General features: G+C 57.9%; 49 protein-coding genes, 1 tRNA gene and 1 pseudogene (1 of these 51 cut by a window edge). 38 read left to right on the top strand and 13 right to left on the bottom strand.

From position 1 onward, the window contains the following. Positions 1-25 precede the first annotated feature (25 nt). From noc to CIC07_RS25055, 5 genes are all read left to right on the top strand, one after another. On the top strand, positions 26-844 hold the full coding sequence (gene noc, locus CIC07_RS25075; protein WP_076357994.1) for a nucleoid occlusion protein: 819 nt from the start codon (positions 26-28) through the stop codon (positions 842-844). A 346-nt stretch (positions 845-1,190) separates the two neighbouring features. After that, entirely contained in the window at positions 1,191-1,964 is a 774-nt protein-coding gene (locus CIC07_RS25070) for a ParA family protein (protein ID WP_076357154.1), read from the top strand. Then, complete coding sequence (locus CIC07_RS25065; RefSeq protein ID WP_076357156.1) at positions 1,945-2,790, top strand: ParB/RepB/Spo0J family partition protein; 846 nt, start codon at positions 1,945-1,947, stop codon at positions 2,788-2,790. The genes CIC07_RS25070 and CIC07_RS25065 overlap by 20 nt, the downstream gene beginning before the upstream one ends. 159 nt (positions 2,791-2,949) lie before the next feature. Beyond that, the gene (locus CIC07_RS25060; RefSeq protein WP_076357158.1) at positions 2,950-4,131 is read left to right on the top strand and encodes an aminotransferase class V-fold PLP-dependent enzyme; all 1,182 of its coding nucleotides are present in this window, start codon (positions 2,950-2,952) and stop codon (positions 4,129-4,131) included. Positions 4,132-4,147: 16 nt separating this feature from the next. Then, positions 4,148-4,654: a DUF4446 family protein gene (locus CIC07_RS25055; RefSeq protein ID WP_076357160.1), complete on the top strand. Its 507-nt coding sequence runs from the start codon at positions 4,148-4,150 to the stop codon at positions 4,652-4,654. On the opposite strand, the gene yyaC is transcribed toward CIC07_RS25055, so the two are convergent. Further along, a complete protein-coding gene (gene yyaC / locus CIC07_RS25050) occupies positions 4,629-5,219 on the bottom strand; it encodes a spore protease YyaC (RefSeq protein WP_076357162.1) in 591 nt (196 codons plus the stop codon). The two genes, CIC07_RS25055 and yyaC, sit on opposite strands and share 26 nt — an antisense overlap. A 145-nt stretch (positions 5,220-5,364) precedes the next feature. Here yyaC and CIC07_RS25045 point away from each other — a divergent pair, with 145 nt between their 5' ends. The 4 genes from CIC07_RS25045 (at position 5,365) to CIC07_RS25030 (ending at position 7,338) form a co-directional block, all read left to right on the top strand. Next, positions 5,365-5,604 carry a putative Se/S carrier protein gene (locus CIC07_RS25045; RefSeq protein WP_076357164.1) on the top strand — a complete coding sequence of 80 codons (240 nt, stop codon included), beginning with the start codon at positions 5,365-5,367 and terminating at the stop codon, positions 5,602-5,604. Between the two features lie 102 nt (positions 5,605-5,706). Continuing rightward, entirely contained in the window at positions 5,707-6,786 is a 1,080-nt protein-coding gene (locus CIC07_RS25040) for a mechanosensitive ion channel family protein (RefSeq protein ID WP_076357166.1), read from the top strand. Positions 6,787-6,872: 86 nt separating this feature from the next. Further along, on the top strand, positions 6,873-7,103 hold the full coding sequence (locus CIC07_RS25035) for a DUF951 domain-containing protein (protein WP_076357168.1): 231 nt from the start codon (positions 6,873-6,875) through the stop codon (positions 7,101-7,103). Between the two features lie 144 nt (positions 7,104-7,247). Beyond that, positions 7,248-7,338: transfer RNA gene (locus CIC07_RS25030), tRNA-Ser, on the top strand. A 395-nt stretch (positions 7,339-7,733) separates the two neighbouring features. On the opposite strand, the gene CIC07_RS25025 is transcribed toward CIC07_RS25030, so the two are convergent. Further along, entirely contained in the window at positions 7,734-7,919 is a 186-nt protein-coding gene (locus tag CIC07_RS25025) for a YjzC family protein (protein WP_021878901.1), read from the bottom strand. 374 nt (positions 7,920-8,293) lie between these two features. On the opposite strand from CIC07_RS25025, the gene rpsF reads away from it, so the two are divergent. The 3 genes from rpsF to rpsR are packed head-to-tail and all read left to right on the top strand — an operon-like array spanning position 8,294 to position 9,486. After that, complete coding sequence (gene rpsF, locus CIC07_RS25020) at positions 8,294-8,578, top strand: 30S ribosomal protein S6 (RefSeq protein WP_076357170.1); 285 nt, start codon at positions 8,294-8,296, stop codon at positions 8,576-8,578. Between the two features lie 33 nt (positions 8,579-8,611). Next, positions 8,612-9,187, top strand: a complete 576-nt coding sequence (ssb, locus tag CIC07_RS25015; protein WP_021878898.1) for a single-stranded DNA-binding protein — start codon at positions 8,612-8,614, stop codon at positions 9,185-9,187. A 20-nt stretch (positions 9,188-9,207) separates the two neighbouring features. Further along, entirely contained in the window at positions 9,208-9,486 is a 279-nt protein-coding gene (rpsR, locus tag CIC07_RS25010) for a 30S ribosomal protein S18 (RefSeq protein WP_076357172.1), read from the top strand. Positions 9,487-9,601: 115 nt separating this feature from the next. On the opposite strand, the gene CIC07_RS25005 is transcribed toward rpsR, so the two are convergent. Beyond that, positions 9,602-10,942, bottom strand: a complete 1,341-nt coding sequence (locus CIC07_RS25005) for a hemolysin family protein (protein WP_076357174.1) — start codon at positions 10,940-10,942, stop codon at positions 9,602-9,604. Positions 10,943-11,181: 239 nt separating this feature from the next. Here CIC07_RS25005 and CIC07_RS25000 point away from each other — a divergent pair, with 239 nt between their 5' ends. Beyond that, positions 11,182-11,943 (top strand): DUF1836 domain-containing protein, encoded by a 762-nt coding sequence (locus CIC07_RS25000; protein WP_076357176.1) that lies wholly within the window; start codon positions 11,182-11,184, stop codon positions 11,941-11,943. A 5-nt stretch (positions 11,944-11,948) separates the two neighbouring features. Here CIC07_RS25000 and CIC07_RS24995 read toward each other — a convergent pair whose 3' ends face one another. Then, positions 11,949-12,302, bottom strand: coding sequence for a DUF4870 domain-containing protein (locus tag CIC07_RS24995; protein WP_076357178.1), 354 nt, complete (start codon positions 12,300-12,302; stop codon positions 11,949-11,951). 191 nt (positions 12,303-12,493) lie between these two features. Between CIC07_RS24995 and CIC07_RS24990 the strand changes: the two genes are divergently transcribed. The 14 genes from CIC07_RS24990 to CIC07_RS24925 all read left to right on the top strand — a co-directional run bounded on the left by CIC07_RS24990 (position 12,494) and on the right by CIC07_RS24925 (position 29,952). After that, entirely contained in the window at positions 12,494-13,615 is a 1,122-nt protein-coding gene (locus CIC07_RS24990) for an LCP family protein (RefSeq protein WP_076357180.1), read from the top strand. Between the two features lie 28 nt (positions 13,616-13,643). Further along, entirely contained in the window at positions 13,644-14,054 is a 411-nt protein-coding gene (locus CIC07_RS24985; protein ID WP_076357182.1) for a CBS domain-containing protein, read from the top strand. A 292-nt stretch (positions 14,055-14,346) separates the two neighbouring features. Then, positions 14,347-15,255: a DUF2232 domain-containing protein gene (locus tag CIC07_RS24980; RefSeq protein WP_076357184.1), complete on the top strand. Its 909-nt coding sequence runs from the start codon at positions 14,347-14,349 to the stop codon at positions 15,253-15,255. A 15-nt stretch (positions 15,256-15,270) separates the two neighbouring features. Continuing rightward, entirely contained in the window at positions 15,271-17,232 is a 1,962-nt protein-coding gene (locus tag CIC07_RS24975) for a DHH family phosphoesterase (RefSeq protein WP_076357186.1), read from the top strand. Further along, on the top strand, positions 17,229-17,675 hold the full coding sequence (gene rplI, locus CIC07_RS24970; RefSeq protein WP_048744292.1) for a 50S ribosomal protein L9: 447 nt from the start codon (positions 17,229-17,231) through the stop codon (positions 17,673-17,675). Before CIC07_RS24975 ends, rplI begins: the two co-directional genes overlap by 4 nt. Positions 17,676-17,694: 19 nt before the next feature. After that, positions 17,695-19,050, top strand: coding sequence for a replicative DNA helicase (gene dnaB / locus CIC07_RS24965; RefSeq protein ID WP_049868604.1), 1,356 nt, complete (start codon positions 17,695-17,697; stop codon positions 19,048-19,050). A 409-nt stretch (positions 19,051-19,459) separates the two neighbouring features. Further along, on the top strand, positions 19,460-20,746 hold the full coding sequence (locus tag CIC07_RS24960; protein WP_076357188.1) for an adenylosuccinate synthase: 1,287 nt from the start codon (positions 19,460-19,462) through the stop codon (positions 20,744-20,746). A 194-nt stretch (positions 20,747-20,940) separates the two neighbouring features. Further along, positions 20,941-21,786: a hypothetical protein gene (locus CIC07_RS24955; protein WP_076357190.1), complete on the top strand. Its 846-nt coding sequence runs from the start codon at positions 20,941-20,943 to the stop codon at positions 21,784-21,786. A 440-nt stretch (positions 21,787-22,226) separates the two neighbouring features. Next, on the top strand, positions 22,227-23,690 hold the full coding sequence (locus tag CIC07_RS24950; protein ID WP_094248295.1) for a peptidoglycan DD-metalloendopeptidase family protein: 1,464 nt from the start codon (positions 22,227-22,229) through the stop codon (positions 23,688-23,690). 146 nt (positions 23,691-23,836) lie between these two features. Then, positions 23,837-24,586, top strand: coding sequence for a response regulator YycF (gene yycF / locus CIC07_RS24945; RefSeq protein WP_076357192.1), 750 nt, complete (start codon positions 23,837-23,839; stop codon positions 24,584-24,586). Continuing rightward, positions 24,586-26,418, top strand: coding sequence for a cell wall metabolism sensor histidine kinase WalK (walK, locus tag CIC07_RS24940; protein ID WP_076357194.1), 1,833 nt, complete (start codon positions 24,586-24,588; stop codon positions 26,416-26,418). Before yycF ends, walK begins: the two co-directional genes overlap by 1 nt. Then, a complete protein-coding gene (gene yycH / locus CIC07_RS24935; protein WP_076357196.1) occupies positions 26,418-27,962 on the top strand; it encodes a two-component system activity regulator YycH in 1,545 nt (514 codons plus the stop codon). The genes walK and yycH overlap by 1 nt, the downstream gene beginning before the upstream one ends. Next, positions 27,962-28,774: a two-component system regulatory protein YycI gene (gene yycI, locus CIC07_RS24930; RefSeq protein ID WP_076357198.1), complete on the top strand. Its 813-nt coding sequence runs from the start codon at positions 27,962-27,964 to the stop codon at positions 28,772-28,774. The genes yycH and yycI overlap by 1 nt, the downstream gene beginning before the upstream one ends. Positions 28,775-29,139: 365 nt before the next feature. Then, positions 29,140-29,952: an MBL fold metallo-hydrolase gene (locus CIC07_RS24925; RefSeq protein ID WP_048745321.1), complete on the top strand. Its 813-nt coding sequence runs from the start codon at positions 29,140-29,142 to the stop codon at positions 29,950-29,952. Here the strand turns inward: CIC07_RS24925 and CIC07_RS24920 are convergent. Further along, positions 29,915-30,166, bottom strand: a complete 252-nt coding sequence (locus CIC07_RS24920) for a hypothetical protein (RefSeq protein WP_076357200.1) — start codon at positions 30,164-30,166, stop codon at positions 29,915-29,917. The two genes, CIC07_RS24925 and CIC07_RS24920, sit on opposite strands and share 38 nt — an antisense overlap. A gap of 229 nt (positions 30,167-30,395) precedes the next feature. Here CIC07_RS24920 and CIC07_RS24915 point away from each other — a divergent pair, with 229 nt between their 5' ends. The 3 genes from CIC07_RS24915 to CIC07_RS24905 all read left to right on the top strand — a co-directional run bounded on the left by CIC07_RS24915 (position 30,396) and on the right by CIC07_RS24905 (position 32,460). Continuing rightward, on the top strand, positions 30,396-31,766 hold the full coding sequence (locus tag CIC07_RS24915; RefSeq protein ID WP_076357202.1) for a S1C family serine protease: 1,371 nt from the start codon (positions 30,396-30,398) through the stop codon (positions 31,764-31,766). A 147-nt stretch (positions 31,767-31,913) separates the two neighbouring features. Beyond that, the gene (locus CIC07_RS24910) at positions 31,914-32,081 is read left to right on the top strand and encodes a CxxH/CxxC protein (protein WP_021880303.1); all 168 of its coding nucleotides are present in this window, start codon (positions 31,914-31,916) and stop codon (positions 32,079-32,081) included. A 193-nt stretch (positions 32,082-32,274) separates the two neighbouring features. Continuing rightward, complete coding sequence (locus tag CIC07_RS24905) at positions 32,275-32,460, top strand: hypothetical protein (protein WP_157741982.1); 186 nt, start codon at positions 32,275-32,277, stop codon at positions 32,458-32,460. Here the strand turns inward: CIC07_RS24905 and CIC07_RS24900 are convergent. After that, positions 32,453-34,666 carry a 5'-nucleotidase C-terminal domain-containing protein gene (locus tag CIC07_RS24900; protein WP_234992980.1) on the bottom strand — a complete coding sequence of 738 codons (2,214 nt, stop codon included), beginning with the start codon at positions 34,664-34,666 and terminating at the stop codon, positions 32,453-32,455. The genes CIC07_RS24905 and CIC07_RS24900 overlap by 8 nt on opposite strands. Before the next feature lie 419 nt (positions 34,667-35,085). Here CIC07_RS24900 and CIC07_RS24895 point away from each other — a divergent pair, with 419 nt between their 5' ends. Continuing rightward, positions 35,086-35,592: a pyridoxamine 5'-phosphate oxidase family protein gene (locus tag CIC07_RS24895; RefSeq protein WP_094248294.1), complete on the top strand. Its 507-nt coding sequence runs from the start codon at positions 35,086-35,088 to the stop codon at positions 35,590-35,592. Between the two features lie 219 nt (positions 35,593-35,811). Here CIC07_RS24895 and CIC07_RS24890 read toward each other — a convergent pair whose 3' ends face one another. The 3 genes from CIC07_RS24890 to CIC07_RS24880 form a co-directional block, all read right to left on the bottom strand. After that, on the bottom strand, positions 35,812-40,734 hold the full coding sequence (locus CIC07_RS24890; RefSeq protein ID WP_083688139.1) for a DUF7507 domain-containing protein: 4,923 nt from the start codon (positions 40,732-40,734) through the stop codon (positions 35,812-35,814). Between the two features lie 159 nt (positions 40,735-40,893). Beyond that, positions 40,894-42,303 (bottom strand): sensor histidine kinase, encoded by a 1,410-nt coding sequence (locus tag CIC07_RS24885; protein ID WP_076357996.1) that lies wholly within the window; start codon positions 42,301-42,303, stop codon positions 40,894-40,896. Beyond that, positions 42,303-42,980 carry a response regulator transcription factor gene (locus tag CIC07_RS24880; protein WP_076357209.1) on the bottom strand — a complete coding sequence of 226 codons (678 nt, stop codon included), beginning with the start codon at positions 42,978-42,980 and terminating at the stop codon, positions 42,303-42,305. The genes CIC07_RS24885 and CIC07_RS24880 overlap by 1 nt, the downstream gene beginning before the upstream one ends. Positions 42,981-43,274: 294 nt before the next feature. Between CIC07_RS24880 and CIC07_RS24875 the strand changes: the two genes are divergently transcribed. Genes CIC07_RS24875 through CIC07_RS24865 form a run of 3 tightly spaced genes read left to right on the top strand, consistent with a single transcriptional unit; the run spans position 43,275 to position 46,914 of the window. Beyond that, positions 43,275-44,024: a polyphosphate polymerase domain-containing protein gene (locus CIC07_RS24875; RefSeq protein WP_076357211.1), complete on the top strand. Its 750-nt coding sequence runs from the start codon at positions 43,275-43,277 to the stop codon at positions 44,022-44,024. Further along, positions 44,021-44,701, top strand: a complete 681-nt coding sequence (locus tag CIC07_RS24870; RefSeq protein WP_076357213.1) for a DUF4956 domain-containing protein — start codon at positions 44,021-44,023, stop codon at positions 44,699-44,701. The genes CIC07_RS24875 and CIC07_RS24870 overlap by 4 nt, the downstream gene beginning before the upstream one ends. A gap of 20 nt (positions 44,702-44,721) precedes the next feature. After that, positions 44,722-46,914 carry a carbohydrate-binding domain-containing protein gene (locus tag CIC07_RS24865; RefSeq protein WP_076357215.1) on the top strand — a complete coding sequence of 731 codons (2,193 nt, stop codon included), beginning with the start codon at positions 44,722-44,724 and terminating at the stop codon, positions 46,912-46,914. A 390-nt stretch (positions 46,915-47,304) separates the two neighbouring features. On the opposite strand, the gene CIC07_RS24860 is transcribed toward CIC07_RS24865, so the two are convergent. Then, on the bottom strand, positions 47,305-48,195 hold the full coding sequence (locus CIC07_RS24860; protein WP_076357217.1) for a diacylglycerol/lipid kinase family protein: 891 nt from the start codon (positions 48,193-48,195) through the stop codon (positions 47,305-47,307). 377 nt (positions 48,196-48,572) lie between these two features. On the opposite strand from CIC07_RS24860, the gene CIC07_RS24855 reads away from it, so the two are divergent. After that, positions 48,573-49,532, top strand: a complete 960-nt coding sequence (locus tag CIC07_RS24855) for a class 1 isoprenoid biosynthesis enzyme (protein ID WP_076357219.1) — start codon at positions 48,573-48,575, stop codon at positions 49,530-49,532. Positions 49,533-49,604: 72 nt separating this feature from the next. Beyond that, complete coding sequence (locus CIC07_RS24850; protein ID WP_076357221.1) at positions 49,605-49,841, top strand: NHLP leader peptide family RiPP precursor; 237 nt, start codon at positions 49,605-49,607, stop codon at positions 49,839-49,841. Here CIC07_RS24850 and CIC07_RS24845 read toward each other — a convergent pair. After that, positions 49,830-51,755 (bottom strand): ATP-binding protein, encoded by a 1,926-nt coding sequence (locus CIC07_RS24845; RefSeq protein WP_076357223.1) that lies wholly within the window; start codon positions 51,753-51,755, stop codon positions 49,830-49,832. The genes CIC07_RS24850 and CIC07_RS24845 overlap by 12 nt on opposite strands. Before the next feature lie 284 nt (positions 51,756-52,039). Here CIC07_RS24845 and rlmH point away from each other — a divergent pair, with 284 nt between their 5' ends. Together rlmH and CIC07_RS24835 are read left to right on the top strand one after the other, a co-directional pair. Next, the gene (rlmH, locus tag CIC07_RS24840) at positions 52,040-52,519 is read left to right on the top strand and encodes a 23S rRNA (pseudouridine(1915)-N(3))-methyltransferase RlmH (protein ID WP_076357224.1); all 480 of its coding nucleotides are present in this window, start codon (positions 52,040-52,042) and stop codon (positions 52,517-52,519) included. Positions 52,520-52,698: 179 nt separating this feature from the next. Continuing rightward, the gene (locus tag CIC07_RS24835) at positions 52,699-54,303 is read left to right on the top strand and encodes a toxin-antitoxin system YwqK family antitoxin (protein WP_076357225.1); all 1,605 of its coding nucleotides are present in this window, start codon (positions 52,699-52,701) and stop codon (positions 54,301-54,303) included. Positions 54,304-54,492: 189 nt separating this feature from the next. Here the strand turns inward: CIC07_RS24835 and CIC07_RS24830 are convergent. Beyond that, a pseudogene (locus CIC07_RS24830) lies at positions 54,493-55,712 on the bottom strand (IS110 family RNA-guided transposase). A 465-nt stretch (positions 55,713-56,177) separates the two neighbouring features. Then, positions 56,178-57,671 carry the 3' portion of a recombinase family protein gene (locus CIC07_RS24825; RefSeq protein WP_076357227.1) on the bottom strand. 162 nt of this gene lie beyond the right edge of the window, so the window shows 1,494 of its 1,656 coding nt (coding positions 163-1,656); the start codon falls outside the window, past its right edge — the gene reads right to left on this strand; the stop codon is at positions 56,178-56,180.

Here is a 57,671-nt window from a genome sequence, read left to right as displayed (position 1 = left end):
TTGAATTTCGGGTGGTTGAAGAATGATGAAGGAACAATTTTCACGGCTGTTCGGGTTGAATGACCAGAAGGCCGCTCTTGATGAAGTCAAGCAGATCCCGGTTGGAAGCATTGATACGAGTCCTTATCAGCCCAGAACCGTCTTCGACGATGACAGGATCGAGGAACTCAGCCAGACGATCCGAACCCATGGCGTCATTCAGCCGATCGTCGTGCGGGTTCGCGGAGACCGCTACGAGATCATAGCGGGCGAGCGCCGCTGGCGCGCCGTCAGCAAGCTGGGTCTGGATACGGTGCCGGCCATTATTCGCGACTTTAACGATTCTCAAGCAGCCTCGATTGCCTTGATTGAGAACCTGCAGCGCGAAGGACTGTCCGCCATCGAGGAAGCGGTCGCTTATCAGAAGCTGATCGACCTGCATAGCCTTACCCAGGAAAGCCTCGCGCAGCGGCTCGGCAAGAGCCAATCGACAATCGCCAACAAGATCCGATTGCTCGGTCTCAGCGAGCCGGTCAAAAGCGCCCTGGTCGAACGGAAAATCACGGAACGCCATGCCCGTTCCCTGCTGGCCCTCGACACCGAGGAGCTGCAGCAGAAGGTGCTGGAAGACGTGCTGTCGAAAGAACTCAACGTCAAGCAGACCGAGGCTAGAGTCGCCTTCTATAAGGAAGCATCCAAAACGAAAAAAGCGAAGCGGATCAGCTTCACGAAAGATGTCCGGCTTGCTCTCAACACGATCCGGCAGTCCATCGATATGGTTTCAGGCTCTGGCCTGCAAATCAAAACCGATGAGAAAGACCATGACGATCACTATGAGATCGTCATCCGGATTCCCAAACGATAATGTCGTATTCCGGCGCCGATTCCGTTATACTCTAATTACAGCAATCAGCAATGATTAACATAAGGGCATTCATACCGAATGATCAGCATGAGCGAACAGCATGATATGGCCCGCAGACTTATCCACGGAAAGCGGCAGCAGCCGCTTTTTTTCGTCCTGCCGGAAGAAATGACATTCTACTGGCCACCTGCGCTTTGCGCAGCGTGCGTGCATACGAAGGATGTCGTTCTTGCGCCGGGAGGGATGGATTCCTTCTCCAGCTTGGAATGAAGGCGGGCTGACAAGGCTTGTTCTTGGCCGCAGGGAAGTTCACGTTTGACTAGAATGGAACATTGAGGTGACAAGGTTGTCCAAAATCATTGCCATTACGAACCAGAAGGGCGGCGTCGGCAAAACGACGACATCCGTGAATCTGGGCGCTTGCCTGGCTTCCCTCGGCAAAAAGGTGCTGCTTGTCGATATTGATCCGCAGGGCAATACGACCAGCGGCGTCGGAATCAACAAGGCCGACGTGGAAAACAGCATTTATGACGTACTTATCAATGAGGTCGATCCGCATGAAGCGGTGATGCCCACTGCGGTCCCCAATCTCTCCATTATTCCTGCGACAATTCAGCTTGCCGGAGCGGAGATTGAGCTGGTTCCGACTATATCCCGTGAAGTAAGGCTGAAGAAGTCCTTGTCGCAGCTGAAAAATGAATACGATTACGTTCTGATCGACTGTCCTCCGTCGCTCGGCATTTTGACCATCAATTCGCTGACGGCTGCCGATTCCGTCATCATTCCAATACAATGTGAATATTACGCGCTTGAAGGACTAAGCCAGCTTCTGAATACGGTCCGTCTGGTCCAAAAGCATCTCAATACTTCGCTCGCGATCGAAGGCGTGCTGCTGACGATGTTCGATGCCCGCACGAACCTCGGCATCCAAGTCATCGAGGAAGTGAAGAAGTACTTCCAGCAGAAGGTGTATCAGACGATCATTCCGCGCAATGTGCGTCTCAGCGAGGCCCCTTCGCACGGACAAGCCATCATCACCTACGATCCGAAGTCCAAAGGAGCCGAAGTTTATCTTGAATTGGCGAAGGAAGTGATCCAGTATGAGCAAGCGGCTAGGTAGAGGACTGGATGCCCTCATTCCGTCTCTTTCGGTAAACGATGATGACAAGGTCATCGAAATCGATCTGAAGCAGCTGCGAGCCAACCCTTATCAGCCGCGGACGACGTTCCAGGATGAATCCATCCGAGAGCTTGCGGAATCCATCCGCCAGCATGGCGTCATTCAGCCGATCATCGTCAGAACGGTGCTGAAGGGCTATGAGATCATTGCAGGAGAGCGGCGTTGCCGGGCTTCCCAATTATGCGGCAACACGACCATTCCGGCGGTGGTGCGGAATTTCACGGATCAGCAGGTCATGGAGATCGCCTTGATCGAGAATTTGCAGCGGGAAGATCTCAATGCCATCGAGCTTGCTGTCGCTTATCAGGCCATCATGGACAAGTTCGACCTGACTCAGGAAGAGCTCTCTCTCAAGGTCGGCAAATCCCGTTCGCATATCGCCAATTTCCTGCGTCTTCTCAGTCTGCCTGCAGACATCAAGGACAGTGTTTCACGTGGAACAATCTCGATGGGACATGCCAGAGCTCTTGTAGGCGTCAAGGAAGACAAAGTGCGCAAAGAACTGGCCAAACAGATCATCAGCAATGAATGGAGCGTCCGTGAGCTGGAGAAGGCGATCCAGGATCTGGAGCATAAAAAGCCTGATAAAGCCGCCGTCGCCAAACTGAAGAAACGTGATCCTTACGTGGAATCGCTGGAGGAGACGCTGCGCGAGCGGTTCAAGACAACCGTGAAGATCAAGGCGTCGAAGGACAAGGGAAAAATAGAGCTGTCCTATTACAACAAGCAGGATCTGGAAAGACTGCTGGACCTTCTCCAATCCTAACGATTGCGCTCTGGATCATGAGGGCGGGGGAAGGAAAAAGCAGCATGATACGGCATGCCCAAGTTGTATTCTCTGGTTCCAGAGATTAAACTTAGGTATGCTGTTGTTTTTTTGGACCTCCTTTCCTTATTGAAGACTACTTGATTTCGGAGGATAGCCATGACATCGAATAAGCCGGTCATTTATTTGGATCATGCGGCCACATCCTGGCCGAAGCCGCCGGCTGTCGCCGAGGCTATGATGGAAATCCTGCTGCATGGAACGGCGAATCCCGGCCGGGGCAGCCACCGGATGGCCGTTCAATCCGGGCGGGTTCTGTTCGGGGCACGCAAGAGGCTGGCGAAACTGTTCCGGATCGCAAATCCCAACGATATCTCCTTTGCGGCCAATACGACGGCAGCCTTGAATCTTGCGATCAAAGGCATGCTGAAGCCGGGAGATCATGTCATCGCGACGGCAGTCGAGCATAATTCCATACGCAGGCCGCTGGAGTATTTGAAGGCAAGCATTGGAATCGGGGTTACTTACATAGAGGCTACGCCGGAAGGAGAGGTCAGGCCGGAGCAAGTCGAGCAGGCTCTCACTTCTCGCACTGCCCTCGTAGCCGCTGCGCACAGCTCCAATCTGCTCGGGAGCATATTGCCGGTCGGAGAGATCGGCTCCATCACTCGCAAAAGAGGGATTCCGCTGCTGGTCGACGCAGCTCAGTCTGCCGGCGTGCTGGACATCGATGTCGAGGCGATGGGAATCGACCTTCTTGCGTTTCCGGGCCATAAAGCGCTGCTCGGACCGCAGGGGACCGGCGGCCTGTATATCCACCCTAGGCTTGATCCCGTCCCGCTGCTGCACGGAGGGACCGGAAGCCAGTCCGAATCGGCCGAGCAGCCGACGGTGAGGCCGGATCGTTACGAAGCGGGCACACCGAATACGCCGGGAATCGCCGGACTTGCTGCTGGCGTCCAATATGTCATCGATCGGACGCCGGCCGCAATCCATGCCCAAGAAACGGAGCTGGTCTCCTGCATGATGGAGGAGCTTGCATCCGTTCCGGGACTGAGGCTGCTGGGGCCGGCTGCAGGCAAGCCGAGGACAGGAATCGTCTCTTTTACGATGGCTGGGGTCGAGGCGTCGGAGCTGTCCTTCATCCTGGACCAGCATTACGGTATCGCCGTAAGGTCAGGCTATCATTGCACGCCGCTCGCGCATTACAGCGCGGGAACGGCCGAGACGGGAGCCGTCAGGGCCAGCGTCGGTTATTCTACAACCAAAGAGGACGCTGAATCGTTCCTAACAGCGATACGGGAAATCAGGTCACATTACCCCATGCAGGGACAGGGTTAGGAGAGCTAAGGGAAAGATGAATGAATGGATGGATGCATGGATGGAGGCGCCGTATTACGGAGTTGCTATCGGACTGCTTGCTGTTGTCGTCGTGCTGCTTTTCATCTGGATCGCGGTTGTGGGCAGAAGGCTGTCGAAGCTGAGGCGGCAGTATGTTCAAGTCATGGGCCAAACGGGCGTCACGAGTCTGGAAGATGTCATCGTCGGCCTCCGGCTGTCTCTCGACGAGCAGCAGGATCGGCTGCAGGGCTACGGCCAGCAGCTGGCGGAGTTCGGACATCTGCTCAAGGACACGAAGGGAAAGATCGGCGTGTTCCGCTACAACGCGTTCTCCAACCAGGGAAGCGACATGAGCTTCTCGGTGGCCATTGTCAACGAGGACAGCAGCGGTGTCGTGCTGACCGGGCTGCATGGCCGGGACGAGACGTATATGTACGCCAAGCCCTTGCAGCAGGGCAGCTCGGCCTATGCGCTTACGGAAGAAGAGCAAAAGGCGATCAGTCTTGCGTTGCAGCGTGAATAGAATAGGCTCGGACGCTGCCGATCGTGTGATGAAGGACGTCCGACATCATGTCGGCCATCCGCATGACGAGATTCAGGCGTGTGTTTTGCAGGACGAAATATTCCATGAATCCGCCTACGTTGACGATTCCGGTCATGTGAATATCGCCTACAGGCGGCAGATCCTTGTTCACGCCGGCGCCGGGACGGACAGGGCCGGGTCCGAGCTGGATGCAGCCTACGCTGGACAGCTGGCCTAGACAGGCATCGATGCCGATGATGAAGGGCTTGGACACCTTGCGGTTGATCTCAAGCATCGTCTCCTCGAGATTCATCGCGTGAACGGGCTCGTCCAACGTGCCGAACAGCTCGAAATGAGGGCTGCGGTTCTTGGCCAGCTGAGTGCCGATGAGCGGTCCGAGGGCATCTCCCGTGGAACGGTCCGTCCCGATGCATACGACGACGATTCGGCGGTCAAGCGGAACAGGCTGGAGATGCAGATGAAGACGCCCGGCAAGCTGCTCGGCAGCATCGGACTCGGTGTGGGGCACTTTCAGCGGCAGCTCTCTCATCACAGGTCGTTTCATAGAATCCCCTCCGCAATAATGAATTGTTACTAGCTAGTATATGGTAGAGAGAACGGATTTATACTTGTACCATCTATCCGATCTGCGCAAGCTCCGGTAGCGGAGCTTGCCTCCGGAGAGGAAAGGTAAGGAGCCTAGCGAATTCATGCTGATCGCCTTCGATTCCACGCAGCAGGCGCTGCGGACCGAAATGTTGCTGGAGTACGCAGAAATCGAAATCGATATTCGCCCGACGCCCAAGCAGATTACCGCCGGCTGCGCGCTATCCATCGATTTTCCCGATGGGGAGCTGGGGCAGGTGCGCAAGATCATCGCCGAGCAGTCCGTCGACATCCGGGGCATCTTCCGCCAGACGGAGGACGGCTACGACGAGGTGCGGGAATAGGCGCGCTGTCCGCAGCTCAGCGAGCCCGGCGGCCCTAAGCCGCTGCCTCAGGCCAGGCGGCCTCATCAACGGACCGTCCAGCCTGGAGGGGCGGGTGGCTGCTTGCCGGCGGCGGACGGGCCGGCGCAAGTCGGCCCGTCGAGGATGGATGCGCTGCAATCGATCGACGGAATCATTGCGAGGCGCCCTTACCGGGGCGCCTTGTCCCTTTGCATCGACATGCCCGGCCAAGGCGGCTGCCGTCTTGGCCGGGTGAAAGGAGAGGTTAAGATGAACCCCTATTTGACGAACGCAGCGGTGGAAAATGCGGCAAGTCCCGACAATGAAGGAACCCTCGCCTCTGCGGCCGATCAAGCGGCAGAAAAAACGAACGAGTTCCTCTCTGCGATGAAGGAGCAGTTCTCCTCGACATTCTGGGTCGACTCGGGCATTGTCCTGATCAAGATCGCCTTGATCCTGCTGATCGGCCGGCTGATCATCTTGATCGTCAACAAATCGATCGACCGGATCCTGGAGCGGGAATCCAAAGTGCCGCTGCAGACGCGCCGCGTCGTCACGGTCGGCCGGCTGATGAAGAATGTCGCTTCGTATGTAGTGTATTTCATTACGGCGATGCTTGTGCTGCCCTTGGTCGGCATCCAGATCGGCCCGCTGCTCGCCGGCGCGGGCGTGCTCGGCCTGGCCATCGGCTTCGGCGCGCAGAGTCTGGTGAAGGACGTCATCACCGGCTTCTTCATCATCCTGGAGGATCAGTTCGCCGTTGGAGACATCATTCAGACGGGAACCTATAAAGGCACCGTGGAGCTGATCGGCCTCCGCACGACGAGGCTGAAGAGCTGGACCGGCGAAGTCCATATCATTCCGAACGGAACGATCGCGCAGGTGACGAACTATTCGAGGAACAACTCGCTCGCGGTTATCGATGTGGACATGCCTAACGAGGACAGGCTGGATGAGACGGCGACCTTGGTCAAGGACATGCTTGCCGCCATGGAGAACGCCAACCTCGTCAAGCCGCCGGAGCTGCTCGGCATATCCTCCATGACGACGGCGGAGTACAAGCTGCGAATCGTGGCGGAATGCATGCCGAACACGGAGGCTTCCGTGACCAGGCAGATCAATATGGACTTGCAGCGCTTGCTGCGGGAGCGTGAGGACGAGCAGCAAGATGCGCTGGCCTGATCTCACAGACCATGTTAAGATGAAGGGAAATTATCGCTGGGGCGGCCGCCTCAGCAGTGATCAAGCGCTGAAGGGGGAATGAAGCGATGGAACGCAAGCAATTCGAGCTTGGCGATGTCGTGCTGATGAAGAAGCCGCATCCATGCGGAACGAATGAAATGGAGATCATTCGGATGGGAATGGATATCCGCATCAAGTGCACCGGATGCAAGCACAGCGTCCTGATCCCCCGGGCGAAGTTCGAGAAGAACATGAAGAAGGTGCTTCGTTCCGCTGCGCCGGAGGACAAGCAAGGGGAGAGCGGATCGGCTTCCTGAGCGCTGGACGAACGGGAGCGCAAGCGGGGAGCAAAAATAGCTCGGCCTTAGAGGCAGCGTGGGCTCGGCTCAAAGCGAATTGTCAGACTTTTCATCTGCTCTTGCGTACAAGAGACCAGCTATGGTATGATAATTTTTGCTTGCGGAGAGGTACCCAAGTGGCCCAAGGGGGCTGACTCGAAATCAGTTAGGCGTCGCAAGGCGTGCGTGGGTTCGAATCCCACCCTCTCCGCCATAACATTTGCATCTAACGCGGCTCTTTCCAAGAGCCGCTTTTTTGCGTCTTTTTTGTCTGCCGGACCGCCTTGCAGATACGGAAAAGAGGACCCTTGCGGGTCCTCTTCCGACGGCGCTTAATGGAGTTCGCAATTCAAGCTGCACTTCCCTCATCGAAATCCGGAATGCCGCCCGGCTATGGATGTCTAGCGACTTCCCTGCCTGCTGCGGCGATGTCCCTGCAGACGAATGTCTTTGGCACAACCCCTCGCTTCTCTGCGTTCATGTACGTGCTTTCCCTGCAGTGTCCTTGCGCTTTTTACGGCCAACGGAACCACACCCTCATCTTGTCGCGCCGTCAAGGATAGTATGAGCGGTGGCCGGACGCCTTATTCGCCTCAACAGAAAATAAAATCAGACCTTCGGCATTTTCACCCAGACCCGGTTGTGGTTCGAGGTCTTCGGGAAATGCTGCCCCTTCTTGAGCGAGATCTTCTTGGGATGGGAGATCCCCATGTGGAAGGAGTCTTCGCCTGCCTCCATATACCATCCGTCGTTCGGAGCCTTGAAGCCTTGTTCAAACTTGGTGCGTTCGCCCATTACGATTCACCTCGTCCGCGGATTTTCCGGCCGTCGTGCCCGCTGCGGACATGACGCGCCGGACTTATAGTTTCGGCTTCCCGGGAGCGAATCATCAGCGGCAATTATTCGCATGGATAGGGGGTAGAAGGGCTTGTTCCGTCTTTTTCTGGACCGTGGCGAGGGGCTTCGGGCGGCAGAAAAACGCCATTCGAATCGTACGTGCGGATGATGTCGAGCGACGTTCAAAATCTGGAAGCAGCCTCCGCTCGGCTTGCATCGTACAAGCTGTTCTGATATAGTAGGTGGGTATGCGAGTTAGAGTTAAGTCTCTCGCTCCTTGCTCTTATGCTCAGGCAGAAAGGGCCGCTTAGTCCAAGAGGAGGTGAATCAAAGTGCGCAAATACGAAGTGATGTACATCATTCGTCCAGAGGCGGAGCAAGAAACTGTTCAAGCTCTCGTCGAAAAGTTCAATGGCATCATCAACAATGGCGGAGAAGTTACCAAGTCCGATGTTCTCGGCAAGCGCCGTCTTGCGTATGAGATCAACAAGATTCGTGACGGTATCTACGTTCTCGTCCACTTCAACGGAACCAACGAAGTGATCAACGAGCTGGATCGCGTCATCAAAATCACGGATGATGTTATCCGTTACCTGATCGTCAAAGACGTAGCGTAAGCCAAGATTGTTCGAACTTGGGAGGCGGGTACGATGTTGAACCGTGTCATTCTGATTGGCAGATTGACCAAAGATCCAGAACTTCGCTATACCCCATCCGGCGTTGCGGTAACGCAATTCACGCTGGCGGTAGACCGGCCCTTCAACAGCCAGTCCGGGGAACGCGAAGCCGATTTCATTCCGATTGTCACGTGGAGGCAGCTTGCCGAGACGTGCGCCAACTATCTGCGCAAAGGCCGTCTGACGGCGGTTGAAGGCCGGATGCAGGTAAGGAACTACGAGAACAATGAAGGCAAGCGCGTCTATGTGACGGAGATTATTGCCGACAATGTCCGTTTCCTTGAATCCGGTAACCGCGATGGCGGTTCGCGTGAAGAAGGCTCGTACAATGCAGGAGGAAGCGGCGGCTACAGCGGTGGAAGCGGCAATGGCGGCGGAAGCGGCAGCAGCGGTGGCGGATACGGCGGCGGCCAGTCGAGCGGCGGCAACCAAGGCGGAGGTTCCTACGGGGGCAATCGCGGCGGTGGTGGAGGTTCTCAGGGAAACCGGGATCCATTCTCGGATGACGGACGCCCCATCGACATCTCCGAAGATGATTTGCCATTCTAACTAGAAAGGACGGATAAACCATGGGATTCAAGCAAAGAGAAGACGGCGGCGAGCGTCCAGAACGCAAATTCCGCAAAGGCGGCCGTAACAAGCGCCGTAAAGTCTGCTACTTCACCGTGAACAAAATCAAGCACATTGATTACAAGGACACGGATCTGCTCAAGAAATTCATCAGCGAGCGCGGCAAAATTCTGCCACGCCGTGTAACGGGCACCAGCGCGAAATACCAGCGCGCCCTGACGACCGCTATCAAGCGTTCGCGTCAAGTTGCACTGCTGCCATATACGACGGACAACTAAGCCGTTGCGACAACAGCTCTTCCGGATTTCCGGAGGGGCTGTTTTTAGTTTGCCTGGACAGCCGCTTCGGCATGCAAAAAAAAGCCCCGCTCATAAGAGCAGGGCTGAAGCGGGATCAGTCTTCCTGATCGTGAAGCTCAGGAGTATCTTCGAATTCATCGGCCGAATCGCGTATGATCATCTCGACCTTGCGGATCCGGTTCTTGGTCGCTTCGCGAATGATGAAGGTCATGTTGTCGAATTCGTACCGGAATCCGGGCTTCGGCGAAGGGATGCGGGCGTAGAGCCAGCCTCCGATCGTATCGGTGTCTTCGTCGTTGAAGTCGTGTCCGACCATATGGCCAAGCTCATCGAGGGAAACCTTGCCGTCCAGCAGGTAGCAGTTCTCCTCAAGCTTCTCGATCTCGCGGCGCTCGTCTTCATCGAACTCATCGCGGATCTCGCCGACGATCTCCTCCAGAATGTCCTCGATCGTGATGAGGCCGGATGTGCCGCCGTACTCATCCACAAGAATGGCGATATGGACGCGGTCGCGCTGCATGCGCTGCAGAAGCTGCTTGACCGGGATGCTCTCCGGCACCGACAGGACGGGATGAATGAGATCCTTCATCTTGAATTCCTTGTCTTCCTGGTAAGTCAGGAAGAGCTGCTTCGTGTTGATCATGCCGACGATGTTGTCCTTGCTCTCGGTAGCGACAGGGAATCGGGTATATTGTTCACGCTGGATGACAGCCAGGTTCTCTTCGCGGGTATGGTTCGTGAACAGGCAGACCATATCGGTGCGCGGCACCATGATCTCTCTGGCGACCATCTCATCGAAAGCGAAGATCCGGCTGACATAGCCGTATTCGGTCGTGTTGATCTTGCCGCTCTGGAGGCTTTCGCTCAGGATGATCTGAATTTCCTCTTCGGAGTGTGCATCCTCATGCTCCTTGGCGGGATGCAGGCCGAACAGGCGGATCAGGCCGTTGGCGGAGCCGTTCAGCACCCAGATGAACGGGTAGAGCACTTTATGGAACAGGATGATTGGCTTGGCAACGAGAAAGCTGATGAATTCGGCTTTTTGGATCGCCCAGGATTTAGGGGCCAGCTCGCCGACGACCACGTGAAGATAGGTCACGATGACAAAAGCGATCAGGAAGGACAGTAGACTACTCACTCTCTCATTCAGTTCGAATCGAGTGAATAGCGGATGCAGCAGCTCCTCTACAGTAGGTTCGCCGAGCCAGCCAAGACCGAGGGCGGTAATGGTGATACCGAGCTGACAGGCGGACAGGTAACCGTCCAGGTTGCTGGTAACGCGCTGCACGGCTAAGGCGCCTTTGCGGCCTTCAAGCACCAGCTGGTTGACGCGGCTGGGGCGGATTCGGATAATGGCGAATTCCGTTGCTACAAAGAAGGCGGTCAAAAAGATAAGCAAAGCCACCAAAGCCAAATTTAAGCCTATACTGTCCATTCGTGTACATCGACATCCTTTTCATCTTAGAATAAGTTCTTATGAACCAGTATAACGAACTTGAGGATCTCACTTCAACTGTTTGAAAAGGCCTTGCCGGACGGTATAAGCTCATTAGCGGTCTTTGTCACGCAGAAATAAGCTCTTTTCATGCCCGCGCTTGCCTTTACAGGCCTATTTGCGGGCTTTATGATAGGTTCATATGATCGGATAACGAATCCGAAGGGAGGAAAGCGGCAGTGGAATCATTTCTGCTTAAGCGCAGCGAAATGGCGGCGCTGCTCATGTCTCTGGACGGGAAGGGCGAACTCACCCCGATTCAGATCGTCCAGCAGGCCTGGAAAAAGGGCCATCGCAAGCAAGTAAGCTCGGGCAGGGCACTGCCGGCGTTCCTGTCCACGGATTGGCCGGCCGTTCTGGAGAAGCTAATGAAGGGACAGGGACTCAAGGGAATGTCCCTCCAGGAGGCTGCGGCTCTCGGCCAGCTGATTCCATATGCGGGCCTCTCCATCACGGCCATGCAGAACTGGGTCAAGCGGGACTTCAAGCGGTACTTTGAATCGCCCAAAGCCGGCAAGAAGTACTCGCTCGAACAGGCGGCGCTTCTATTCATTATCGATGACTTGAAGGCCAGTCTGGACTTTGAATCCATCCGCAAGCTTCTGGGCCGGCTGTTCGGCTGCGGAGGAGAGAAAAGCCTTCTCAGCCCCGTGGACTTTTACCAGGCTTATTCTGCTCTATTTGAAGAATTGGATGCCGACGGAGATCAAATTCTTGATGCGGCTCCCTCGGAGACCGCAGCCGGCAACGGCATGGAGAGCAGCCTGGAGACCAAGGCAAGGGAAGGGGCAAGCCGCTATATCAGCGGCTTGTCCGGCCTGGATGAAGCGGAGGCCGAAGCGCTCGGCAATCTGCTGCTGATCGCCGTGTTCTCCGTTCAAGCCGCCTATTTCCATTCCCTGTCGAGAAGGTACTGCAACGCCACGCTGTTCCTGAACTGATTGGGCTAGAACTCGCCGCTGATCATCTCGGCCCAGTCCCCGAGCACGGGCAGCCGGGCCTGCTTGCCCTGCAAGGAAACGATCATGAGGCCGATCCAGACCAGCAGGGCGAGCGGAGCGAGCAAGCCTCCAAGCAGCCAGCCGATGACGGGGATGAGGGCGAAAACCATGCTCAGGCATAGGTAAGCCGCGGAGAAAAGGATGGATTGCACGGCATGGAAGCGGACATACCGGCTCTTCTTTTCCAATAGAAGGAGCAGGAAGGCTCCGACGAAGCTGCCGAGATAACCGAGGAATGCGGCCAGACGCGGATCGAGGCCGGTGGAAGACGGATCGGGTCTTCTTGGAGAAGGGTGCATGTCCAGGCTCCTTTTCCATAAAATACAGTCATTAGGCCATGTTTATGTGCATTGGCGCGCGGGTATGCGATGGATACAGGGCTATTTGCGATCAAGTTTTAAGCAATTTGTAACTATTCTTTAAGGTTACTCGTCTACAGTTAGGCTAAAATGAATGGAGCCGTGCACCCTCAGCAGAAAGGAATTCAATCATGAAACCCAAAAAATCTCGCGCCCGCAAGGCGTGGACATGGACGGCTTCCGTCCTGGCCGTCCTTCTCGTCCTGGGAACCGTAGGCTATTTCAACCGGACTACTCTCGCCTTATGGGGCTTTGATATGTTTCTTTCCAAAAAAGTAGAGAAGCAGCTGGAGGGCTCGTACCAGCCGACCGTAGACAGCAAGCCGCCCGCAGCCAATCCCGTTAAATACCAAAAAGCCGACCCGTACTCCGTCCTCCTCCTTGGAGTGGATGCGCGCGGCGCCGAGCAAGGACGCTCGGACACGATGATGTTTACGGTCGTTCGTCCATCCGATGGAGCGATCCTGATGGTCTCCATGCCGCGCGACACCTACACGGAGATCGTCGGCAAGGACAAGAAGGACAAAATTACGCATGCCTATGCATTCGGCGGAGCCAAAATGGCCGTCGATACGGTGGAGAATCTGCTGGGCAACCAGGTCGATTATTATGCCGCGGTCAACTTCGAGGGCTTCCGCAACCTGATCGACGCGATGGGCGGCATTCCGCTGCCGGTCGAGAAGGATCTCGTCAACAAGGAAGCCGATCATGAGAAGTTCGTCGTCAAGGCCGGCCAGAGCAAGTACAACGGCACCGACGCGCTCAACTTCGTCCGCTACCGCGAAGACGCCGGAGGCGACATCAGCCGCACCGAGCGCCAGCAGGCGTTCGTGGAATCCATCATGGACGAGGCTTCCAGCGTATCCTCATGGACGCGCATTCCGGAATTCGTCGGCATCATGGGCAAAAACTTCGCGACCGACATTCCGCCATCGGAGATGATCGACAAAGCCAAGGCGATGCTGCAGAGCGGCAACCGCGCCATCTATACCCATACGCTCAAGGGCGAAGGGCATAAGCTTAGCGAGAATGGGGCCTGGTACTACTTTGCCGACGAGAAAGACGTCGAGGCGAGCAAGAAGCTGATCGCCGACTGGATGAACAAATCCTTGACGATCGAGCAGCTGACGGGCGCCGCATCGAAGGACAGCGAAACGCTGGACGCCTCTTCGGGGTCGACCAACGATGCCAAGAGCGAATCCGGCAAAGGACCGGAGGTCACGACGGCTTCTTCCGATGACGAGAACCAGTGACCTTCTCCAAGATAGGAGAAGCTGAGAAATGAATATTGCTTTTTTTCTTCTGCCCAAGGCAGAGACGATTACATTGACGCTTGAAGCGACGCTTCGGCAGACGCTGGAGAAGATGGAATACCATCGCTATACGGCGGTGCCGATCCTGGATAAGAACGGCGCGTATGCGGCCACGGTCACGGAGGGCGACCTTCTCTGGTTCATGAAGAACGAGAATCTCAGCTTCGAGCAGACGAGCCGCGTCACCTTGTCGGAGGTGCCGATGCGGGTGAGGAACAAGCCGGTCCGCATCGATGCCAACATGGAGGATCTCATCTCGCTTGCCAAGGTGCAGAACTTCGTGCCGGTCGTCGACGACATGCAGCGCTATATCGGCATCGTCCGGCGCAGCGACATCATCGACTATTGCGCCAAGTCCATCTTCCAGGAGAAATCCTGAAGCAAGCTTCCTGCATGCCCTGCCGCGTTTGCGGCAGGGCATTTTTTGCGCGGATCCAAGCCGCCGCTGCAGCGCGGGCGGGCCGGAGCTCGCCTGGCGGCCGTCCAGAGAGCCTGTCGGATGACGGCTGGAACGGCGGAGAGTCCCCCGGGAGGAGAGAGGCAGGCAATCCCAGCCGTACGGGCGTAGCTTGCACCGGGCGGATTTGTGTTATAATGAGAGGTACAGCTTCCTGCGTTTTTTGGCGGGAGGCGCATTGATAGACCTTTATTAATCCAAGAGGTGAACGGGTTTGAAATTCGGTGGGAAATCCATCCTGTGGAGCGCTATTGCTCTCTTGCTGCTGCTCTCTATGGGAGTGCCGCTGCTGAACTGGCTGACCGTCGCCTTGATCATGGTGCCGTTCGTGGTTCTATACGCCACTTTGTCCAGAGGAATGTTCGCCGCTCATATCGTGCCGGTATTGCTGATCGCCTTTTTCGTGCCGGGCAGCGGACCCGCCTCTGTCATTATCGGACTCTTCTTCCTCGTGCCCGCTATCGTAATGGGCCATCATTACCGGCAGGGCAAGCCCGTCCGCAGGACCATGACGGCGGTGCTGCTCACGATACTCGGGCTGGCGCTGGTCGAGCTGCTCGTGTTCGAGTCGGTATTCGGCGTCTCTCTGATCCGCGAGATGCAGGACCGGATGCAGGATATGCTAGGCAACATAGCGAGCCAAGGCTTGATGTCGGATATTTGGACGCCGGAGAATACCGATATGGTCGTGAAGATGACGGTACAGGCGATTCCTCAGGCGCTGCTCTTGATGGCGTTCGCGGCAACGGCTGTCGCGCAGTATTTGTCCCGGAGGGCGCTGGCCGGCTTCGGCATGGCCGTTCCCGGAATGCCGCCCGCCCATGAATGGCGCTTGCCCCGGGTGCTCGTCACGTACTATCTGATAGCGCTGGTCGTGCAGATGTTCATCCCGGCTGGGGACAGCTCGTTCCTGTCGGTCGCTCTGATGAACCTGGTTCCGCTGCTTCGCATGGCCTTCACGGTCCAGGCGATGGGCTTTTTCTTCTTCCTGGCGCATCAGAAGGGCTGGGCGAAGCCCGTTCCGGTCATCATCAGCATCATCCTGCTCATCTTCCCTCCGCTCAGCCTGATCGGAGTGCTGGATGCGGCCTTCCCGATCCGCAAGTCGTTCCAGAAACATTGAACAGGGGCGTGTACTATGCCGAAGTTGCTTCTTAAGCGCTGGCACGGGACCCATATGGTGCTGGCTCTCGTCCTCATGATCGCGTTGTCGGCGGCCTTGTTCTGGTTCGAGTGGCCGCTTGGCGCGGCCGCGTTCGTCCTCACAATCCTCTGCGGCGTTTATATGTTCCTGGCGGAAAAAGCTTTCCGCAAGGATCTCAAGAAATATTTGGGCACCTTGTCCTACCGTGTCAAAAAAGTCGGCAGCGAAGTCATCAACGAGCTGCCTTTCGGCATCATTCTATTCAATGAGGATCGTATCGTAGAGTGGCATAATCCTTTTGTCGCGGACATGATGGACCGGGATTCGGTTGTCGGCGTTCCGCTGCTCGACCTGTTCCCCGCGCTCGCCCAGGCCAAGGATAGGCCGGGCAAGATGGAGGTCGCCGTCGGCGCCGATATTTACGAGCTGCTGTTCAAGCCGGGCGAAAAGCTTCTGTACATCCGTGAAATCACGGAGATGTGGCAGCTGTCCAAGGCTTATGAAGAAGAGAAGCTCGCGCTCGGTATCGTGTTCATCGACAACCTCGACGAGGTGTCGCAGTCGATGGACGATCAGCAGCGGACGACGCTGCTGTCCCGTGTCACGACGGAAATCACGGAATGGTCGCAGCAGGAGAACCTGTATATCAAGCGGCTCAACTCCGATCGCTTCCTTCTCATCACCGACCAGAAGGCGCTGAGGCAGCTGGAGCTGTCCAAATTCATCATCCTGGACGAGGTTCGGGAGATGACCGGCGATCTCAAGATTCCGATGACGCTCAGCATCGGCTTCGCTGCGGGTGCTTCGAGCATATCGGAGCTTGGCCAGTGGGCTCAGATCAGCCTGGACATGGCGCTTGGCCGCGGAGGCGACCAGGCGGCCGTGAAGGTGGGAGAGCGGCAGAGCTTCTACGGCGGCAAATCCAACGCGGTCGAGAAGCGGACCCGCGTGCGCGCAAGGGTCATCGCCCATGCGCTGCGCGACATGATCCGCGAGAGCGAGAAGGTCGTCATCGTCGGCCATAAGATGCCGGATATGGATGCCATCGGCGCTGCGATCGGCGTCGCCAAGGCAGCCCAGCATCTCGGCAAGGAAGCGTTCATCGTCCTGGAGGGCATCAACCCGTCCATCCAGAAGATGATGGAGCTGCTCAAGGAAGACGAGCGCCTGTACCGCCGCTTCATCTCGCCGGAGCAGAGCCTTGGTCTCGTCGATGCCCGCACGCTGGTCGTCGTCGTGGATACGCACAAGGCGTCGATGCTCAAGGAGCCGCGCATCCTCGGCCAGACCGGCCGGATCGTCGTCGTCGACCATCACCGCCGCGGAGAGGAGTTCATCTCCAATGCGGTGCTGATCTACATGGAGCCTTACGCTTCATCGGCCTGCGAGCTGGTGACGGAGCTGCTTCAGTATATTCACGACCGTCTCGTGCTCGACATCCGCGAAGCGACGTCCCTGCTCGCAGGCATCACGGTCGATACGAAAAGCTTCGCGCTGCGCACGGGCGCCCGCACGTTCGAGGCGGCCTCGTTCCTGCGCCGCAACGGCGCCGATACGTCGATGGTGCAGCGGATGCTGAAGGAAGATTTGGAAGAGTATTTGAAAAAAGCCGATATCATCAAGCATGCCGAAATCGTGCATGACCACATCGCCCTGGCGGTCACGGAGCCGGGCCAGCGCTATTCCCAGCTGCTGATCGCGCAGTCGGCCGATACGCTGCTGAACATGACGGGCGTCTATGCATCCTTCGTCATCGCGGAGCGGCAGGACGGACTCGTCGGCATCAGCGCGAGGTCGCTCGGCCAGATGAACGTCCAGGTCGTCATGGAACGGATGGGCGGCGGCGGTCATCTCACGAATGCCGCCTGCCAGATGGACGGTTCCGTGCGCGAGGTGGAAGCCAAGCTCAGGGCTGTGCTGAGCCAAATGAATGAGGAAGAGGAGTTGTTCGAATGAAAGTCATATTCCTGCAGGACGTAAAAGGCCAAGGCAAGCGCGGCGAAATCAAGGAAGTGTCGGAAGGCTACGTACGCAATTTCCTGCTCCCGAAAGGGCTCGTAAAGCCGGCTGAAGCAGGCAACATCAAGAACCTGGAGATGCAGAAGGCTTCGGAGGACAAGCGCAAGGCCCAGGAGAAGGCGGATGCCGAGGCGCTGGCCGCGAAGCTCGAAACGCTGACGATCGTTGTACGGACCAAAGCCGGAGAAGGCGGCCGCCTGTTCGGAGCCATCACGACGAAGCAGATCGCCGAAGCGCTGGAGAAGCAGGAAGGCATCAAGATCGACAAGCGCAAGATCGAGCTCCAGGAGCCGATCCGCGCGCTCGGGTTCAGCAATCTGGACGTCAAGCTGCACCCTCAGGTGAAGGGCAAGCTGAAGGTGCAGGCGGCGGAAGAATGAGAACGGAGGGACTACGGGGATGAGCCAGGACGGATTGATGTTTGACCGGGTTCCCCCGCAGAATACGGAAGCCGAGCAGGCGGTGCTTGGCGCCGTCCTGCTGCAGGCGGAAGCTCTGATCACGGCGATGGAGAAAATCCGTCCCGAAGACTTCTACCTGAACCAGCATCAGATCGTGTTCGAAGCGATGATCGAGCTGGGCGAGAACAACCAGCCGATCGACCTCGTCACGCTGACGGCGTATCTCAGCGACCGCCAGCAGCTCGACGAGGTCGGGGGCGTCAGCTATTTGGCCAAGCTGGCCACGGTCGTTCCGACCGCCGCCAACGTGGAGTACTACGCCCAGATCGTCGAAGAAAAATCGATGCTGCGGCGTCTGATCCGGACGGCGACTACGATCGTCTCCGACGGCTATGGAGCTTCCGACGATATCGGACTCATGCTGAGCGAGGCGGAGTCGCGCATCATGGAGATCGCCAACCGGCGCTCCAGCAGCGGCTTCGTCTCCATCCGCGACGTTCTGATGGAAGTATTTGAACGCGTAGAGTTTCTGTATACGAACAAAGGCGGTTCCACCGGTATTCCATCGGGTTTTGTCGATCTCGACAAGATGACGAGCGGCTTCCAGCGCAACGACCTTATTATCGTAGCGGCGCGCCCTTCGGTCGGCAAGACGGCCTTCGCGCTGAATATCGCCCAGAACGTAGGGGTTCGCTCGCGTGAGACGGTCGCCATCTTCAGCCTCGAGATGAGCGCGGCCCAGCTCGTCCAGCGTATGGTGTGCGCAGAATCCAATGTCGACGCCGGCCGCATGCGGACAGGCTTCCTCGAAGGCGACGATTGGGAGAAGCTCACGATGGCGATCGGAGCGCTGTCCGAGGCGGAAATCTATATCGACGACACGCCGGGCATCACCGTCAGCGATATCCGGGCCAAATGCCGCCGCCTCAAGAAGGAGCGCAACCTCGGGATGATTCTGATCGACTACCTGCAGCTGATCCAGGGCCGCGGCAAGTCCGGCGAGAACCGCCAGCAGGAGGTATCGGAGATCTCGCGTACGCTCAAGCAGATCGCGAGGGAGCTCGAGGTTCCCGTCATCGCCCTGTCCCAGCTCAGCCGGGGCGTCGAGCAGCGGCAGGACAAGCGACCGATGATGAGCGACTTGCGGGAATCCGGATCGATCGAGCAGGATGCCGATATCGTCGCGTTCCTGTACCGGGATGATTACTATGACAAGGAAACCGAGAAAAAGAACATCATCGAGATCATCATCGCCAAGCAGCGTAACGGCCCGGTCGGTACGGTGGAGCTTGCTTTCTTGAAAAATTTCAATAAATTTGTCAGCTTAGATCGAACCCATGAACCAGCGTCATAGGCTTGAGGGTTCGATCCGTCGAACCCACGAACCAGCGTCATAGGCTTGTGGGTTCGATCTGTCGAACCCAAGGCCAGCGTCATAGGCTCGCCTTCGATTTAAACGTTCCGGAACACCGACGCTGCTGGAACAGGGCGCATGGGGTTCCGGATTTTTTTAGATGCCGGGCAAGAAGCAGTAGAGATCATGACGCTTATTGAGCCTCTAAATCCGAACATTAATTGAAACTGCATTCGTATCGTTCGCCTTATTTGTTGACATCCCATGGCAGGGCTGGTACACTGGGTTTGCTGCTTTTTTCGCCGCCCAGCTGCTTGCACGTAGTAACGTGCGAAAGCGCCTGTATGAGAGCACGTTCCGCGGCGAAGCATAAGACAGTAAATTCAGGCAGTAAAGCGGAGGTATGATCATGTCTACAGTTGTTGTTGTCGGCACGCAGTGGGGAGACGAAGGGAAAGGCAAAATTACCGATTATCTGGCGGACGGAGCGGAAGTGGTCGCCCGTTACCAAGGCGGAAACAATGCCGGCCACACGATTCTGATCGACAACAAGAAGTATAAGCTGACGATGATTCCATCCGGCATCTTCAATCATAATAAAACCTGCGTCATCGGCAACGGGATGGTCATCAATCCAGCCGCGCTGCTTGACGAAATCGACTATATCCATGAGAACGGGTTTTCGACGGACAACCTGAAAATAAGCGACCGCGCCCATGTCATCATGCCGTACCATCTCGTGCTGGACGGTCTTGAGGAAGAGCGCAAAGGCGACAATAAAATCGGCACGACGCGCAAGGGCATCGGCCCCTGCTACATGGACAAGGCGGCCCGGGCCGGCATCCGCATCGCCGATCTGATGGACGCGGAGGAGTTCGAAGGCAAGCTGCGCCGGATGGTGGAAGAGAAGAACCAGGTGATCCAGCAGGTGTACGGCGGCGAGCCGCTCGACGCGGACGCCATCCTGCCGGAATACCTCGCTCATGCGGAGCGTCTGCGCCCTTACGTGACGGATACGTCGGTCGTTCTGAACGATGCTATCGATTCGGGCAAACGCGTGCTGTTCGAAGGCGCTCAAGGCGTCATGCTCGATATCGACCAAGGAACCTACCCGTACGTCACGTCGTCCAACCCGACCGCCGGCGGCGTCTGCATCGGCTCCGGCGTCGGCCCTTCCAAAATCCAGCAGGTCATCGGCGTAGCCAAAGCCTACACGACCCGCGTCGGCGACGGTCCGTTCCCGACGGAGCTGCATGACGCCATCGGCGATCAGATCCGCGAGACCGGCCATGAATACGGCACGGTAACGGGCCGCCCTCGCCGTGTCGGCTGGTTCGATACGGTCGTCGTGCGCCATGCCCGCCGCGTCAGCGGCATCACGGGCCTGTCCCTCAACTCGCTCGACGTCATGACGGGCCTGGAAACGGTGAAAATCTGCACGGGCTACAAGTTCCGCGGCGAAGTCATCGAGTACTATCCGGCCAGTCTGAAGATGCTGGCGGAATGCGAAGCCGTCTACGAGGAGCTGCCGGGCTGGGCCGAGGACATCAGCGGAGCCAAGACGCTGTCGGACCTGCCGGAGAACACCCGCCGCTACGTGGAGCGGGTCTCCGAGCTGACCGGCATCCCGATCGCGATCTTCTCCGTCGGCCGCAACCGCGAGCAGACGAATCCGGTTCGCCCGATCTACGAATAGGAAGACGAGCACGCAGCTGACCGGCCAAGCCGGGGCTGCGTGTTTTTTTGTTTTCCGCTCGACGAGCCTCCGACATTTGTACAACCGGAGCGGTTCCCTTTCCGTCTTGGTTCTCTTTCACTCTAGTGAATGCCCTCTCCCGATTATGCCCATACTGGTAGGACATAGCTGTTCTGTCGAGGGAGGAATCATAAATGAACTATAAAAAGATTGCGGTCTGGCTGGGCAAGACGGCAGCGACCGCGCTGTTGGCCAGCTTTTTGACGCTGTGGACGACGGGGTACATCGTGACGAGCTATGTCGAGACGCTGCTCAAGCAATTCCATGTCCCTATCCAGGTGCAGCCGCTGTCCATGTCCGGCGTCTGGGGCATGCTCTGGGGAGCAGACAAGCCCGCAGGGGCGTCAACTCCTGTGACAGCGCCGCTGGATTCATCGCGTGCGGGCAACTCCGGCGAAGAACAGGGGGCCGTCCCGTCCGGAACAACGAATGAAGGCGGCGGAGATATGCCGGACAGCGGACCTGCCGACCCGGATTCGTCCGATATCGGCTCTGGAGCGGATGGCGGCGGGATCGGGCCGGCAGCCGGCAGCGGCAGCGCGGACAATGCCGGCGGTTCCGGCGGCTGGATACCGGCAGCCGGGGCCGATAACGGCAGCATGGCAGACGGAGGCGGAACGGCTCCGTCTGCGGGCGGAAGCGATGCCGCGAACGACGGGTCCGGCCCGTCCTGGGAGGCGGGCGGCGGATCGCCCGCCGCCAATGGAAGCGGCGGGTCCGAGGTGCCTCCTGGGGGCAGCGGAGCGTCCGGCGGAAGCGGGGGGCCGCTAAGCTCCCCGGCGGGAGGAGACGGAGGATCGGGCAGCGGGGGCTCCACACCGGATTATTCCGCCGGGACTCCCTCCGCAGCGCCTTCCCCTACCTCTACCCCTACCCCCTTGCCGGACCGTTCTTCCGCAGCATCTCCTCAGGCGCAGCCGTCGGCCGACCCCGGTTTCGATGACGCAGGAGGCGCGGCGGGGAAGCCGCAAAATATATGAACCGATCCTAGCGGTGGCACGAAGTATTACTAGACCATACTTTTTTTGCCCTGAGTGGCGAAATTGTGTCCGAGGTTAAACGGCGTCCTGCCGCCTGTTGTCGAAAGATGCCGGCCATTCTGAAAAAATCTTAATCTCGCACCGTCCGGGCATCGGTTGTCCGCTAAAATGAACCTATGGTAAAGTTAAAGGCGAATTCTCCAATCGGAGCATTCGTCTTTTTTTGACTTCATTCGATTCCATCATCGGAGCAAAGAGGTTCGGATTGCTCTGCATATGCGCCCTCCATGGGCGGCGAGCCGTATTGCTTGACTGATCAAGCCGATTACCTTGCTGATTCCTTGTCCGTACAGCCCCGCGGCATAATGCCGGAGACCTGGCGGGATTCATAGGACCAAGAGAGCAAATGCAATCGAGCATGCGAAGAAGGAGACACGGTAGTGATTGCATACAACCAACAAGAACCGCTTAAGGATATGAGGCCCGCACCAGGGCCAACGCGAAAAAAATGGGGATGGATCGCAGCGGCGGCGCTTCTGCTCGTCGTTCTGGCAGGAGGCTCCTGTTGGGGCTACTCCCACTACGTCAACAGCCATACGTATGAATATTACCAGGTTCTTCTGGATGGCAAGCCGGTAGGCACGGTAGACAAGCCGTCCACGGTGGCCGCGATGGTCAAGAAGAAGGAGCGGGAAACCGCGGAAGCGCACCCCAACCTGACCATGACGCTGCATACGGGAACGATCACCTACGAGAAGGTCCGCGAGTACAAGGGCAAGCCCGAGAGCGGAACGACCCTGGACAAGCTGGCGGCGGGCTTCTCGGCGACGGCGACGGGAGCGGCGGTCAAGGTGGACGGCAAAGTCATCGGAATCGTGAAGAACGAGGAGACGGCCAGAACCGTGCTGAATCAGCTGCAAAGCAAATACGCGCCTCCTCAGCGGATGAAGAGCGCTCTCAAGGTCATGACTCTGTCGGCTTCGACGAAGGCGGCCGCGCCTGCCAACGGTATCAGCGGCGTCAAGTTCGCCGAGGACGTGACGGTGGATGAGGCGGAGGAGCTCGATCCTGCGGAGATCCTCGGCCAGGACCAGCTGCAGCGCATTCTGATGAGCGGCACATCCACCGACACGAAGTACACGGTGCTCAAGGGCGACTGCGTCGGCTGCATCGCGTCCAAGTTCGGCATTTCCAAGGAAGTCATCTATCAGAACAACCCGACGATCGAAGACGATATAATCAAGGCCGGCGACATTCTGGACCTGACGGTCAAGAAGCCGGCGATCAACGTCGTCACGACGGAAAGCCAGTCGGAGATCATCACGACGGAGCCGCAGGTGATCATCCAGAAAAAAGCGACGATGAAAGCCGGCGAATCGAAGGTCATCCAGCAGGGACAGCCGGGCTCCAAGCGGCTCACCTATTCTGTCGTCAAGCAGAACGGCTACAAGATGAGCGAGGATCTCGTCAGCATCGACGTCATCCGCAAATCGGTTCCGAAAATCGTCGTGCGCGGCACGAAGGTCGTCGTCGGCGAAGGAAGCGGAGACTTCATCTGGCCGGTATCGGGCCATCGCATCACGAGCACGTACGGCACCCGCTGGGGCAAGCTGCACAAGGGCATCGACCTCGTCGGCGGCAGCACGATCAAGGCGGCGGACGAGGGATACATCGAATTCGCGGGCCAGAAGAGCGGATACGGCAATGCCATCATCATCAATCACCGCAACGGCTACAAGACGCTGTACGGACATATGAGCAAGCTGTCGGTCCGCACAGGCCAGGTCGTCGACCGCGGCCAGGCGATCGGGGTCATGGGCAATACGGGCCATTCCTTCGGCACTCATCTGCATTTCGAGGTCTACAAGAACGGAGCGCTGCAGAACCCGCTCAAATTCCTATAACAAGCTCCAGCATCCGGATGCCCGCAAGGGTCGTCCGGGTGTTTTTCGTTGCGGGGCCGGACGGCCATGCAAGGCGTGTCCACACTCTTTTATGGTAAACTAGACGGTAACGGGATCAACAGTCCAAGAGGCAGGCGGTGACGGGAATGCACGGCAAAATACTGGTGGTGGACGACGAGCGTCCCATCGCGGATATATTGAAATTCAACCTGGAGAAGGAAGGCTACGAGGTCATCTGCGCCTTCGACGGCGGCGAAGCGGTGCGCATGGCATTCGAGGACCAGCCGGATCTGATCCTGCTGGATCTGATGCTGCCGGTGAAGGACGGCATGGATGTATGCCGCGAGGTGCGTACGCGCCTGCAGACGCCGATCATCATGCTGACCGCGAAGGATACGGAGATCGACAAGGTGCTCGGGCTGGAGCTCGGCGCGGACGATTACGTGACCAAGCCGTTCGGCACGCGCGAGCTGCTCGCGCGGGTGAAGGCCCATCTGCGGCGCACGCAGAAAATCCAGGAGGCTTCCTCCGGTGCGAGCGCCGGAAGCAAGGAAGAAGGAGGGGAAGAGCAGCAGGGATTGAAGCTGTTCAACCTGTTCATCGATACGGATATGTATGTTGTCTACAAGGACGGCCAGCCTCTCGATCTGACGCACCGGGAGTATGAGCTGGTCTATTACCTTGCGCGCCACAGCGGCAAGGTCATGACCCGCGAGCATCTGCTGCAGGCGGTATGGGGCTTCGAGTATTTCGGAGACGTCCGCACCGTGGATGTGACGATCCGCCGGCTCCGGGAGAAGATCGAGGATGACCCGAGCCGTCCGGAATACATTCTGACCCGCCGCGGACTCGGCTACCTCATGCGCAATCCGAAGCACGGCGGCTTCGGCGGCTGATGAAGGGGCGCCGCTGGTTCAGCACGATCCAGGTCAAGCTGATCGCGATCTACATGCTGCTCATCCTGATCTCCATGCAGGTGATCGCGGTGTATTTCGTCAGCTCGGTGAAGACGTCGCTGACCGAGACGTTCACGAACAGCCTGAACGACCAGGCGCGCGCTTTGGCCGTGCTGGCGGCGGACAAGCTGACGGAGGAGAGCCTGGCCGCGCCAGCCGACAGCGGCAAGGAAGCCTCTTCGCTGTCGGAGTACGTCAACAGCCTGTTCAGCCGCAGCGGCTCGGAGCTGCAGGTGCTCGACGCCAGCGGCCGCGTGCTGGCGGCTTCGGATGCCTACAGCGGCTATATAGGGAAGAAAAACACCTCCCTGATGGTCAGCCAGGCGCTGCAGGGAATTCCCGACAACGAGCAGGACATCCTCGACGAGGACAATGTGCGCAAGAAGATCATCACGCAGCCGATCAAATCATCCGACAACCGGATCGTCGGGGCGGTATACATCGTGGCTCAGATGACCGAGGTCAACGCTACGGTCGACCGGGTCAACCGGATCTTCGTCTCCGGCACGCTGATCGCGCTCGGCCTAACGGGCGTGCTCGGCGTCGTGCTGGCGCATACGATCACGAGCCCGATCAAGGGACTGACCCGCCAGGCGGAGGCCGTAGCGGAGGGACGCTTCGACCAGCAGGTGCCGGTGCTCGCCGACGACGAGATCGGCCGCCTCAGCGAGGCGTTCAACGAGATGACGCATCGGCTGCGGGAAGCCCTCTCCGTCAACGAGGAGGAGAACGAGAAGCTGCAGTCCGTCCTCTCGAACATGAGCGACGGCGTCATCGCGGCGGACGAGTACGGCACGGTCATGGTTTCCAACCAGCGGGCGATCGAGCTGCTCGGCGTCGATTCATGCGAAGGCTGCAGCCTCTCCGAGCTGCTGGAGCTGCCTCAGGAGCGGCTTGAAGCGCTGCGCAGGTCGCGCGGACTGGCCGCGGTGCTCGTGAAGGAGTCGCCGGACGGCGAGGAGCGCTGGGTGCTGCGCGTGACGCTGAGCCCGATCCATCGGCGCGGCCGCGGCATTACGGGGACGATCGCGCTGCTTCAGGATATTACCGAGCAGGAGAAGCTGGACCAGTCGCGGCGGGAATTCGTCGCGAACGTGTCCCATGAGCTGCGGACGCCGCTGACGACGATCCGCAGCTATGCGGAGGCGCTTGATGACGGCGCCCTTGCAGAGCCGGAGCTCGCCGGCCGCTTTGTCGGCGTCATCCGCAACGAGACCGAGCGGATGATCCGGCTCGTCTCCGATCTGCTCCATCTGTCGCGGCTGGATTCCCAGCAGTCGACGCTGCGGCGCCGGGAGACGGAAATCGCCGACATGCTGGATGAAGTGGCGGACCGCTTCTCCGTGCAGATGCGCAAGAAGGGAATCCGCGCCGTCGTCCGCGTCGAGCCGGGCGTGCACACCGCCGTGCTGGACCGCGACCAGATCGACCAGGTGCTGGACAATCTGATGTCGAATGCGATCAAATACACGCTGGAGGGCGGGCGGATCGAGCTGGCGGCGCGCGAGCATGAGGGCGATATGCTCGCCGTCAGCGTCAAGGACTCCGGAATCGGCATTCCGAAGCGGGATCTGAGCCGGATTTTCGACCGTTTCTACCGGGTCGACAAAGCCCGCTCGAGGGAAATGGGCGGCACGGGGCTCGGCCTGTCCATTGCCCGGGAAATTATCAAGGCGCACGGCGGGTCGATGGCTCTCGAGTCGGAGCTTGATGTCGGCACGACGGTGACGTTCTTCGTGCCGAGACTGCAGGAGAAGGGAGAGCCGGCCTAATGGAAAGAGCCAAAACATGGATGCTTGCCGTGCTTGTCGTGCTCAGCCTCGTCCAGAGCTACATGCTCTCCTACAGCGTACCGGGAACCGCCGTGCGGACACCGCAGAACTACGTCAATACGGAGCAGATGGGACCGGAAAGCAAAACCGAGGATGTGCTGTTCCCCGAGCAGATGATCCTGCATTTCGGCAACGGCAACCATACGGTGCTCAATCCCGGCGATCTCCCTTTCTACAGCCTCATCATGAGCAAATTGAAGGGCCGCCAGTTCGGCGGCTTCCAGCGGACGAGCGCCGAGATCGTGAATTGGCTGGAGATCCGCGACCGCAACCTCGGCATCGAGCTGAGGCTCGGCAGCGGGCTCCCGGTGCAGCTGCTCTCGCGCATGCTACAGCTGGAAAGCAGCGACGGCACCTTCCAGTCGGACACGATCGACCGGATCTGGATCTTCCGCAGCGCCGGCAGCGAGGAAGTGAGGACGTTTTTCTTCAGCACGGACGGCAGCGCAGCGTATGAAGCGACTCAAGCCGACTTGACGGTGCGGGATGTGGAGGATGATGTCGGCCTCGGCGAGTATTGGACTCCCTACAAGCCGAATATCTACGGCGTCTACCTGCCGCAGCAGCCGGTCGAAGCGGCCGAGGCGGAGACGGATTACCAGACGTACTCGCCGGATCTGCTGCAGCGCAATCTGTTCTTCGATCCCGGCATGACGCGCAGCCGCAAGGACCGGACGGGCTCGCAGGTGTATACGGACGGCAAGCGGACGCTGCAGGTCGAGCAGGACGGGCAGTGGATCAGCTATACCGATCCGGCCGCGCCGCTCAGCGGAACCGGGACGGGCGCCAGCCGGACGACTCCGGCCGGCAGCATCTCAAGCTCGGTGCTGTTCGTCAACCAGCATGGCGGCTGGGACGGCCTGCATCAGCTCGAGGGGATGACCGAGCCGCGAAGGCCGGACCGCACGCCTCAGCCGGGCGGGAGCGCAGCGGCGAACGGCTCAAGCGCCGGCGCGGACCAGCATTTCCTGTTGTTCCGCCAGTACTTCCGCTTCGGGGAGAACCGGATTCTGCCGATTGTTCCGTCGCCGGAATTCCGCTTCGGCTATATTCAACTGACGGTCCAGCAAGGGAATGTCACCGCTTATGAGCGCTCGCTGATCACGCTCAGCGGCTCGCCGACGCGCAAGGCGGTGCGCTGGCTGCCCGGCGGCAGCTCGCTGGAGGCCGCGATCTCGGGGTATGAGCGCCGTTCGGAGATCCGTTCCCTGTACCCGGCGGTGAAGGCGTACCGGGCCGATGAAGGCAGCATCCGGTTCACCCCGGTGTGGGCCGTCCGTCTCAAGGACGGCACGGAGCAGACGCTGATCGGGCCGCTCGCGGAGAGCTACGACGGATCGGATCTATCGAGAACCGATCTCTCGGCAATTGCGCCGACGCCGACTCCAAGCCCGACGCCGACACCGGACAGCTCCCAAGGACTCCAGGGTCCGCCGGCAAGCGGCGGCACCGCTGCCGGCGCCGGGAAAGGGGGGCGCGGCTGATGGATTGGGGAAGGGCGAAAAGCGTTCTGATTCTAGCTTTTCTGCTGCTCAACATGCTGCTCGGCTATCAGCTCTGGATGGATGTGCGCGAGCGGCTGCAGCCGAACAATACGGTGGCCGGATTGTCGCCTGACACGCTGGCGGCGATGAAGAGCAAGGGCATCGAGCTGACGGGCGGCATTCCGAAGGAAACGCCGGAGCTGCAAAACCTGACCTATCGTTATGTAGACATGGATGAGGACGAGCAGAATGCAGGCGCCTCTGCGGCCGAAGCGCCGGGCGGCGACATCACGGAGCTTGAGACCCCCGTGGACAGCCGCGTCGTGTTCGATCCTAAGGAGCTGAGCAAGGCGCTGGGGGGCGTCATACCCGAAATCGGCAAATACGATCTGGACACGGCGGTATATGACGACCGCAAGTTCGTGCTGTACCGGATGGCGGAAGGAAGGCCGATGTTCAACGTCCGGCTGGAGCTCTATTACAGCAATCAACGGATTACCGGCTATCGGCAGCAGCGGATCGAGCTGCTCCCCTCGGAGCAGCAGAGCCCGCCGCAGTCCGTCCTGCCCGCCTCCAAGGTCATCCGCTCGGAAATCATCGAGCGCTACGTTCCCGAGCATGCCGTCATCAAGGAGATTCGGCTCGGCTACAAGGAAGGCCAGCTGTTCGACTCCGAGACGCAGGTATCCACGCCGTCCTGGAGAATTCTGATGGAGGACGGCAGCGTCATCTACCTTCAGGCATACAGCGGAGAGGTGCTGACGGACGCGGCTCAGCCGCAGCCGCCATCCTCGCCGGGGACCGGCAAATAAAACGGCGCCCGCCTCTGAAACGGCGCCATGGCTTGCGGCAACGGCGGCCGCGTGCGGCGCCATCGAGGCAGGCATCCTGCAGGAAGGGGAGGCCTTGTGCAGCATCGGCACTTCCGGCGTCATGCGAGGACCGGCGTCCCGCGGAGCATGGGAGGCCAAGGGACTCTCAACGAGAAGCCATTCCTATCGGTCGGAATTTTCTTTTCCTTGGAAAGGCATGCCGCGATTGGTATGGTACAATAGGTTTTCATAGTGAAATGGCGAGCCGAGAGGCTCTGCAGCTGCATGAAGCATACGGCTTCATGCGATAGAGCGGATAGGCCTGCAGGAGCGAACGCCTGGAGCGCAAGGAAGGAACATGCGGAATGGAATTCAGATTCACTGTGCTGGCGAGCGGCTCGACGGGCAATGCGACGCTGGTGCAGAGCGGGGACAAGACGGTGATGGTGGATGCGGGGCTCAGCCTCAAGAAGCTGGAGGAGCTCATGTATCTTCAAGGCGTGACAGGGCATGACGTGGACGCGCTGATGATCACGCACGAGCATTCGGACCATATCAAGGGATTGAACGCGCTGGCGCGCAAATACGAGCTGCCTGTATACGCCAACGAGGCGACCTGGGCGGCTCTGGAGCGGCATGCGGGCAATGTCCCGCAAGAGAGGCGCATCGTGATGGGCACCGGCGAGGAGATCCGGTTCGGCAGCATGGGAGTGCGCTCGTATCCGATCTCCCATGACGCGGCCGAGCCGGTCGGCTATACGTTCACGGATGACGGCTACAAGCTCAGTCTGGCGACGGACCTCGGTTATGTCAGCGACATCGTCCGCCGCAACATCATTGATTCCGACGTGCTCGTCCTGGAATCGAACCACGATCCGGAGATGCTGCGCATGGGCCGGTACCCATGGAACATCAAGCGCCGGATTCTCAGCGATATCGGCCATTTGTCCAACGAGGCCGCCGGAGAGGCGCTGTGCGAGCTCATGACGGACCGGACGCGGCGGGTATATCTGGCTCATCTCAGCTTGAACCACAACATGCCGGACCTGGCGAGGCTGACGGTCAACCAGGTCATGGAGGACAAGGGACATTTCTTCCGGCAGGACGAGCATCCGCTGCGCGGAACGTATCCCGACCAGCCTACTCCATGGGATCAAATAAAGCGGAAAGCGCTTTGAGCGGCTCGTTGTCCGCGGCTTCGAGCTGAGCGGACTTGGCCTCCAGCTCCTGCCGGGTAAGCAGTCCCTTTTCGACGAGCAGCTCCAGCATGGCGCTCAGCGCGAGGAGGGTGCGGTACTGGTTGTCGGCCAGATCTCCCATCTTGGCGTGCAGGGCTACCTGGTCCCAGGCGTTAGGGACTCCAGCCGGCGGTTGAACAAGCTTGATATCCATGTCGGAATCACTTCCTTCGACCAAGATTGGAGCGGACCTGCAACATTCGGTGCCTTGGGGTCGTTGAATAGGTAACAGGCAGACCGGCTCTCTATTATTATTCTAGACGAATCTTCCGAAATCATTCCAAGTAGAGAAAAAACATCCTGTAGTTGAAAATCAGGCAGGCACGTATGCTTAACTATATGGCAGTTACCGCGTGCGCATATCACGGGAGGAGCGGGTTACAGTGGGATTGTTCGACGATGAGTTTTATTCGACAGCAGTATCCCGGCGCACAAGCAAAAAAAACCGCAAGCCGATCTCCGGGTTCCCGCTGCGCAGCCGCAGAAGCTGGGGAGCGGGCCGTCTCGTGGCCGTATCGGCCGCAAGCGGGGCCGTCATCGTCCTGGTGCTGACGCTTGCCATCGGCAGCGGCGGCACTCAGGCGGCCGCCGTCAGCGAAGCGTCGCCGCCGCCAGCGGCCGGACTTGTCGCTCCCGGCGACGCGATCCAGCAGACCGTCGCCGCATCCGCGAAGGTGCGCCCGGCCGTCGTCAGCATCGTCAACGAGCAGGCGGCTCCCGACCGCAGCCAGAGCGGCAGCGGTTCTGCCGACAATGGCGACGGGAGCGGAGCGATGCAGCCGGATACGCCGGAAGGCCAGGCAGAGGACGCGCCGGAAGGCGAGCTGCAGCCGGCCAGCGTCGGCAGCGGCGTCATTTTCGCCAAGAAGGACGGCAAGGCGTACATCATCACGAACAACCACGTCGTGGAAGGCGCATCGGCGCTGAAGGCCGTCCGCATCAACGGCGAATCGCGTTCCGCCAAGCTGGTAGGCAGCGACTATATCACGGACTTGGCTGTGCTGGAGATCGACGGCAAGGGCATCGACATCGTTGCGGAGCTCGGCGATTCCTCCAAGCTCCAGTCCGGAGAGATGGTCATGGCGATCGGCAATCCCCTCGGCCTCGGCGACTCCCTGTCCATGGGCATCGTCAGCAAGACCAAGCAGATCATTCCCGTCTCGCTGAGCCAGGACGGCAATTACGATTGGGAGCAGGAGGTCATCCAGACCGATGCCTCCATCAACCAAGGCAACAGCGGCGGTCCGCTCATCGACATGCAGGGCAAGGTGATCGGCATCAACAGCATGAAGATCGCCGATGTCGGAGTTGAAGGCGTCGGTTTCGCGATTCCGGTCAACAACGTCATTCCGATCGTCGATCAGCTGATGGCCAACGGCAAGGTTCCGCGTCCCTATCTCGGCGTCTACACGCTGGATCTGGCTTCCTACTTCGCGCAGCAGAGCTTGCCGGGCAGCAAAGGTTCCGCGCAGGGATCGGACGACGCTGCCGAGAGCTCCGGTCCGAAGCTTCCCGCCGATGTCAAAAAGGGCGTCATCGTCCTGGAATCGGTCGGTCCCGCCCTCGATGCGGGGCTGCAGTTCAACGACGTCATCGTGAAGCTGGACGATCAGCCAATCAGCAGCACGATGGAGCTGCGCAAGTACCTGTACGGCAAGAAGCAGATCGGAGACAAGATCAAGGTGACGTTCTATCGCGACTCCAAGCAGGAGACCGTCACGTTCAAGCTTCAGGACAAGGCGGACGACGAGTAGCGGATATAGAGAACGAGGGATCCGGCCTGCAGGCCGGATTTTCTTTTATTTCCCGGAAGCAGGGAATTGAATGCCTCTGCCGGGGATGTGGTACAATGGTAGGGACGAAGGTAAACTTACAAGATACGAAGCGGGGTAGGTCATCGAATGTATTGCGTGTGCAAGGAGCATATTGAGCTGGCTTTGGACAAGTTCGTGGATGAGTACGAGGATGCGCCGGATATGGTGAATCTGAATGAAACGCATTTTGCGAATTGGGACCCGCCGGTGAAATGTGACTTGTGCGAAGAGAAAGCGGAATTCTTGATCGTATAATCCGGATGAGATAAAAAGGCCGCACGGACTGCCGGCAGGGCGGGACGTCCCGAAGAGCTTCTTTCCCCAGGTGGGAGAGAAGCTTTTTTTTGCCGTTGCCGGAGCCGGGATGAGCATGGATTCCGATTGTGGATAAGAGAAGGTTTCGAAGTCAAGCGGATATCCACATGTGGATAGGCGAAGCGGCGGGCTTATGAACGTATTTATCCACATATTCACTGGTGGCGGCAAGCGGACGAACCCTGAACCCTGGCTTGCATCCGATAGGCTGCCTTTCTTTGATCGGGAGGGGCTCTCCGATATCGTCGAAATCCCGTTGAACCTAGGAAAAAAGGCTGCCCCTGAAGGCAGCCTTGGCGGAAGATGCGGATTTATTTGATGATGGCGACATACTCGCCGTACACATACGCCTTGCTTCCTTTGTAACTCACTTCGATCCAGCCATGCTTCCAGCCGGTAACGGCGAATACCGTTCCTTTCGGTACCGTCGCCACAATCTTCGCTTTCGAGGAAGCCTGGGCGCGCACGTTCAGGAATGCGGCGGTTACTTTAGCTTTTTTCGGTACGGAGGGCGGATCCGTTGCCGGCTTGCCCGGTTTGACCGCAACGGGAGGCTTCGGAGTTGCGGGAGCCGGAGCCGCTGTAGCCGTCGGAGCCGTGGGAGCCGTGGGAGCGGGAGTCGCCGCGGCCGTCGGAGCCGGAGTCGCTGGAGCCGGAGCGACGGGATTCAACGGAGAAGGCGTCGGCGAAACGGACGGAACGACAGGCGGATGGGTCGGAGCCGGAGCCTCGGCATCCTTCCTCGCTTTGTTCAGGCTTTGATAGAACTCGCCTTTGGTTTTCAGGCCGTCGAACAGAGCTGCGCTCACGCCTGCTTTGGCGGACAGCCGGGCGATCTCATCCCCGCTGACGGGATCCTGAATGTTGATGGAGGCCACATTCGTATACTTGCCGTCATCCGTCGCAGGAACGGATAGAATGCCGGCATTGATCAGCTCGACGATGTCGGCGCGGGCCGGAGCGGCCGTATCGACGCCGGTGATTTTCCAGCGCTGGGCCGGCTTGGGCTCATAAACGCCGTTCTGGACTTCCTTCAGGTAAGAAATGGACAAATTGCGGATTGTGCCCTTGTCCTCGCCGAACGCGGTCGCATCCTTGGATGACCACAGCTGCTTGAAGCTGCGGCCCGCAAGCGCTCCTCCCGGAGCCTTCAGAGCGTCCATCCGGTAGGCGTTCATGCCGAGCTTCAGCGTGTCGCCCGGCTGGATCGGGTTGCCCTTGAGATCGGCCAAATGCTTGATCCGGCTGCCGTAAGGCTCGGTCAGATCGATCTCATACGTCACGCCGCCGAAGAAGTCGTTGGTGCTGTACTTGGAGGCGCGCCGCTTCTTGTCGAAGCTGACCGTGACGTCGCCCGGACGGGTGGAATTGAAGTAGCCTGCCGCCCATTCCATATAGTCCTTCAGATCCTTGCCGGTCACCTCGTACACGGTTACTTCGCCGAGCGCGAACTGGTAGTTGAAGGCGATGTCCTTTTTCTTGATCGGGCCGACGTCGAGCTTCGCCTTGTCGTTGTCGATCTGATGCGCGACGACATTCGCCTTGCTGTAATGGAGCATGACCTCGCTGAAGAAGTCCGACAGAGGCGTCTCCTGGACCTGGACGGCCGGAATGCCCTTGATCTCGTCCACGGGGACCATGTTCATCCCTTGCAGCTGGGCCACGATCGTGTTCGCGTCCGCACGGGCGAATTCATGGAAAGGCTGAAGCTTGCCTTCGAGGCCGGGGTCCGATACGGCGAACGTGCCGTCGGCCGCTTTCACCGGAAGCGCGAATGCCTGCTTGTCCTTCAGCACCATCCTGTCTCCCTGCTTCTCGAAGGTCAGGTCGATCCGGGACAGGTGGGAGCCGTATTTGTTCGGTTCGGAGATGATGACGCCGTTCACCGTCTCGGATTCGACGAGCGTATGCATATGTCCGGCGAAAATGGCGGCGAGCTGAGGATTGGCGTTCGCTACATCCTTCACGCCCGTGCCGGGCTTGCCGTTCTCGTTTTCCAGCCCCATGTGCATGAGGCCGACGATGGCATCCACCTTGCCGTCCAGCTCTGCGATGGCTTTTTTGGTCTCCTCGACAGGATCCTTCACGATGACGCCGTCGAGATGGTTCGTGCCTTTCTCAAATTCCGTGATCATAGGCGTGTTCATGCCGACGACGCCGATTTTCACGCCGCCTCTCTCGATGATCGTGTAGGCCGGCATGTAGCGGTCGCCGTTCTCCTTGTAGATATTGCCGACCAACGGCTGGCCGTCGAATTGGGAGGAGATTTTCGCCAGCACGTCGAGGCCGAAGTTGAATTCATGGTTGCCCATGACCCAGGCGTCGTAGTTCATTTCGTTCATGGCGACCATCATCGGGGATTGCGGCTGGTCGTTGAACAGCTCGGCCGAATTATCCTGGATCATGTCTCCGGCGTCGAGCAGGATCGTATTGGGGTTTTCTGCGCGCACCTTCTTGATCATCGTGTACAGCTGGGTCATGCTGCCCGCCGGGTTGGGACCGTCCAGAGCGTAATCCCAAGGCATGAAGCGGCCGTGGATATCGGAGGTGCCGAGCAGCGAGATCGTCGTCGTATCGGCCGAGGCTTGCTCCGCATGGGCGGTCGATGCCGTGAACGGCGCAGCCAAGGCGGTGGCTGACAGCGCGAGGCCGAGCAGGAGCTTGGCGCCGCGCTTGAGCGGATTGGACAAGGTAGGAATCTCTCCTTTTGGATTGTTAAGATTATGTAAAGATGGTTCTCGTAAAGTCTAGAGCATATCCAATATGATGTAAATCCTTAATTGGCAAGGGTTTGCGGGATTCGCGAGGTTTGGCCGGCTTTCAATTCGTTTAAGAAGATATCACTTGGACAGGCTTGTAAAGTGCGAGCCGATCCGCTTGTCGGAGCAGGATGAATCCACAGGAAACGCCAGATGAATCCAAACTAAACGAATGAGGTGACGGCATGTCCAACGAATACACCGCAAGCCAAGAAGCAGTCGAGAAGGTCCGGGATCTGATCAAGGGAATCGATATCGCGATGCTTACGACGGCAACGGATGAAGGGCTGGTTTCCCGTCCGATGCAGACTCAGGAGGTCGAGTTCGACGGAGATCTGTGGTTCATCACGAAGAAGGAAACGGACAAGTTCGAGGAGCTTCAGCATGATCGGCGCGTCAATGTCGCCTATGTGGGAAAATCGTATGTATCGGTCCGCGGCGAAGCCGAGCTCGTGAGCGACAGGTCCAAGATCAAGGAGATCTGGAATCCCACCTATGAGAAGCTGCTGGGAATGTCGAGCGACGATCCGGAGCTGGTGCTGATCAAGGTGAAGGCCGAGACGGCCGAATATTGGGAAACCGGCAACAAGGCCAAGATGGTGGCCCAGCTATTCAAGAAGATGACGGGCAAGCAGGAGCATATGGATATGAACAAGACGGTGGAACTGAACGGACGCAAGGCTGAGGGCTGAGATGCCTGTTCAGACCGGCAGGAGTCCGGATCAAAAAGTGCATGATCAGGACATGAACGAGTCAGGACGTGCATGAACCCGGATAGGAACGCGTCGGAAACAGCAGTGATGAAACCGAGCAGAGGGGAAATGAAAAACGCAGGATGCGCTCTTTCGAGACGCTTCCTGCGTTTTTTTGGCGATGCTGTTGGCTCAGGCGCTAGAGAACGCCGCGCTCCGTCATTCCTCTTCCTCGTGCACAGCGAGCACGAGCCGGTTGGAGCGGGCAGCCGCCCGTATCGGACTTCCATTGTCGCTTGCGAACGTATAGCCCACGACGGCGATGTTCGCGATCTCTCTCGCATGGAGAGGGGACGGGACGCGGGCGCTGAATTCGATGATGCGCTCTCCGCCCGGCTCCAGATCGCCCAGAGGAAGCCCTGCAAGAGCTTGCCTCGAGGCCTCTTGGCCATCGACGACAAGGGTGCCCGGAATAAACACGAGCCCGTTCCGCAGCGGGTCGGACAATACGAGGCCGCTCGTGCGGATGCCGCTGGCATTGTGCACCCGGATGGCGAATTTCACGATATCGCCGGGGAAGGTGGCCTTGCGGTCGGCGCTCTTGCGGACGTCGAGCAGCGAAGGCAGCACCCGGACTTCGGCCGATGCCTGCTGCGGCGCGGTCTGCGGGGACTCCGCATGGACCGTGTTGACGATGACCGAGCCGGCTGGGGCGTCAACCGGAATCGTATACGGCACGGATGCCGTCGCTGCCGCTCCGTTGATCGAGAGAGGCGCTCCGCTCGCCAGCAGCGAGACGACCGTATCGATGCCGAGCAGAGTGTCCCGGATGCGCACAGGGCTGAGCGGAATGTTGCCTGCGTTGCGAAGCCGGATCAGGAAGGAGATCGTCTGTCCCGGACGTGCCTGTGCGGGCACGGCTTGCTTGGAGATCTCCAGCTGCGGATCCGGCAGGACGGTGAGGCTGGCCGATGCTTGGGCAGGCGGCGTCTGGTCGCTGACGACCGTAACCGTATTGGTGATGATCGACCCGCCGGGAGCGAAGGCGGGAACGGTGTAGTCGGCCAGCAAGACGACCGACATGCCCGCCGGGATCTCGGTCACGACCTGCGAGAAGCCGAGAATCCGGTCCACCAGGCGCACGTTCCGCACCGGCGCGTTGGAATCGTTGCGCAGGCTGATCCGGTAGGTGACCGTTTCTCCGGGGAGGGCGGAATCCTTGCTCACGCTCTTGGCCACGGAGAGGCTGAAGCCGGCCCGGACCGACACGGTAGCGGAGTCTGTCACGGCCGGCGCTTCGTTGGACGAGACGGTCGCCGTGTTCACGAACAGCTGTCCGGCCGGCGCTGTCTCCGGAATCCGGAACGGCTGCCGGATCGTCTCCGATGCCCCCGGCTCGAGCAGGGGAATGACCGCCTGGAGGCCGATAAGCGTATCGGCGATGACGACATTCGTCAGCGCGACATTGCCTGTGTTGCTGACGGTCAGCGAGTAGAACACCGTCTCTCCGGGGAATGCCGCCGGCGTGCTGGACGTCTTGGATACAGCCAGGGAAGGAGCCGGCAGCACGGTGACGGTCGAAGTCGCCTCGGCCGGAGGCGTCTGATCCGTCTCCACGACGGCCGTATTGACGAGCACGGTGCCGGCGGGCGTGCCGGGCGGCACCGTCAGCTGCGAAGGCAGGACGACCGACTCTCCGGGAGCAAGCTGTGGAATCGTCACGCTCAGCTGCGTCGCCGGGTCTTCAATGACGACTCCGGTGAGGAGAACCGCCGACGTATTGGTCACTGTGATCGTGTAGACGATAGCCTCCAGCGGCGCTGCGGAGGCCCGGTCCGCCGTCTTCGAAATGGTCAGTCCCGCCACGGGATCGATGCCTACCCTCGCGGAATCGGTAACGGGCGGCGTCTGGTCCGACGAGGCGATGGCCGTGTTGACGAGCACCGTCTCCGACGGGGCATCCACGGGAACGACATAGGCGGACGTCAGCACGGATGTCTGGCCGGGGCCGATCGCCGGAACGACGCTGTCCAGGCCGACGAGCGGATCCTGGACCCGGACGCCGGTCAGCAGGACGTTCCCTGTGTTGACGACCGTATACGTATAGGTGATCGTATCGCCCGGGAGCACGCTGACGGCGTCGGCCGTTTTGGCGAAGGCCAGGGAAGGGGACGGATCGACCGTCACCTCCGCCTCGGCGGATTGGGACGGCGTCTGATCCGAGGTCACGACGGCGACGTTGGCGATGACGGTGCCCGGCGCAGTTCCGGCTGGAACGGCGAAGGAACCGGACAAGGCGACGAAATCGTCCGGAACGAGCAGCGCGATCGTCTCGAACAAGCCGAGCAGGGAATCCTGGATGACGACACCGGTCAGCTCGGCGCCGCCCGTATTGCGGACGACAATCCGGTATTGGATCACATCGCCCGGCACGGCTGTCAGCCGGTCGGCGATCTTCTCGATCCGGATGCCGAAGGTAGGCAGCACGATGACCTCGACCGAATCCTGCTGCTCCGGGGTCTGGTCCGTGCGGACGGTAGCCGTGTTGACAATCAGCGTCCCAGGCGGGACGGTGAGCGGCACCGTGATGGTGCGCTCGAACGAGGCCGATTGTCCCGGAGCCAGCGAGAGCAGCGTCTCGTTCAGGCCGAGCTCCGGATCGGTGACGCGGACGTTCGTCAGTGTCGTGTCGCCGACATTGACGACTTCAATCGTGTAGGTGATCGTATTGCCCTGCTGGACCTCGCTTCGATCCGCCGTTTTGGAGAACAGGAGCGCCGGCACACCGACTACGTTCAACGCAGCGCTGGCTTCGTTGCTGACGACTTCTCCGCCGCTCGGATCGACTGCCGTGGCGACGGCGACATTGACGAGGAAGCCGCCCGGCGGAAGCGTTGCCGGCACATAAGGCTGCTCGAAGGTGACCGATTCTCCCGGTGCGAGCGTCAACAGGCGCAGCGACAGGTTGAGGACGGGATCGGTCAGCAGGATATTGGTCAGCGTCAGGCTGCTCGTATTGGTCAGTACGAATTCGTACAGCACCGGCTCGCCGACCCGGACGGTGGAAGGCGTCACCGATTTCGTCAGCTTCAGGCTCTCCGGACCGGCCAGCACGACGACGACCGAGGAATCCTCCACGGGGGAAGTCTGGTCGGCCTTCACCGTAACGGTATTGGTGATGCGGTTGTCCTGGACGTATGGAGGACCGGCTGTAATGGAAACCTCGATCTGCCTGGATTCCCCGATGGCGAGGCTGAACGGCGGGACGCTGACCGGAATCAGGGAGTCGGTGACGACGACGTTCGTGAGCGGAACGTTGCCGGTATTGGCGACCGTAATCGTGTAGACGACTTCGCCGCCGTCCACGACCGTCAGCCGGTCGGCCTGCTTGGCAACGGCAATGCCGGGAACCCCGTTGATCTCGACCGTGGAGGTCGCCTGTCCCGTCGTCTCGTTGCTGGTGACGGTGACGGTGTTGGAGAGCGGCCCGGCTGGCGTGCCTGGCGGAATCGTAAACGGAACCTGCAGGAACAGGCTCTCGCCGGGAGCGAGCTGGTCGACCGTTTCCCGGTAGCCGAGCAGCGGATCCTCGATGACGAGGTTGTTCAGCACGGCTTCGCCCGTATTGATGACCTCGATGGTATACGTGACCAGATCGCCGGGATTGGCCTGAGCGGCGCTGGCGGTCTTGATGACCGTGACCTCCGGAATGCGGCTCCGGATGTTCGGAATGTCCAGGTACTCCCCGAATACGGCCTCGAAGGTGAAAGGCGGCACCGGCTCGAAGCCCGGCGGAGGGGCAATCTCCTGCACATAATAGAAGCCGGGCAGGAGCTGGAAGGAGACGACTCCGTTCGGACCGGTCACGACCTGCAGGAAGGTAGGTCCCTGGAAGAGGAACTCGACCCCCTCAATGCCCACGCCGCTTTCGGCGTCATACTTCCGCAGGAAAATATTGACGAAGGAACGGAAGTTCGTGAGATGAAGGAACACGATCTCGCCCGGGAACTGGATCGTGAAATACAGCGGCAGCGGCTCCGGATTGTAGCCGACCGGCGGATTGACCTCGACGACCTCGTATTCTCCCAGCGGGAGATTGCCGAACAGCACCCTGCCGCTGAAGTCGGTGACGCCAACCGCTTCGGCGAACGGGGGATTGATGCCGCGAACCCGGATCGTTACGTCCGGCAGCGGCTGGCCGAAGTCGTCCGTCTTGAAAATCTCCACTGCGCCTGTCTCTCCGAACAGCTCCAGCACATCCACGCCGATCGGCAGGGAGCCTACCGGAATCTCGGCGATGACGGCATCCGAAGCCGTATCGATGACAATGACGCTGTTGGTGCTCGTAATGGCCGTATAGGCTTCCCGAAGCGTTGTGATGGCGATGCCTTGGGCTTGAGGATTGGTCGGAATCGGGAACACGATGCCGGCGCCAGGAATGATGACATAGACGGCCCCGGCGCTGTCGGTCGCGTACAGCTTGGAGCCATCCGGCGTGATCGCCAGATTCTGCAGATCCGTCCCCGCAGCGATGACGTCGATGACCGTGTTGGTGAGCGCGGCGATGACGGCGACGCCGGCATCGGTCGTCGCATAGACCAGGCTGCTGCCGGGATCCACGACGATGCCCGCTCCCGCGGGAGGACCGATCGGAATCGTGGCGATGACGGCTTGGGCGAGGGTATCGATGACGCTGACGAAACCGAGGCTGCCCGTCACATAGGCCCGCTCGCCGTTATTCGCCACGGCGACCTTGAGCGGAGTCCCGATGTTCGGCAGCGGAATCGTATTGGCGACGAAATTGCCGGCCGTATTGATGACCGAGAGATCGGCGCTCCCCTCGTTGACGACATAAACCGTGGTATTGTCCGGCGATACGGCGATGCCGTTCGGCTGCAAGCCAACCGGAATGGTCGCCTCCACGAACAGCCCGTTCCCGTCGATGACCGAGACGTCGTTGCTCCCCTGATTGGTGACGTACACCCGGTTGATGATCCGGGCGGCGGCGGGATATTGGGGATCGATTCCGACCGGAATGCGGGCGATCTCGGTTTTGCTGGCCGTGCTGATGACCGATACGGTATTCTCGCCCGAGTTGGCGACGAAGACGAGGATAGAGTCCAGACCCGGCAAACTTTCCACCTGCCTCTCCTAGATGCTCAAATACGGTGAGGTATATGCGGGAGGGCTTGGTTGAAATTCCGGCCGAGGGGCCAGGATGGGAATCTATTCGCAGGTTTCTCCCGATCCGGGCTCAGGACATTCCTTACGCGAACGCGTGAGGAAGCGGGGAATGGAAAGTTAAAAAACGGAGGGAACCAAGAAATAAAAGGCTGTCGAGCTGCCGGGCTCGCTCTTCGCCCAGATCCGGCCCCCATGCTGCTCCACGATCGACCTCGCGATCGCCAGCCCCAGCCCGTAGCCGCCGCCGCTGCGGGAGCGGGAGGCGTCGACCCGGTAGAAGCGGTCGAAAATCTTCTCCAGATGCTCGGGAGGAATTCCTTCTCCGGTATTCGATACCTTCAGCTGAATATGGTTATGCTGCTTCATCAGCTCGACGTTGATGGAGCCTTTTTGGCTGGTGTACTTCACCGCGTTGTCCAGCAGGATCATGACGACCTGGCGGATCTGCTGGCTGCTGCCGACGGTGGTCAGGCCGGGCTGGATCTCATACGAGAATTCCAGATCCTTCTCGTAGATGACCGCCTCCATCGTCAGAATGACGCTTTCCACCGCTTCGCTCAGGTTGAACGGAACCTGCAGCACCCGGTCGCGTGCGTCCTCCATTTCGGTCAGGTACAGCAGGTCGTTGGTGAGCGTCTTCATGCGCTCGGTCTCCGACTTGATGCGATGCAGCCATTTGGCCTGCGCGGAGATCGTGTCGTCGCTGTTCGCGAGCAGCACGTCGGCGTTCGTGTTGATGACGGCAAGAGGCGTCTTCAGCTCATGCGACGCATCGGCGATGAAGCGCTTCTGCTTGTCGAACGCCTCCCGGACCGGAGCGATGGAGCGGCCCGCGAAGTACCGGCTCACAAAATAGATGACGGCGAGCATGACGAGAGCGACCAGGGAGAACGTGTAGATCATCGTGGTGAGGATCTTCTGCTGGGCGGTCACGTCCAGATAGACGATGGAATACCCTTCTGCGGTACGCTGCGTGCTGTACGCCCAGTCGGTGCCGTCTAGCGTGAAGCGGCCGTTCTCGACCGGATTGGCGACGGCGCGCTCCTTGGCCAGCTCGTAGAACTCGTCGTCCATGTCGAAGCGCGAGTCCTTGGCCAGCAGGTTCCACTCCGCATCCGTCCGCAGAGCGAACGAAACGGAGCGCTCGGGAGGCGGATTCATTCCTCTGCCGCCGCCGCCCGTCTGCGTTTTCAAGCCGCCGCCTGAGCTTCCCAGGCTGCCGCCGGAGCCATCGCCAGAGCTGCCGCCAGAGACGCCAGCCGCGCCGTCCATGTGCGGGCTGCCGCCGTCTCCGCTCTGGGCGGAGGATTCAAGGCCTGAGGTGTCCGATTGCTTCTTGCCGCCGGGGCCGCCTTGGCCGGGACCGCCTTGATGGAAGAAATCGGAGACGCGCCCGAGCTCCATGTCGATGTCATGGCGCGTATTCTGATAGGTGATCGTGTAGATGGACCCGAAAGCGACGAGCATGATGATCGAGATGATCACCATGTTCATCGTCAGGAACCGGTTGCGCAGCCGATTGAAGATCATTCCGTCGCCTCCAGTACATACCCAACGCCCCGGAGCGTGTTGATGCGGACCGAAGCGTCCAGGAACGCCAGCTTTTTCCTCAGGAACGAAATATACACTTCCACGTTGTTGTGCTCCGCCTCGGAGTCGAAGCCCCACAGCTTCTCGATCATCTGCTCCTTGGACGTCACGGCAGACTTGCGCGTGATGAGCAGCTCCAGCAGCTCGCTTTCCTTGAGAATCAGCTTGAGCTCCTTGCCCTGGCACGACAGCTTCAGCGTCGAGGTGTTCAGCTCGATATTGCCGAACCTCAGCCCGTCCTCCGGCACGACCTCGCCCTTGCGCCGCAGCGCCGCCCGCATGCGGGCCAGCAGCTCGTCGGTGTTGAACGGCTTGGCGATGTAATCGTCCGCCCCGTAGTCCAGGCCCGAGATCTTGTCCGCAACCTCGCCCTTGGCCGTCAGCATGATGACCGGCGCCGCGATGCCCTCCGTCCGGATCGTCCGCAGCAGCGTCATCCCGTCCATGCCGGGCAGCATGATATCCAGCAGCAGCAGATCGTAGATGCCGCTGAGCGCGTAATCGAGTCCCGACTGGCCGTCGTTCACGACGTCTACGGAATAATGGTTTTTTTTCAATATTTGAGAAAGCGCCTCTGCCAGATGCACTTCGTCTTCGACTATCAGTATGCGCATGAGCCAAGTCCCCTCCGTCTCTTCCTCCCAAGCCGCCTTGCACGCCCATTATAGGAAGCGAACCTTTAATCAACCTTAATCGTAGCATCCAGGCGCGCATAGGCCCAAGTCCCAAATATCGGAGCGCGCTGGATAAGCATGCCTGCGGAAGGGGAAGTCCCCCGAAAGTCGCCGCGGACATCCCGTTCTCCTCTTCGGCAATTGTTTAAGTTTCGTTAAAGGTTGACCCTCTAAGCTACAGACATGAAGGGGCGAGGCAATCGCCCGACATGACCTGGAAAGGGGCGCTGCCCAGTGGCGATCGAAGTGTTCAACCGGTACGAGAACAAGTATCTGATGGATACAAAAGCGTTCTACGGCATCTACAACCGCCTGATGGAATACATGGAGCTCGATGAATACAACCGCAATGACAAGTTCTACTCCATCAGCAATCTCTACTATGATACCGAGCATCATTCGCTCATCCGCACCAGCCTCTCGAAGCCGAAGTACAGGGAGAAGCTGCGCATCCGCGCTTACGGGGTGCCGGGGAGCGACGCCAAGGTCTACCTGGAGCTCAAGAAAAAGGTATTCGGCCTCGTCAACAAAAGAAGGTCGGCGATGAGGCTGGGCGAAGCCTACGAGTTCGTCCGGACAGGCTGCCAGCCGGTCTGGCGGCAAGGAATGAACCGGCAGGTGATGAATGAAATCGAGTATTTCCTGAGTCGGTACGAGCTGGAGCCGATGACGTATCTCGCTTACGACCGCATCGCGCTGTTCAGCAAGGAGAGCCGGGATCTGCGGATCACATTCGACACCAACATCCGCTCCAGAAGACATGACCTGCTGCTCGAGAAGGGCGATTACGGGGAGCAGCTGATGGAGCGGGGGCAGTGGCTGATGGAAGTGAAGGCCGAGAAGACGATCCCCGTCTGGCTCGCGCAGCTGCTGTCGGAGCTCGGCATGTACCGCACCAGCTTTTCCAAGTACGGCAACGAATACAAACAATCCATCCGCCATGCAAACGCAACGCAGATCGAAAGGGAGAGAATCGTTTTATGATCGAATCCATCTTTGCCTCAACCGCTACAGACACGACGCTGACGCTGCCTCATGCGCTGCTCACCGTCCTGATCGCGATCGCAGTCGGCGCCATCATCAGCCTGACTTACATGAAGACCCAGCCCGCGTATTCGCAGAGCTTCACGCTCACGATGATCGTGCTGCCTGTCATCGTCGCGATCATCATCCTGCTCATCGGCAGCAACATCGCCAGAGCGTTCAGCCTTGCGGGCGCCTTCTCGATCATCCGCTTCCGCAGCGCTCCGGGCGATGCCAAGGACATCTCGTACGTCCTGTTCTCGATGGCGGCAGGCCTCGCCTGCGGCGTCGGCGCTCTCGGCTACGCGGTGCTGTTCACGATCATCCTGTGCGGGCTCATGTTTGTCCTGAAATCCGTTAACTTCGGCTCCCACAAGGAAGCCATGAAAACCTTGAAGGTGACGATACCCGAAAATCTCGGTTATGAAGAAGCGTTCCACGAAGTGTTCCGCAAGTTCAACGTCGGCTATGAGCTGAAGAAAGTGCGTACGACGGAGCTGGGCAGCCTGTATGAACTCGTGTATGCGGTGAAAATGGGGCCGGAAACGAACCAGAAGGAATTTCTCGATGCCGTCCGCACCCGCAACGGCAACCTGGACATTACCCTCACGATGAGTCCTGTCGTGCAGGAATACTAAGCGAAAAGAGGTCGATGACCATGAAACATCCATACCAAACGAAGCTGGCTGCGCTGGTTCTCCTGTCGGCGCTTGTGGCTGCGGGCTGCAGCAATACAAATTCGACGGATTCGGCCGCCAATGCAAGCGGCGGCACGGCCGTGAACGCCTCGGCGAATACGGCGGATACGGCGGATGCGGCTGCGGCCGCAGCCAAGCTGGCAGGACTCAAGCTGGCGGATGTCGTCTCCTACGACGATGACGACATCTCCGCCGCATGGGACGCGGCGAGCTCGACCGCGATCAAGCTCAGCGGAGCAGGCGCCAGCGTCGACGGCGCCGGCGCCGCGGCCGATGGAGGGACCGTGACGGTCACCGCGGCGGGTACTTATGTGCTGAGCGGCAAGCTCGAGGGCGGCGTTGTCGTGGACGTCAAGGACGACGGCATCGTTCATCTGGTGCTGAACGGCGCCGAGATCGTCAACTCCAGCGGACCTGCCGTGTATGTGAAGGCGGCCGGCAAGACGGTGCTGACCCTTCAGGAGGGGACGGAAAATGCGGTTGCCGACGGCGAGAAGTACGCCGACAGCTATGCGACCGCCGACGACACGCCGACGGCGGCGATCTACAGCAAGGATGACCTGACGGTCAACGGGACGGGCAAGCTGAGCGTCACGGCGCTGAACAACGACGGCATCACGAGCAAGGACGATCTCAAGATCGTCAGCGGCACGATCGCCGTGGAGTCCAAGGACGACGGCCTCGTCGGCAAGGATGTGGCGGCGGTCAAGGACGGCAGCATCACGGTGAAAGCCGGCGGCGACGGGATCAAGTCGACGAACGACACGGATGCCGACAAGGGGCATGTGGCCCTAGCAGGAGGAACGTTCTCCATCATATCGGAGAACGACGGCATTCAGGCGGCTTCCTCGCTGATCATCGAAGGCGGCGCATTCGACATCGTCTCCGGCGGCGGCAGCGCCAATGCGGAGCCGCATCAGGAGGAAGGCCCGCCTCAGTTCGGCGGCCAGCAGGGTTCGGCCGGCGATACGGCGGCCCAGACGCCTAGCGGCACGGAGTCGGGAACGACGGAGGCGGCCGGCACGGAATCGGCCAGCGCCAAGGGGCTGAAGGCGTCGGCCGGCATCGCGGTGACGGGCGGAACGTTCAAGCTCGATTCCGCCGATGACGGCGTGCACAGCAACGGCGCCGTCGCCATCGCCGGGGGAGATTTCAGCATCGCGACGGGCGACGACGGCATCCATGCCGACGCTTCGCTGGCGATCAGCGGCGGGAAGATCAACATCACCGGCAGTTATGAAGGGCTGGAGAGCGCCAGCATCGCCATCTCGGACGGAGAGATTCATGTCGTCGCCAGCGACGACGGCGTCAACGCCTCGGAGGGCTCCAGCGAGAGCGCGGATGCCGGCCAAGGCGGCGGAGGCATGGGAGCCCCGGGCGGCGCAGCGGGCAACGCCCTGCTGGCCATCAGCGGCGGATATATGACGGTCGACGCGGCTGGCGACGGACTCGACTCCAACGGCTCCGTCACCATGTCCGGCGGCACGGTCATCGTGAACGGACCGACGATGGACGGCAACGGCGCTCTCGACTATGACGGCACGTTCGAGCAATCCGGAGGCTTGCTGATCGCCGCGGGCAGCTCCGGCATGGCGCAGGCGCCATCCGAGACCTCCTCCCAGCGCGCAGTCTTGATGACCTTCCCGGCTCAAATCCAGGCCGGCACGATGGTGACGCTGGCGGACAGCGCGGGCAAGGCCGTCGTGGCCTTCGCCCCGGCAAAGGCGTTCCAGAGCATCGTCATCTCGGCGCCGGAGCTGAAGGCGGGAGAAAGCTACACGATCAGCACCGGCGGCAGCACCGATGCCATTCAGAAGGATGGCCTATATGAAAGCGGAGCCTACAGCGGAGGCACCAAGCTCGTGAGCTTCACCCTCGGCGACAAGGTCACCTATGTCAACGAGTCCGGCGTCACGACGGCGCCGAGCGGGTTTGGCGGCGGAGGAGGAGGCCGCGGTCCTGGAGGCGGCGGCGGCAAAGGCTTCGGCGGCGGAGGCCGCGGACAGGCGCCCGGCCAGGGCCAAGACAGCCAGCCGCCTGTCCAGGGCGACGGTACGGGCAGCGTCGCTCCGGGAGACAGCTCAGCGCCGAGCCAGGACGGCCAAAGCGGTTCCGACCCCTCGTTGAACTCGGGAGACAGCGCGTCCAGCTAAGAAATAAAAGTGTGTGAATTCGGTTATGCAACGCGGAGATTCCCGAACGATGTCAGCTCAACTGGAATCGCGTATCAGCTGGAAGTGGAATGAGCAGGCAGTGATGTGGAAATGATTCACGTCATCAAGCCAACCCGATTGCGGGTTGGCTTTTTCCTTGGGATGAGAGGGAAGCAAGAGAGGCGGGGACGCCTGGAATGGAGTCAGGTTCGCCGTCTGTCCGTATGGAAGGAAGAGGATGGATACAAAGATAATTCTAAGTAATACCAAGTAATTCTTGATAATTTGCCCTTCTCATGCGGAGAAAAGCCTTAATTGGCCGGGGCCGGCTCAAGCATGGGCATGAAATCGGCTCATAGGACCCGCTTGCTTGGGATGATGCAAGGAGAACTATCCTTCCTCGGGAACGATGACCTGCAAATATCCCGGCAGAATGCTCATCTCGATCGGCAGAGCCGGTCCCTCGTCGCCGTCGACATTCGTCCGGAGCGGCTTCGGCGAGGTGATCCGGATGTTCTTGGCGGTGAAATAGACGACATCCTTCTTGTCCTTCAGGCTGCCGAACCAGAGGGACAGGCCGGCCGCAATGGTATCGAAGACGTTCATGTCCCGGATAATGAAGCCGTGGATCAATCCGTCGTCTACGGATGCATTCGGCGAAAGCTTCTCGAAGCCGCCGACCGAGTTGGTGAGAGCGGCGAGAACCAACGGAGAATCGCCTTCCCAACGCTCTCCGTCATGCTCGACGGCGATGGGATGGGCAGGGGCGCCGAGCAGCTCCTTGATGCCTTCCTTCAAATAGGCGAGAGCGCCGAGCCTGGACTTTTCTTCCGAGCTCACCGAGGCGACGGATTCCGCCAGCGAGCCCGCTGCGACGACATTCGAGAAGAGGCGGCCGTTCAGCAGTCCCAGATCGACGGTTTTCACCCGGGAGGACGACAGCGCCCGAATGGCTTCCTCGGGATCGAGCGGAATCCGCAGCGCGCGCGCAAAATCGTTGACCGTGCCGAGAGGGACGATGCCGAGCTTCGGCCGGTGATCCTGATCCATGATGCCGTTGATCGTTTCGTTCAATGTGCCGTCTCCGCCTACCGAAACGACCAGGCCGCAGCCTTCCCGGCACGCCGCCTGGCAGAAGCGGGTCGCATCGAGGGCTTGCGCGGTTTCCTTTCTGTCCACCTCGTAGCCTTTAAGGCGCAGCACCTCTTCGATCCGGTTGCTGTAGTCGAGCGCCTTCTCTTTGCCGGAGGAAGGGTTGAGGATGATCATGGCTTTGTTCATGCCCGTATTTCCTCTCTGAAATGGAATGGTATCACAGGAGATTACCACGGATGAGGAAAATCGAAGCCATAATCGGCTGGAGGAGCACAGGGCGGATTATCGGTGCAGAAGAAGGATGGGATGGCCATGGTCAGACCATCTGGGGAGCAAGGAAGCCGGGTCGGGAGACTGCTTTCGGCCCGGCCCAAGGCTGAAGCACGATCGGCAGACAAGTGCGTGCTTCGCATCACGGTCCCTCTTTCCAAATCGGAGGAAATGTGGGATGCTCCTTGTGAGCTTGGGCCGCGTTAAGCGGTGTTCTCCGGCGGGAGAAGATGCCGCAGGCAGCACGCGCTGGAACGGGACTTGCCTACAGGCAGCGAAAGGGGAGCCATTGCATGTCAACCGAGTGGAGTCTGGAAAGGGCAAGAAGCGAGGCTGCCGGGATCATTGCCGAAGCCAGGACAGGGACGGACGGCTGTCCGGAGCCTTTGCGCGGCATCCTGCGCGAGCTCATCGAGCGGGCCGATCCTTCGCGGACGGCTGGAGGTTCCAACTATATCACGTACATGCTGCCGGTATGGGCAGGAGAGCAGGCCGGCGCGCCGGCCTCCTTATGCCGTGATCTCGCCGTCGGCAGCGTCTATATGATGCTGCATTATTTCCTGCTGGACGACGTCATGGACGGCGAGGAAATGCAGCTGGACCCGAAATCAGCCTTGGCAGCGTCCCAATTGCTGCATTCCTTGTTCCTGGAACGGTACAGCCGGCATTCGGCCATGCCGCCCCAGCTTTGGCGCGGCTATCTCAGGTATACGGAAGCATGGGGGCTGGCGGCAGCGATGGAGAAAATCCAGCGCGCCGATCCCCTGGACGTACCCGGTCTGGCGCGCAAGTCGGCGCCGGTCAAGATCGGCGCTTCGGCTGTCTGGCTGGACGCCGGCCAGAAGGAGCGCATCCTGCCGGCAGAGCAGGCGGTCGAGCTGGCGCTCGCCACGCTGCAGCTGGCGGATGACTGGGCAGACTGGCGAGAGGATCTGGCTTCCGGCGAGGAGCGCAGCAATGCATTTCTGACGCTGGTCAGACAGGAGCTTGGGCTGACGGAAGAGCAGCCTCTCGAGGCTAGGATGGTCCGCCGGGCGGTCTATCAGGACGACGCGCTTGAGCGGCTTGCGGCCATCGCGAGGAGCCATCGCCGGAGCTTGTCCGAGCTTCCGGAAGCGGCACCGGGCCTTGTCTGGTTTCAGCAAGAGGCGCTCTCGGGCCTTGAAGCCGATGCACGCTCGGCCCGGCAAACGGCCATGAAGCTGGCGGTCGATGGAGGCTTCTCTCATTATTTGTCGAAACAGACAAATTAATAGGTACTTTCGTCGCGATATGTGGTAGATTATAGGAAGATTTACCCATAACCTTCGAGGAGCCGTGATCTCATGTCATCCCAATCGTTGAAAGTGCAGATCATTCAAAAAGCATGGAAAGACGAATCGTTCAAAAAGCAGTTGCTTGCCGATCCTAAAGCCGCCATCAAGGAAGCATTCGGCGTCGAGCTGCCGGATGACATCCAGCTCACGGCCGTGGCAGAAGCGGACAAGCATTTCTACCTCGTGGTGCCGCCGAATCCGGAGGATTCCGTAGACGCGGCCGGCAATGTCGAGCTAGTCTGGTAATTTAGAAGCGGCTGTCGGCTCCGAAGCCGGCTGCCGCACAAGGGGGAACCGAATCGTCACTTCGGTTCCCCTTCCTTTTTGGCTCTTGAAGGCGATGCTGCCATTCATGACCTCAATGATCCGCATCGTGACCATCGTCCCGAGTCCGGTTCCCTTCGACTTGGTCGAGAAGTAAGGAACCCCGAGCTTAGCCAGCTGCTCCTCGTCCATGCCCTCTCCGTTGTCCTTGATCCGCAGCACGGCCTCTCCGCCTTCCGCGCAAGCGGTCAGCTCGATCAATCCGTCCTCTCCCAGCGCCTCCACGCTGTTCTTGATCAGATTGATCAGTGCCTGCTTCAGCTTGGAGGCGTTGCCCATGATCGCGAGCCCTTCCTCGGAGTAGATCGTCAGATTTCCCCCGTTCATGGACGTATGGGGTCTCATAATCAGATCCAGCTGCTCCAGCAGCTCGGATATTTCGAGCCGGGATACGACCTCGAGCTCAGGCTTGGCAAAGGTGAGGAAGTCGGTGATGATTTCGGCCGCGCGGTCCAGCTCGCTGACGGCGATCGTAATGTAGCTTTGGCTTTTGGCGTCTTCCTTCTTGGCGAGCAGCTGAAGGAAGCCTCTCGTGACCTGCAGCGGATTGCGCACTTCGTGCGCGACGGATGCAGCCAGGTCGCTGATGATTTTCATCTTCTCCGTCCGCTCCAGCCGCAGGTTGAACAGCTCGAGCTGCTGGGAGTAGGACAGCAGCGTCTTGTAGTCGGACGATACGCGGCGGGAGAGGATGACGACAAGCGAAAAGATGAAGGCCACGACGCCGAGCTTCCAGAGAAAAAGTACATAGCTTTTGCCGCTGGCGTAATACAAGATCAAATCGGTGGCGCTGGAGCCGGCAAAAGCCAGCAGACCGGCCGACAGCACCCGCGCCTGGCGGTCGCCGCGCCGCCCGTGGGCGATGGACAGGAAGGAGATCCAGAGCAGCTGCACCAGCATCAGCAGGCCGATAGCGATGACCGAGACGATCGAGTAGAAGCTGTAGAGCTTGCCGTCCGACAGCTTGTAGGCGATGTAGGCGGCGATGCCGAAAGCCGAATAGTAGGCCTGCCACCGGCTGAAGCGGAGGAACCGGGGAGATTTCCGCTCCAGCGCCTCGTTGACGAAGTAGCCCAGCGCAGGGAACATCGTATACAGAGACAGCTCGAACAACGCCAGGAAGAAGGGCCCTGCCGAAGGATAGTACAGGTACAGCAGCGGAGAATAGGCTGCGACCAGAATGCCTGCCGTAAGCGCGATGACGCAGAGCGAAATCCATAAGCTGCGCTGACGCTTGCTCAGGAAGCTGGAGCAGATGAACATCAGAAGCGCCAGAAAAACGATCGAGACGCCGAGCAGCAGGCTCGGCAGCTCTTTACGGATGTAGTCCTTCTCCAGGTCGTCGAATTCCCCGATCCGGACCGACGAGAGGAAGCCGGCTCTCCCTGCGGTCGTCACGATGCGTACATCCAGCTCGGTTCCTCTGTCCGACACGTCAAGCGGCAGCAGCAGCCGGGTCTGATCGAATTCAAAGCTGCGCCGGGATTCATACAGCAGCTCGCCGCGTTGGTAGACCTGCATCTCAAGCCCATACATACGCCCTACAAGCAGGCCGGGCCGACGCCAGGCATCTGTCGCCGGCACTTGCAGCCGAATCCAGACGCCCTTGGCGCCATCGGGCAGCTCGACATGCGTATTGTTCGTGCCGGCTTCCTCCCAGGAGCTGTCGGCGGGAGGGGAGGCTGCGGTCCCCTTGTTCGTTCCGATCGGCATGACCTGCCAGCGGTCCAGGGGGGCTTGCGGCGTGGAAGCCCAGCTCATCGCAGGCCATGACAGCAGAATGACTGCTGCGACAGCAAGAGTAGCCAAGGTGTAAAGGAAACGAAGCGGTTTCATAGATTCCTCCGTCGAACGCGATCTCCCTCGAATTATACCGCGTCATCCCTCGACTTGTACGCAAATTCCGACAAAATCCGAGTAATTTTCGTGTTGCAAAGAGGGCTTGGCGGAATGGGTGCGAAAGAGAAGCATCTCAGCGGGATAGAGGGAGGTTTCGTTCCTTCTTTGTGCCGGTGTAGACTAGGGTTCGGAGCCGCATTGCGGTATGATAGCGGCAGAAGGAAGTTCCCGGTGAGGACAGTCGCGCTTGGTCATTCGTGCGTGGATATAGAGGAGGAATTATGCTCGTACAGATCGTTGGGGTCGGCAAGCTGAAGGAGAAGTACCTGGTGCAGGGCATCGCGGAGTATGCGAAGCGTCTGGCGCCTTATTTGAAGTTCCAAGTCATCGAGGTTGCGGACGAAAAGGCTCCCGACACGCTCAGCGACGCGGAGGTCGCGATCGTGAAGGCCAAGGAGGGCGAGCGCATCCTGGCCCAACTCAAGCCGGACGCGCATGTCATCTCTCTGGCCATTGACGGAGCGCTCTGGAGCTCCGAGGATCTTGCCCGTGAGCTGGACCGGCTGGGCACCTACGGGACCAGCCATGTGGTGTTCGTCATCGGCGGCAGCCACGGGCTGTCCGACGAGGTGCTGCGGCGTTCCCAGCAGCGCATGAGCTTCGGCCGGATGACGCTGCCCCATCAGCTCATGAGGCTGGTGCTGACGGAGCAGGTGTACCGGGCGGTGAAGATTAACCGGGGTGAACCGTATCACAAGTAGGGCGAAATTTTTGGTGTTAATCCCTTACTGGGAGAGGAATTAGAGTGGTTTTCAATTAACTGGCAGTTTATAATAATGATCAATGTGAAAAAGGAAATGATCACTAAATTTCGAAAAGAGCTATGACAATTGAACATCTTCATTGTCAGGACTTAGTAATCATGTGAAGGAGAAATAAAATGAAATCAAATCGACGGTTATGGACCGCTTTGGTTTTAGGAATAGCTGTGCCAGGTATAGTTTCAATAGTTATCGCCTATTTAATTTTTGGTGACTTAACTGAGGCTGGTAAAGCGATGTACAACTTTCGCGGTCAACCCAACAGAACAAAAGACGCTGTAACTTCATTATTTTTGGTAATCTCCTCTTTGCTCGGCATCTATTCATTAATTAGTACGATTGTTTTTAGCTATTTAATTTGGAAGGTAAGTGTTAGTACTTTACAGGTCACAGAAAGGTCGGAGAAGTTAGAAATTCAAAGAGATCAAACAATTATTCAAGAGAATGCATTAATTGTATACTACGATGTTCAACGACAAATTACTAATCTAGTTGATTTGTATGAAAGTTTGGTTATAAGTAAAAAGGAACCGAGTCCATCTCGATTATACCTAAGTACTGATTGGATGAAGAACGTTGCTTCCCTCAGGAATGATCTCTCGGAGCAGGAAATGAATTATCTTTTTCGGTTTTATGAGGAGTTTCTGACCTTACAATCTATTCTTGAAATACATAAAGATCCAGTCGAAATAACAAAGCATGTGAAAAAGCTCTCTGAGAAGTATCTTGTAGAGGGAGTACCGTTACCACTAATAATTCAATATTCAAATTGGTTAAGTACAGAGAGTAAGATGTCATTGAAACTCCTTCTTATTAACCGTAAGATTCACAAAGCTACTTTTCCCTCGAATAAAATTAAACTGGATTGGATTGAAGTTGACGGTGAAAAGGACGTAATGAATATAGAAGTGGATAAGTATCCCTATTTTAGAGGGGGGAGCACTTCAACGCTATTCGATGCTCATGGTAATAATATTCTTGTTGGTTCTTTTACATATGACGGAGCTGAATTTCTTGGAGGTAAAAGAATTCACGGATCTCCGTCAAGTATTGCATACAATATTGTAATTCAAAAAGCAGAGTCGGACGAAGGCTCTCCAGTAGTAACCAATGAAATAGTCCATGTTTTTAAAGCAGAAAAAGATATCTATAACGCTGAAATAAAGAACAATGAACCTGTTAATGGTTTGGTTATTAAATATAATGACGAAGGCGTGAAGATCTACGAGGGTTATCTGATTGATGGTAAAAGAGAAGGTGAAGGTACATCATATCGAAACGGGAAAAAGTATTTTTCAGGTATTTGGGAGAACGACCGCCCGAAGAATGGTGAGTTAAGAGAAAACGGGAAGCTGCTTTTTAAAGGGGAGATAAAAAACGGTAATAAACCATGGGAAGGGGAGGCATTCGAACTTACAAAAGATTCTTTTTATGAATTTACTGGAATTCTGAAAAATGGTCTTCCTTTTCGTGGATCAGGTTATAATTTTAGACAGAATCAGTATGGGTTAAGCTATGACGAGGAACTTGAGCATGAATACATGGATCCCGAGGATGAGCAGGAGATGCATAGACAAATGTTTGAAGAAGAGCACGCTCGACAAAACGAGGAGGCTCGTAATGCACATATGTGGGAGGAGTATATTAAGGCAGATTGGGATAATGGTGAGGCAACAGAGAAAGAGCCAATAGAATCTAATATTAGAGTATTATATTATAAATAATATTGTAATTATCAGCTCATTTAAAAAACTTTAATTGTCATGACGAGGCCGCCGAATTATTCAACTACTATGAAAATTCATAGCGCCGAAGTATGGAAAAAGGGAGCACTAAAGAAGACGCAGCTCGTTCGTTTTTTAAAAGGGGAGCGCGCGTGAGTTTGCTATTTATTGGAGTTTATTTGGATTGGATTAGGAGGCCTCAGATTCTGTGATGGTAACGGAGTACCCTAATCCTTCAAGTCTGCGCAGCGCATGTCGAACAATTGATTGTTGTCTTTGTTGATCAAAATAGTCTTCGCCCAGATCAACATACATTTGCGAGTTAGAAGGTAATACGAGATCCGTAACATGGCATGAGCGACTACAATTCCTGCCCGCTTTCTTCCTTTTCGTGCTGCTGTACGCCTATACAGTGCACCAAGATAGTTCTTGGAACCTTTTACGGAATGAGCGGCTTCCGTTAATCCTGACCTCAAATATTTGTTGCCCTTTTTGGTTTTAGATGATCTCCTTTTGCCCGCACTTTCGTTATGCCCTGGAACAAGTCCCGCCCATGAACACATATGGGCTGCGCTTGGAAATTGATTTTTAATATCCGTACCGATTTCTGTTAGGATTTGTTCAGCCATCCGTGTTGATATGCCAGGAATGGAATCCAGTCGCTCGATATCTTCTTGATAAGAACTTACTCGCTGGGTGACTTCTTGATCCAGCCTATCAATTTGTTCCGATAAAAAATCGATGTGGGTTAGAATGGTCTTTAACATGAGTCGTTGATGGGAGCTTGTGTAACCTTGAAGGGCCAGTTCGAGTTCATCTTTCTTCCGTTTTAGTGAACATTGGGCCATGTTGGCCAGTTCTTCAGGATCGTCTACGCCATCGGCAATGGCACGAAGCATGTTTTTGGATGAAACACCCATAATATCCGAAACCACAGAGCCCAGTTTGATATTAGCTCCTTCCAGAACTTTTTGGATCCGATTATGCTGCCTAGCACGTTCTTCGATGATGCTCCGACGATAACGAACAAGCTCTCTGAGTTCCCGTTGATTACGGTCTGGAATGAAACTGGCTTTAATGAGTCCGTGGCGAAGGAGTTGGCAAATCCATTCCGCATCTTTAACATCGGTTTTACGTCCAGGCACCGCTTTCATATGCTGGGCATTTACGACTAGAAACTCAATGTCCTCGGCTTCGAGTAAATTAACAATAGGCTTCCAATATACGCTTGTGCTCTCCATGGCCACATGTGTACATCCGTGCTGCTTAATCCAGTCCACTAGCTTAATTAAAAAGACGGTTTTAGTCGAAAACGTCTGAATCTCCTTTCCTTCAGGTGTCATGACACATGCAGTAATGTTATCCTTATGGACATCCATACCACATGCCCGATCAATAATTACATCCATGTCAAGCATTCCTCTCTACGGCCGTTATTGAATGGGGCTGGTGCAACAATCAGAATAGGATTAATCTACTATGAGTGCTTCCCAAAGGGAGCAACATTCAGTGGTGCACCGTGATCGCTGGAGTCAGACTAACGGATGGGCTCTAATCGCACCATAGTTTATCGACCTTCCCCTCCCAGCCTTAGAAACAGTATATCTAAATTTTCATTCCCTGTGGTGCAGCGCTGATTTTGCGCTGCATGGATGGCTAACGGGTACGTTAGTTCAACAAAGGTAGCTGAAGGATTGATGAAATTTCTACATCCTATGTCTGAAGCTACAGTAGCTCTTATTCACTTTATGGTAAAATACTGGACATACCGATGCGTGCTCTGAATCATCGATTCAGGGGTACTCTGGCAACGAATTATTTATACCTAAGCCATTAAGGCTCAGATCGATGTTTTTGATTATAATGTACTACCATCAAAGAACTATATTCAATGTTTGCTTGAGTGAAGGGGCTTTCCTATGAATAGGAAAAGCCCCTTCTGCCATTGATTGAGCAGAAGGGGCTAGGCTTAAAAAATGCTTTTGGGTCTCCTCGTTGAAAATGAGCTCAACATCTTGGACCTGACGTTTGTCATCTAGGGAAATCTTCTTAACAACTAGGTGTAGCAGGGTCTTTCGTTGAGGAAAGGGTGCCTGCTGAAGCAAATGGTCAAACCTTTCGATTAAGGAACGTACAAGCTCGTAGGATATGGGCTCTGTCTGATCGTTTCGTAGCTCCAACTCCAGTTTATTCTTACGGACCAGCTCAGTGTCAAGGTCGCTATTGAGATCATTCAAACGGCCGGCAAAAAGGTCTCGGTCGATCCGGTCGATCTCATACAATCCAAGGTATCTTTGCTTTTTCTCTTCAAGTTTACTGATTCGCGCTTTTACTCCTGTAAGCTCGTCTTGAAGTGGCTTGATGCGGTTAGATTTACGCTCATTAATACTTCGTACAATCGCTTTTAGTAAGGGCGGCTTAGTAAGTACACCTTGAATTCTTTGCGTAACAGCTTTCTCGGCTTCTACCTTTCGAATGCTGTTGGCATGGCATACGGAACTGCCTTGGCTTTTGAAACGTCCACACGAATAGTACATACGAGTAACCTTGGTACCGTCTTTCATCTGGTTGACTGTACGGCTTGCGGTCATTGCTGCGCCACATTCGGGACAACGGATGAGTCCAGTCAGCAGGTACTCTCCTTCAAATCGCTTTTTCGGCATTTTACTTTTCTTTTTTCTGAGCAGTTCTACCTTCTCCCACAGGTCATCTGCTATGATTGCCGGATGATGGCCTTGTACTAGAATGGGGTTCTCGGTCTTACCCTTACGGCGCTTCTCAGCCCAGTTCTCATACTGATTATAGCGGATCTTGCCTACAAACATCGGATTGTCTAAAATATCGCGAACGGCACAGGAGGAAAAGGTGTTGTTCCTTTTTGTTGTGTAGCCTTGCTGATTTAAGGAATTGGCTATTGCCCTTAGACCATGGCCACCAGCGTACATCTCGAATATTTTGCGGACAAGGATAGCCTCCTCTTCTACAATGACGATCTGTGAGTTTTTCCCCCGTCCAGTTCCAGGTATTTCGACGATCCGGTAGCCAAGTGGAACCTTACCGTTATGCCTGCCTGTTTTAGCACGCTGCTTATGGCCCATTTTTACGTTATCCACAATTGTGTTTCGTTCCAGTTCACCGACTGCCCCCATCATCTGGAGAGCAAAGCGCCCCATGGAGGTTGCGGTCTCAAAATTTTCAGAGAATGATCGAAACGCAATATTATGCTTGTCTAAAATGTCGACAATTTGAAGCAGGTCGATGTTCTTACGGGCCATACGGTTGATTTTCCAGACAAGCACCTCGTCAAACCGACCTTCTTTTGCATCCAATAAGAGACGTTGCAACTCGTAGCGGCCTTTCATACTTTT

Source organism: Paenibacillus sp. RUD330, from assembly GCF_002243345.2.
Classification (GTDB): domain Bacteria; phylum Bacillota; class Bacilli; order Paenibacillales; family Paenibacillaceae; genus Paenibacillus_O.
This window is presented reverse-complemented; position numbering and strand designations above follow the sequence as displayed.

Bases quoted from the DNA above. Each gene is read 5' to 3' on its own strand.
- noc (WP_076357994.1), top strand. From the start codon at position 26: ATGAAGGAACAATTTTCACGGCTGTTCGGGTTGAATGACCAGAAGGCC.
- CIC07_RS25065 (WP_076357156.1), top strand. From the start codon at position 1,945: ATGAGCAAGCGGCTAGGTAGAGGACTGGATGCCCTCATTCCGTCTCTT.
- CIC07_RS25060 (WP_076357158.1), top strand. From the start codon at position 2,950: ATGACATCGAATAAGCCGGTCATTTATTTGGATCATGCGGCCACATCC.
- CIC07_RS25055 (WP_076357160.1), top strand. From the start codon at position 4,148: ATGAATGAATGGATGGATGCATGGATGGAGGCGCCGTATTACGGAGTT.
- yyaC (WP_076357162.1), bottom strand. From the start codon at position 5,219: ATGAAACGACCTGTGATGAGAGAGCTGCCGCTGAAAGTGCCCCACACC.
- CIC07_RS25045 (WP_076357164.1), top strand. From the start codon at position 5,365: ATGCTGATCGCCTTCGATTCCACGCAGCAGGCGCTGCGGACCGAAATG.
- CIC07_RS25035 (WP_076357168.1), top strand. From the start codon at position 6,873: ATGGAACGCAAGCAATTCGAGCTTGGCGATGTCGTGCTGATGAAGAAG.
- CIC07_RS25025 (WP_021878901.1), bottom strand. From the start codon at position 7,919: ATGGGCGAACGCACCAAGTTTGAACAAGGCTTCAAGGCTCCGAACGAC.
- ssb (WP_021878898.1), top strand. From the start codon at position 8,612: ATGTTGAACCGTGTCATTCTGATTGGCAGATTGACCAAAGATCCAGAA.
- rpsR (WP_076357172.1), top strand. From the start codon at position 9,208: ATGGGATTCAAGCAAAGAGAAGACGGCGGCGAGCGTCCAGAACGCAAA.
- CIC07_RS25005 (WP_076357174.1), bottom strand. From the start codon at position 10,942: ATGGACAGTATAGGCTTAAATTTGGCTTTGGTGGCTTTGCTTATCTTT.
- CIC07_RS24995 (WP_076357178.1), bottom strand. From the start codon at position 12,302: ATGCACCCTTCTCCAAGAAGACCCGATCCGTCTTCCACCGGCCTCGAT.
- CIC07_RS24990 (WP_076357180.1), top strand. From the start codon at position 12,494: ATGAAACCCAAAAAATCTCGCGCCCGCAAGGCGTGGACATGGACGGCT.
- CIC07_RS24985 (WP_076357182.1), top strand. From the start codon at position 13,644: ATGAATATTGCTTTTTTTCTTCTGCCCAAGGCAGAGACGATTACATTG.
- CIC07_RS24975 (WP_076357186.1), top strand. From the start codon at position 15,271: ATGCCGAAGTTGCTTCTTAAGCGCTGGCACGGGACCCATATGGTGCTG.
- rplI (WP_048744292.1), top strand. From the start codon at position 17,229: ATGAAAGTCATATTCCTGCAGGACGTAAAAGGCCAAGGCAAGCGCGGC.
- dnaB (WP_049868604.1), top strand. From the start codon at position 17,695: ATGAGCCAGGACGGATTGATGTTTGACCGGGTTCCCCCGCAGAATACG.
- CIC07_RS24960 (WP_076357188.1), top strand. From the start codon at position 19,460: ATGTCTACAGTTGTTGTTGTCGGCACGCAGTGGGGAGACGAAGGGAAA.
- CIC07_RS24955 (WP_076357190.1), top strand. From the start codon at position 20,941: ATGAACTATAAAAAGATTGCGGTCTGGCTGGGCAAGACGGCAGCGACC.
- yycF (WP_076357192.1), top strand. From the start codon at position 23,837: ATGCACGGCAAAATACTGGTGGTGGACGACGAGCGTCCCATCGCGGAT.
- walK (WP_076357194.1), top strand. From the start codon at position 24,586: ATGAAGGGGCGCCGCTGGTTCAGCACGATCCAGGTCAAGCTGATCGCG.
- yycH (WP_076357196.1), top strand. From the start codon at position 26,418: ATGGAAAGAGCCAAAACATGGATGCTTGCCGTGCTTGTCGTGCTCAGC.
- yycI (WP_076357198.1), top strand. From the start codon at position 27,962: ATGGATTGGGGAAGGGCGAAAAGCGTTCTGATTCTAGCTTTTCTGCTG.
- CIC07_RS24925 (WP_048745321.1), top strand. From the start codon at position 29,140: ATGGAATTCAGATTCACTGTGCTGGCGAGCGGCTCGACGGGCAATGCG.
- CIC07_RS24920 (WP_076357200.1), bottom strand. From the start codon at position 30,166: ATGGATATCAAGCTTGTTCAACCGCCGGCTGGAGTCCCTAACGCCTGG.
- CIC07_RS24910 (WP_021880303.1), top strand. From the start codon at position 31,914: ATGTATTGCGTGTGCAAGGAGCATATTGAGCTGGCTTTGGACAAGTTC.
- CIC07_RS24905 (WP_157741982.1), top strand. From the start codon at position 32,275: ATGAACGTATTTATCCACATATTCACTGGTGGCGGCAAGCGGACGAAC.
- CIC07_RS24900 (WP_234992980.1), bottom strand. From the start codon at position 34,666: ATGCCTTGGGATTACGCTCTGGACGGTCCCAACCCGGCGGGCAGCATG.
- CIC07_RS24895 (WP_094248294.1), top strand. From the start codon at position 35,086: ATGTCCAACGAATACACCGCAAGCCAAGAAGCAGTCGAGAAGGTCCGG.
- CIC07_RS24880 (WP_076357209.1), bottom strand. From the start codon at position 42,980: ATGCGCATACTGATAGTCGAAGACGAAGTGCATCTGGCAGAGGCGCTT.
- CIC07_RS24870 (WP_076357213.1), top strand. From the start codon at position 44,021: ATGATCGAATCCATCTTTGCCTCAACCGCTACAGACACGACGCTGACG.
- CIC07_RS24865 (WP_076357215.1), top strand. From the start codon at position 44,722: ATGAAACATCCATACCAAACGAAGCTGGCTGCGCTGGTTCTCCTGTCG.
- CIC07_RS24860 (WP_076357217.1), bottom strand. From the start codon at position 48,195: ATGAACAAAGCCATGATCATCCTCAACCCTTCCTCCGGCAAAGAGAAG.
- CIC07_RS24855 (WP_076357219.1), top strand. From the start codon at position 48,573: ATGTCAACCGAGTGGAGTCTGGAAAGGGCAAGAAGCGAGGCTGCCGGG.
- CIC07_RS24850 (WP_076357221.1), top strand. From the start codon at position 49,605: ATGTCATCCCAATCGTTGAAAGTGCAGATCATTCAAAAAGCATGGAAA.
- CIC07_RS24845 (WP_076357223.1), bottom strand. From the start codon at position 51,755: ATGAAACCGCTTCGTTTCCTTTACACCTTGGCTACTCTTGCTGTCGCA.
- rlmH (WP_076357224.1), top strand. From the start codon at position 52,040: ATGCTCGTACAGATCGTTGGGGTCGGCAAGCTGAAGGAGAAGTACCTG.
- CIC07_RS24835 (WP_076357225.1), top strand. From the start codon at position 52,699: ATGAAATCAAATCGACGGTTATGGACCGCTTTGGTTTTAGGAATAGCT.